At 62.4% G+C, this 55,514-nt stretch carries 59 protein-coding genes and 1 tRNA gene (1 of these 60 cut by a window edge); 22 read left to right on the forward strand and 38 right to left on the reverse strand.

Going from position 1 to position 55,514, the window contains the following annotated elements:
- Window positions 1-1,962: a M23 family metallopeptidase gene (locus QFZ88_RS10385; protein ID WP_024922637.1), complete on the forward strand. Its 1,962-nt coding sequence runs from the start codon at window positions 1-3 to the stop codon at window positions 1,960-1,962.
- Between the two features lie 18 nt (window positions 1,963-1,980).
- Here QFZ88_RS10385 and QFZ88_RS10390 read toward each other — a convergent pair whose 3' ends face one another.
- From QFZ88_RS10390 to QFZ88_RS10415, 6 genes are all read right to left on the reverse strand, one after another.
- The gene (locus tag QFZ88_RS10390; RefSeq protein ID WP_024922638.1) at window positions 1,981-2,817 is read right to left on the reverse strand and encodes a GGDEF domain-containing protein; all 837 of its coding nucleotides are present in this window, start codon (window positions 2,815-2,817) and stop codon (window positions 1,981-1,983) included.
- A 183-nt stretch (window positions 2,818-3,000) separates the two neighbouring features.
- Window positions 3,001-4,542 carry an MFS transporter gene (locus QFZ88_RS10395; RefSeq protein ID WP_036254640.1) on the reverse strand — a complete coding sequence of 514 codons (1,542 nt, stop codon included), beginning with the start codon at window positions 4,540-4,542 and terminating at the stop codon, window positions 3,001-3,003.
- 107 nt (window positions 4,543-4,649) lie between these two features.
- Window positions 4,650-6,155, reverse strand: coding sequence for a L,D-transpeptidase family protein (locus tag QFZ88_RS10400; RefSeq protein WP_024922639.1), 1,506 nt, complete (start codon window positions 6,153-6,155; stop codon window positions 4,650-4,652).
- A gap of 170 nt (window positions 6,156-6,325) precedes the next feature.
- Window positions 6,326-6,691: an MmcQ/YjbR family DNA-binding protein gene (locus QFZ88_RS10405; RefSeq protein WP_024922640.1), complete on the reverse strand. Its 366-nt coding sequence runs from the start codon at window positions 6,689-6,691 to the stop codon at window positions 6,326-6,328.
- A 77-nt stretch (window positions 6,692-6,768) separates the two neighbouring features.
- Window positions 6,769-7,242 carry a hypothetical protein gene (locus tag QFZ88_RS10410; protein WP_024922641.1) on the reverse strand — a complete coding sequence of 158 codons (474 nt, stop codon included), beginning with the start codon at window positions 7,240-7,242 and terminating at the stop codon, window positions 6,769-6,771.
- Window positions 7,243-7,289: 47 nt separating this feature from the next.
- The gene (locus QFZ88_RS10415; RefSeq protein ID WP_024922642.1) at window positions 7,290-8,693 is read right to left on the reverse strand and encodes a PLP-dependent aminotransferase family protein; all 1,404 of its coding nucleotides are present in this window, start codon (window positions 8,691-8,693) and stop codon (window positions 7,290-7,292) included.
- Window positions 8,694-8,803: 110 nt separating this feature from the next.
- On the opposite strand from QFZ88_RS10415, the gene QFZ88_RS10420 reads away from it, so the two are divergent.
- On the forward strand, window positions 8,804-9,667 hold the full coding sequence (locus QFZ88_RS10420) for a DMT family transporter (RefSeq protein WP_024922643.1): 864 nt from the start codon (window positions 8,804-8,806) through the stop codon (window positions 9,665-9,667).
- 86 nt (window positions 9,668-9,753) lie between these two features.
- On the opposite strand, the gene clpB is transcribed toward QFZ88_RS10420, so the two are convergent.
- The 7 genes from clpB to QFZ88_RS10455 all read right to left on the reverse strand — a co-directional run bounded on the left by clpB (window position 9,754) and on the right by QFZ88_RS10455 (window position 20,076).
- Entirely contained in the window at window positions 9,754-12,366 is a 2,613-nt protein-coding gene (gene clpB, locus QFZ88_RS10425) for an ATP-dependent chaperone ClpB (RefSeq protein WP_024922644.1), read from the reverse strand.
- 242 nt (window positions 12,367-12,608) lie between these two features.
- Entirely contained in the window at window positions 12,609-13,451 is an 843-nt protein-coding gene (locus tag QFZ88_RS10430) for a DUF4167 domain-containing protein (protein ID WP_244431346.1), read from the reverse strand.
- Window positions 13,452-13,777: 326 nt separating this feature from the next.
- Window positions 13,778-14,659, reverse strand: a complete 882-nt coding sequence (gene prmC / locus QFZ88_RS10435) for a peptide chain release factor N(5)-glutamine methyltransferase (protein ID WP_036254637.1) — start codon at window positions 14,657-14,659, stop codon at window positions 13,778-13,780.
- 22 nt (window positions 14,660-14,681) lie between these two features.
- The gene (gene prfA / locus QFZ88_RS10440; protein WP_024922647.1) at window positions 14,682-15,758 is read right to left on the reverse strand and encodes a peptide chain release factor 1; all 1,077 of its coding nucleotides are present in this window, start codon (window positions 15,756-15,758) and stop codon (window positions 14,682-14,684) included.
- A 17-nt stretch (window positions 15,759-15,775) separates the two neighbouring features.
- A complete protein-coding gene (gene ptsP / locus QFZ88_RS10445) occupies window positions 15,776-18,046 on the reverse strand; it encodes a phosphoenolpyruvate--protein phosphotransferase (protein ID WP_024922648.1) in 2,271 nt (756 codons plus the stop codon).
- A 78-nt stretch (window positions 18,047-18,124) separates the two neighbouring features.
- Complete coding sequence (locus QFZ88_RS10450; RefSeq protein ID WP_024922649.1) at window positions 18,125-19,399, reverse strand: aspartate kinase; 1,275 nt, start codon at window positions 19,397-19,399, stop codon at window positions 18,125-18,127.
- Window positions 19,400-19,599: 200 nt separating this feature from the next.
- Window positions 19,600-20,076 (reverse strand): VOC family protein, encoded by a 477-nt coding sequence (locus tag QFZ88_RS10455; protein WP_244431344.1) that lies wholly within the window; start codon window positions 20,074-20,076, stop codon window positions 19,600-19,602.
- Window positions 20,077-20,100: 24 nt separating this feature from the next.
- On the opposite strand from QFZ88_RS10455, the gene QFZ88_RS10460 reads away from it, so the two are divergent.
- From QFZ88_RS10460 to ubiG, 3 genes are all read left to right on the forward strand, one after another.
- Window positions 20,101-20,448: an ArsR/SmtB family transcription factor gene (locus QFZ88_RS10460; RefSeq protein WP_024922651.1), complete on the forward strand. Its 348-nt coding sequence runs from the start codon at window positions 20,101-20,103 to the stop codon at window positions 20,446-20,448.
- Entirely contained in the window at window positions 20,420-20,830 is a 411-nt protein-coding gene (locus QFZ88_RS10465; protein WP_024922652.1) for an SRPBCC family protein, read from the forward strand. The genes QFZ88_RS10460 and QFZ88_RS10465 overlap by 29 nt, the downstream gene beginning before the upstream one ends.
- A 131-nt stretch (window positions 20,831-20,961) precedes the next feature.
- Complete coding sequence (ubiG, locus tag QFZ88_RS10470; RefSeq protein WP_024922653.1) at window positions 20,962-21,708, forward strand: bifunctional 2-polyprenyl-6-hydroxyphenol methylase/3-demethylubiquinol 3-O-methyltransferase UbiG; 747 nt, start codon at window positions 20,962-20,964, stop codon at window positions 21,706-21,708.
- A 10-nt stretch (window positions 21,709-21,718) separates the two neighbouring features.
- Here ubiG and QFZ88_RS10475 read toward each other — a convergent pair whose 3' ends face one another.
- Together QFZ88_RS10475 and QFZ88_RS10480 are read right to left on the reverse strand one after the other, a co-directional pair.
- Window positions 21,719-22,609, reverse strand: a complete 891-nt coding sequence (locus tag QFZ88_RS10475; RefSeq protein ID WP_024922654.1) for a DMT family transporter — start codon at window positions 22,607-22,609, stop codon at window positions 21,719-21,721.
- A 61-nt stretch (window positions 22,610-22,670) separates the two neighbouring features.
- Entirely contained in the window at window positions 22,671-23,240 is a 570-nt protein-coding gene (locus QFZ88_RS10480) for an NADPH-dependent FMN reductase (protein WP_024922655.1), read from the reverse strand.
- Between the two features lie 99 nt (window positions 23,241-23,339).
- Between QFZ88_RS10480 and QFZ88_RS10485 the strand changes: the two genes are divergently transcribed.
- Complete coding sequence (locus tag QFZ88_RS10485; RefSeq protein ID WP_024922656.1) at window positions 23,340-23,834, forward strand: MarR family winged helix-turn-helix transcriptional regulator; 495 nt, start codon at window positions 23,340-23,342, stop codon at window positions 23,832-23,834.
- Window positions 23,835-23,874: 40 nt separating this feature from the next.
- Here QFZ88_RS10485 and QFZ88_RS10490 read toward each other — a convergent pair whose 3' ends face one another.
- Genes QFZ88_RS10490 through QFZ88_RS10505 form a run of 4 tightly spaced genes read right to left on the reverse strand, consistent with a single transcriptional unit; the run spans window position 23,875 to window position 26,281 of the window.
- On the reverse strand, window positions 23,875-24,300 hold the full coding sequence (locus QFZ88_RS10490) for a DUF1178 family protein (RefSeq protein ID WP_024922657.1): 426 nt from the start codon (window positions 24,298-24,300) through the stop codon (window positions 23,875-23,877).
- Window positions 24,297-25,163, reverse strand: a complete 867-nt coding sequence (locus QFZ88_RS10495; protein ID WP_024922658.1) for a carbon-nitrogen hydrolase family protein — start codon at window positions 25,161-25,163, stop codon at window positions 24,297-24,299. Before QFZ88_RS10495 ends, QFZ88_RS10490 begins: the two co-directional genes overlap by 4 nt.
- A gap of 33 nt (window positions 25,164-25,196) precedes the next feature.
- Entirely contained in the window at window positions 25,197-25,466 is a 270-nt protein-coding gene (gene grxC, locus QFZ88_RS10500; RefSeq protein ID WP_024922659.1) for a glutaredoxin 3, read from the reverse strand.
- A gap of 29 nt (window positions 25,467-25,495) precedes the next feature.
- A complete protein-coding gene (locus QFZ88_RS10505; protein ID WP_024922660.1) occupies window positions 25,496-26,281 on the reverse strand; it encodes a ComF family protein in 786 nt (261 codons plus the stop codon).
- Window positions 26,282-26,324: 43 nt separating this feature from the next.
- Between QFZ88_RS10505 and QFZ88_RS10510 the strand changes: the two genes are divergently transcribed.
- Window positions 26,325-27,197, forward strand: a complete 873-nt coding sequence (locus QFZ88_RS10510; protein WP_024922661.1) for a methyltransferase domain-containing protein — start codon at window positions 26,325-26,327, stop codon at window positions 27,195-27,197.
- A 9-nt stretch (window positions 27,198-27,206) separates the two neighbouring features.
- On the opposite strand, the gene QFZ88_RS10515 is transcribed toward QFZ88_RS10510, so the two are convergent.
- The 6 genes from QFZ88_RS10515 to QFZ88_RS10540 all read right to left on the reverse strand — a co-directional run bounded on the left by QFZ88_RS10515 (window position 27,207) and on the right by QFZ88_RS10540 (window position 30,677).
- Window positions 27,207-27,389, reverse strand: coding sequence for a Flp family type IVb pilin (locus QFZ88_RS10515; RefSeq protein WP_024922662.1), 183 nt, complete (start codon window positions 27,387-27,389; stop codon window positions 27,207-27,209).
- A gap of 94 nt (window positions 27,390-27,483) precedes the next feature.
- The gene (locus QFZ88_RS10520; protein ID WP_024922663.1) at window positions 27,484-27,795 is read right to left on the reverse strand and encodes a hypothetical protein; all 312 of its coding nucleotides are present in this window, start codon (window positions 27,793-27,795) and stop codon (window positions 27,484-27,486) included.
- Window positions 27,796-27,890: 95 nt separating this feature from the next.
- Window positions 27,891-28,313 (reverse strand): (deoxy)nucleoside triphosphate pyrophosphohydrolase, encoded by a 423-nt coding sequence (locus tag QFZ88_RS10525; RefSeq protein ID WP_024922664.1) that lies wholly within the window; start codon window positions 28,311-28,313, stop codon window positions 27,891-27,893.
- The gene (locus QFZ88_RS10530) at window positions 28,310-29,107 is read right to left on the reverse strand and encodes a GNAT family N-acetyltransferase (RefSeq protein WP_024922665.1); all 798 of its coding nucleotides are present in this window, start codon (window positions 29,105-29,107) and stop codon (window positions 28,310-28,312) included. Before QFZ88_RS10530 ends, QFZ88_RS10525 begins: the two co-directional genes overlap by 4 nt.
- Window positions 29,088-30,329 carry a bifunctional glutamate N-acetyltransferase/amino-acid acetyltransferase ArgJ gene (gene argJ, locus QFZ88_RS10535; RefSeq protein WP_024922666.1) on the reverse strand — a complete coding sequence of 414 codons (1,242 nt, stop codon included), beginning with the start codon at window positions 30,327-30,329 and terminating at the stop codon, window positions 29,088-29,090. Before argJ ends, QFZ88_RS10530 begins: the two co-directional genes overlap by 20 nt.
- Window positions 30,330-30,416: 87 nt before the next feature.
- Entirely contained in the window at window positions 30,417-30,677 is a 261-nt protein-coding gene (locus QFZ88_RS10540; protein ID WP_036254594.1) for a hypothetical protein, read from the reverse strand.
- A gap of 111 nt (window positions 30,678-30,788) precedes the next feature.
- Between QFZ88_RS10540 and QFZ88_RS10545 the strand changes: the two genes are divergently transcribed.
- On the forward strand, window positions 30,789-31,382 hold the full coding sequence (locus QFZ88_RS10545; protein ID WP_024922668.1) for a TetR/AcrR family transcriptional regulator: 594 nt from the start codon (window positions 30,789-30,791) through the stop codon (window positions 31,380-31,382).
- Window positions 31,383-31,495: 113 nt separating this feature from the next.
- On the opposite strand, the gene QFZ88_RS10550 is transcribed toward QFZ88_RS10545, so the two are convergent.
- Complete coding sequence (locus QFZ88_RS10550; RefSeq protein WP_024922669.1) at window positions 31,496-32,431, reverse strand: peptidylprolyl isomerase; 936 nt, start codon at window positions 32,429-32,431, stop codon at window positions 31,496-31,498.
- 241 nt (window positions 32,432-32,672) lie between these two features.
- Here QFZ88_RS10550 and secA point away from each other — a divergent pair, with 241 nt between their 5' ends.
- The gene (secA, locus tag QFZ88_RS10555; protein WP_024922670.1) at window positions 32,673-35,399 is read left to right on the forward strand and encodes a preprotein translocase subunit SecA; all 2,727 of its coding nucleotides are present in this window, start codon (window positions 32,673-32,675) and stop codon (window positions 35,397-35,399) included.
- A gap of 38 nt (window positions 35,400-35,437) precedes the next feature.
- Here secA and QFZ88_RS10560 read toward each other — a convergent pair whose 3' ends face one another.
- On the reverse strand, window positions 35,438-35,797 hold the full coding sequence (locus QFZ88_RS10560; protein ID WP_245317516.1) for a hypothetical protein: 360 nt from the start codon (window positions 35,795-35,797) through the stop codon (window positions 35,438-35,440).
- A gap of 193 nt (window positions 35,798-35,990) precedes the next feature.
- Window positions 35,991-36,230, reverse strand: coding sequence for a hypothetical protein (locus QFZ88_RS10565; RefSeq protein ID WP_024922672.1), 240 nt, complete (start codon window positions 36,228-36,230; stop codon window positions 35,991-35,993).
- Between the two features lie 94 nt (window positions 36,231-36,324).
- Here QFZ88_RS10565 and QFZ88_RS10570 point away from each other — a divergent pair, with 94 nt between their 5' ends.
- Both QFZ88_RS10570 and QFZ88_RS10575 read left to right on the forward strand, forming a co-directional pair.
- Window positions 36,325-37,725, forward strand: a complete 1,401-nt coding sequence (locus QFZ88_RS10570; RefSeq protein ID WP_024922673.1) for a lipopolysaccharide biosynthesis protein — start codon at window positions 36,325-36,327, stop codon at window positions 37,723-37,725.
- Complete coding sequence (locus tag QFZ88_RS10575) at window positions 37,725-39,008, forward strand: GNAT family N-acetyltransferase (protein WP_024922674.1); 1,284 nt, start codon at window positions 37,725-37,727, stop codon at window positions 39,006-39,008. Before QFZ88_RS10570 ends, QFZ88_RS10575 begins: the two co-directional genes overlap by 1 nt.
- Window positions 39,009-39,425: 417 nt before the next feature.
- On the opposite strand, the gene QFZ88_RS10580 is transcribed toward QFZ88_RS10575, so the two are convergent.
- Window positions 39,426-39,510, reverse strand: a tRNA-Leu gene (locus tag QFZ88_RS10580).
- Between the two features lie 195 nt (window positions 39,511-39,705).
- Between QFZ88_RS10580 and QFZ88_RS10585 the strand changes: the two genes are divergently transcribed.
- Complete coding sequence (locus QFZ88_RS10585) at window positions 39,706-40,293, forward strand: YqaA family protein (RefSeq protein ID WP_024922675.1); 588 nt, start codon at window positions 39,706-39,708, stop codon at window positions 40,291-40,293.
- Window positions 40,294-40,325: 32 nt separating this feature from the next.
- Complete coding sequence (locus tag QFZ88_RS10590; RefSeq protein ID WP_024922676.1) at window positions 40,326-40,841, forward strand: disulfide bond formation protein B; 516 nt, start codon at window positions 40,326-40,328, stop codon at window positions 40,839-40,841.
- An 11-nt stretch (window positions 40,842-40,852) separates the two neighbouring features.
- Here the strand turns inward: QFZ88_RS10590 and QFZ88_RS10595 are convergent, their stop codons facing one another.
- A complete protein-coding gene (locus QFZ88_RS10595; RefSeq protein ID WP_024922677.1) occupies window positions 40,853-41,410 on the reverse strand; it encodes an HNH endonuclease in 558 nt (185 codons plus the stop codon).
- Window positions 41,411-41,538: 128 nt separating this feature from the next.
- Window positions 41,539-42,180 (reverse strand): DNA-3-methyladenine glycosylase family protein, encoded by a 642-nt coding sequence (locus tag QFZ88_RS10600; RefSeq protein ID WP_024922678.1) that lies wholly within the window; start codon window positions 42,178-42,180, stop codon window positions 41,539-41,541.
- A gap of 73 nt (window positions 42,181-42,253) precedes the next feature.
- Between QFZ88_RS10600 and gluQRS the strand changes: the two genes are divergently transcribed.
- Window positions 42,254-43,129 (forward strand): tRNA glutamyl-Q(34) synthetase GluQRS, encoded by an 876-nt coding sequence (gene gluQRS, locus QFZ88_RS10605; RefSeq protein WP_024922679.1) that lies wholly within the window; start codon window positions 42,254-42,256, stop codon window positions 43,127-43,129.
- A gap of 119 nt (window positions 43,130-43,248) precedes the next feature.
- Window positions 43,249-44,136 (forward strand): DMT family transporter, encoded by an 888-nt coding sequence (locus QFZ88_RS10610; RefSeq protein ID WP_024922680.1) that lies wholly within the window; start codon window positions 43,249-43,251, stop codon window positions 44,134-44,136.
- Here the strand turns inward: QFZ88_RS10610 and QFZ88_RS10615 are convergent.
- The gene (locus tag QFZ88_RS10615; RefSeq protein WP_024922681.1) at window positions 44,106-44,957 is read right to left on the reverse strand and encodes a YihY/virulence factor BrkB family protein; all 852 of its coding nucleotides are present in this window, start codon (window positions 44,955-44,957) and stop codon (window positions 44,106-44,108) included. The two genes, QFZ88_RS10610 and QFZ88_RS10615, sit on opposite strands and share 31 nt — an antisense overlap.
- Before the next feature lie 47 nt (window positions 44,958-45,004).
- On the opposite strand from QFZ88_RS10615, the gene QFZ88_RS10620 reads away from it, so the two are divergent.
- The 7 genes from QFZ88_RS10620 to QFZ88_RS10650 all read left to right on the forward strand — a co-directional run bounded on the left by QFZ88_RS10620 (window position 45,005) and on the right by QFZ88_RS10650 (window position 50,438).
- Window positions 45,005-45,880 carry an SDR family oxidoreductase gene (locus tag QFZ88_RS10620; RefSeq protein ID WP_161773101.1) on the forward strand — a complete coding sequence of 292 codons (876 nt, stop codon included), beginning with the start codon at window positions 45,005-45,007 and terminating at the stop codon, window positions 45,878-45,880.
- Window positions 45,881-45,897: 17 nt separating this feature from the next.
- Window positions 45,898-46,089, forward strand: coding sequence for a twin transmembrane helix small protein (locus QFZ88_RS10625; protein ID WP_024922683.1), 192 nt, complete (start codon window positions 45,898-45,900; stop codon window positions 46,087-46,089).
- Window positions 46,090-46,112: 23 nt separating this feature from the next.
- Window positions 46,113-46,694: a cob(I)yrinic acid a,c-diamide adenosyltransferase gene (locus QFZ88_RS10630; RefSeq protein ID WP_024922684.1), complete on the forward strand. Its 582-nt coding sequence runs from the start codon at window positions 46,113-46,115 to the stop codon at window positions 46,692-46,694.
- 45 nt (window positions 46,695-46,739) lie between these two features.
- The gene (locus tag QFZ88_RS10635) at window positions 46,740-47,519 is read left to right on the forward strand and encodes a rhomboid family intramembrane serine protease (RefSeq protein ID WP_024922685.1); all 780 of its coding nucleotides are present in this window, start codon (window positions 46,740-46,742) and stop codon (window positions 47,517-47,519) included.
- A 222-nt stretch (window positions 47,520-47,741) separates the two neighbouring features.
- The gene (locus tag QFZ88_RS10640) at window positions 47,742-48,491 is read left to right on the forward strand and encodes an electron transfer flavoprotein subunit beta/FixA family protein (protein WP_024922686.1); all 750 of its coding nucleotides are present in this window, start codon (window positions 47,742-47,744) and stop codon (window positions 48,489-48,491) included.
- Window positions 48,492-48,515: 24 nt separating this feature from the next.
- Complete coding sequence (locus tag QFZ88_RS10645; protein ID WP_024922687.1) at window positions 48,516-49,445, forward strand: electron transfer flavoprotein subunit alpha/FixB family protein; 930 nt, start codon at window positions 48,516-48,518, stop codon at window positions 49,443-49,445.
- A 111-nt stretch (window positions 49,446-49,556) separates the two neighbouring features.
- Window positions 49,557-50,438, forward strand: a complete 882-nt coding sequence (locus QFZ88_RS10650; protein ID WP_024922688.1) for a 3-hydroxybutyryl-CoA dehydrogenase — start codon at window positions 49,557-49,559, stop codon at window positions 50,436-50,438.
- A gap of 25 nt (window positions 50,439-50,463) precedes the next feature.
- Here QFZ88_RS10650 and QFZ88_RS10655 read toward each other — a convergent pair whose 3' ends face one another.
- The 6 genes from QFZ88_RS10655 to QFZ88_RS10680 form a co-directional block, all read right to left on the reverse strand.
- Window positions 50,464-52,722: a diguanylate cyclase domain-containing protein gene (locus QFZ88_RS10655; RefSeq protein ID WP_051515420.1), complete on the reverse strand. Its 2,259-nt coding sequence runs from the start codon at window positions 52,720-52,722 to the stop codon at window positions 50,464-50,466.
- A gap of 157 nt (window positions 52,723-52,879) precedes the next feature.
- Window positions 52,880-53,518 (reverse strand): NrsF family protein, encoded by a 639-nt coding sequence (locus QFZ88_RS10660; protein ID WP_024922690.1) that lies wholly within the window; start codon window positions 53,516-53,518, stop codon window positions 52,880-52,882.
- Between the two features lies 1 nt (window position 53,519).
- On the reverse strand, window positions 53,520-54,056 hold the full coding sequence (locus QFZ88_RS10665) for a sigma-70 family RNA polymerase sigma factor (RefSeq protein ID WP_024922691.1): 537 nt from the start codon (window positions 54,054-54,056) through the stop codon (window positions 53,520-53,522).
- 105 nt (window positions 54,057-54,161) lie between these two features.
- Window positions 54,162-54,461 (reverse strand): GNAT family N-acetyltransferase, encoded by a 300-nt coding sequence (locus QFZ88_RS10670; protein WP_024922692.1) that lies wholly within the window; start codon window positions 54,459-54,461, stop codon window positions 54,162-54,164.
- 3 nt (window positions 54,462-54,464) lie between these two features.
- Window positions 54,465-55,088, reverse strand: coding sequence for an alpha/beta hydrolase (locus QFZ88_RS10675; protein ID WP_024922693.1), 624 nt, complete (start codon window positions 55,086-55,088; stop codon window positions 54,465-54,467).
- 70 nt (window positions 55,089-55,158) lie between these two features.
- Window positions 55,159-55,514, reverse strand: the end of a protein-coding gene (locus QFZ88_RS10680; RefSeq protein ID WP_024922694.1) for a VOC family protein. The gene runs 577 nt beyond the window's last position; only the last 356 of its 933 coding nucleotides appear in the window; its start codon lies beyond the right edge, outside the window — the gene reads right to left on this strand; it ends in the stop codon at window positions 55,159-55,161.

A 55,514-nucleotide genomic window follows, 5' to 3' on the forward strand; every position in this document is an offset into this window, starting at 1 on the left:
ATGCAAGACGCTGACGAAGTCATAGCCGCACTCGGCAACGAGCCGCCGCTGATTGCGGATGGGCGCAGCGGTCCGCCGGACCGCCGCGAGGTTTCGGCGCGGTGGCTGTCGGGTACCTTTCTGACAGGCGTCACTTCAAGCGTTTTGATGGGCGTCGCCCTGGTTGCCGCCCTCGATGGACGCCAGCAACTGGCGACGCCGCCTGAAATTGCCGAACTCGCCAGCATGGCCGATGGCGGGGATTCCGGCGAAGAAGCCAAGACGACGCGCCTGGTCGCTCCGCGTCAGATCGCCAAGGCCAAGGATCGCCGGCGCATGGAAGTGTCCATGGTCACCAAGGTTGGCGACCGCGACGTCATCAACACCATGCCGTTCGTGCAGGTGAAGATGGCCCTGGCCGCGAACCACACCACCAACCGCCCCTATCCGCCTTTTGACCCTCTGCAGGTTTTCGGCGACGACGGCTCCGACAACGCGTCCAGCACCGGGACATCCGCGGCAGCCGCCGGACAGATCTACGGCGCCAAGGTTGAAAGCGAGATGAGCCTGAAGACGGTCGATTTCCCGATCGCCACGGCCGCCTTCGACGAAAAGAGCGACCTTTCCACCGACGAGGTGGAAAAGGTGGTGCGCCAGGCAAGCGCCGACCTCGGCGAAGGTGCCGTTCAGGTCGCAGCACTCCATTATGTTGACCCGCAGCGTTTTGGCGATCAGCTCTCCCAGTCGATCGCCGGTGCCTATGACGTCAAGATCGTGCCCGAGAATGTCTCGGTGGCGCCGCGCGCGGAAACCGAAGCCGAGGCACTGACCTTTGCCGAGGACATCATACCCTTCGTCAAGGATCTCGACATTGCCGAGGCCTTCGCCGATGCCGGTTACGCCAGCACCGACGCCACCGGCATGGCCCAGGCGATCGGCAAACTGCTCAACACCACTGCCTTGAAGGCCGGCACCGTTTTGCGTGTCGGCCTGGAGGTTCGCGGCGATGCGGCCAAGGTTGTCCGCGCCGGCGTCTATGACAAGACCCGGCATATCGTGACCATCGCGCTCGACGACCGCAATCAGTTCATACCGGCGCAGGAGCCGGATCCCAATCCCGAGCTTCTGACCGCGTTCGACGATTCGCCCGCGGTCGTCGTGCGCGGCAACCTGCCCAGTATCTATGACGGCATCTACCGGTCCGCCTATTCCTACGGCATGTCCAAGAAGATGACCCAGCAGGTCATCAAGCTGCTGGCTTCCGACGTGGACTACCAGTCGCGCCTTGGCCCGAGCGATCGTCTCGAAGTGCTGTTCTCGCAACCCGACAGCGACGACCAGGCATCCGACGATTCCGAACTCCTCTATGTCTCCGCCAATATCGGCGGCGCCACGCGCAGCCTGTATCGCTTTCAGTTGAAGGATGGCGGCACGGACTACTTTGACGAGAATGGCCGCAGCGCCGAGCAATTCCTGCTGCGCAAGACCGTGCCAAACGGCACGTTCCGCTCCGGTTTCGGCGCCAGGCGTCATCCGATTCTCGGTTATGTGCGCATGCATACCGGCGTCGACTGGGCCGCGCCGACGGGAACACCGATCATTGCCGCCGGTAACGGCGTTGTCGAAAAAGCCGGCTGGGCCGCCGGTTATGGCAAGCAGACGATCCTGCGCCACGCCAATGGCTATGAGACGTCCTACAATCACCAGAGTGCATTTGCCCGCGGCGTCCAGCCGGGAGCCCGCGTGCGGCAGGGCCAGGTGATCGGATATGTCGGCACGACCGGCCTGTCGACCGGTGCCCATCTTCACTACGAGCTGATGGTCAACGGCACCAAGGTTGACCCGATGCGCGTGCGCTTGCCGACCGGCAAGGTGCTGCAAGGCGACGACCTCGTTGCCTTCAAGCGTGAACGCGAACGCATCGACGACCTGCTGAAACAGCAGAATGGCACGTCGCTGAAGATGGCCAGCGCCACCAAGTAGCGCTTTGGCGGACCGCCGCTAATTGCCAAAAGCTCCGCTTTGCATGTCGCCGCGGCCGATCGGACCGCGCCGCGAGGGTTTGGCGGCATACATTGCCTGGTCGGCGGCATTGATCAGCGAATCGGCATCGTGACCGTCGTCGGGAAAGATCGCGATACCGACAGTGGCGCCGACTTCCACCTGCACCTCGCCCACCGCTCGCGCCTTGCCGATGTCGCGCGACAACCGCTGGGACAAAAACAGCACCGATTCTCGGCCAGGGACAGCCAGGACGATGACGCCGAATTCATCGCCGCCGAGCCGGGCGGCTGTCGCGCCCGCCGGTGCGGCTTGCGCGATCTGCCGTGCCACGTCCATCAACACCTCGTCGCCAACCGCGTGACCATGCGTATCGTTGACCGGTTTGAATCGGTCGAGATCGATGAACAGCACCGCGCAGCTCCCTTCATTCTGCCTGGCACTCTCGATCGCCAGGGTCAGGGCTTCGCGGAAACGCCGGCTGTTGGCGAGACCGGTCAGGGGATCATGCCGGGCCGAATCGTGGGCGAGTTTCTCGGCCACTTCGCGGCGTGTGATTTCGCGTGCCAATTGCCGGGTGCGGATTGCCAGGAAGAACAGCGACACGACACCGGCGCACAAAAGCAGCGAGAACAACTCGTCGAGTTGCCATTTTTCATAGGTACGGGTGAATTGGTTGATCCGTTCGAAGAGGTTGACGGAGACGGCGATCGCAAAGAAGCCGCTCACCGCGAACACCCAGCAGCCGGCAAACGCGAGCATGTGCCAGTTCGGCCAGCGCTCATCATTCGAAGCGGCACGGCTGATGTTGCGCCGTTGCAGATCATTGTTCGACATGCCGCCCTCTACCCATGCACGATCAGGTCTCGCGCCGAAACATTTTAGCACATTAGTGGCTGCCGGCATGCGCGCAAAACGGGACGGCGCCGGTTACCGCGATACCCACGCGGAAGCAGGAAGATGGTTAATAAAATGCTGTCAGAGGCTTTCAACCCAAGCTCCCTCGCCCGGGCTGGCCGATCAGTGCTGTGTAACGGTCTTCGCAGGTTGCGAGATCCAGGCCACCAAGGCGGCGACAAAACACATGAAGGCCGAGATCATCGCGACCGCCTGGAAAGCGCGATCCGTGGCGGCCAGCCGTGTCGCTTCGACCGTCGGACCCAACACCGTTTCGGGCAAAGCGCCGAATTCGACACCAACAACGCCTCCGCCGGCCGCCGCATAGACCAGGCTGGCCACGGCACCCAGCGCCGCGACTGCCATCAGACCGGCGAGCCGCGCGATTGCATTGTTGATGCCTGACGCTGCCCCGGTGTCCTTGTCTTCGACCGCAGTCATGATGGCGGTCGAGAGTGGCGACACGACGAGCGCCATGCCCAGCCCCATCACCACCATCAGTGGGAAAACCCCTTCCCAAAAACCCTTGAAGCCGGTCCCGGCCAGCACCGCCAGGCCAGCAAAGGCAATGCCGACGACGAAGCTGCCGAAGGCGATCGGCAATCGCGGCCCTATGCGGTCCGACCATTTCCCGACCGGGCCGGAAAGCAGCGCGATCGCCGCCGACAGCGGCAGGAAGATGAACCCGACTTCGGCCGTGCTGAGACCCCAACCGGCGATCAGCAGCATGGGCAGATAAAACAGTACGGCGGACAAGGCGAAGTAGAGAAAGAAGGTCGCCGCATTGGCGCCGGTGAAGGCGGCGATCCGGAAGAGGCCGAGATCGACCATCGGTTCCCGCTGGCGGCGCTCCCAGAGAAGAAAGACGGCGAGCGCGGCAAGCCCGAGACCGAAAGCCGCGAGGTTCATCAGCCCGGATTTGCCATCGCCACCGGCATTCATCGCGGTCAGCCCGTAGGCCATGGCGCCAAAGGCCAGCGTCGCGAGAGCCGCGCCGCCGAGATCGAGACCGCGCTGCTGCGCAGGCGAATCGGCCGGGACTTTGGCGAGCAGCAACCAGATCGCCAGCGCTCCAAGCGGCAGATTGATGGCGAAGATGGCGCGCCAGATGCCGGAGCCAAAGCTGGACAGAACGATGCCGCCGATCACGGGTCCAAGCGCCGTGGTGAGCGCCGAGGCCGCGGCCCATATGCCGATGGCGCGACCGCGTTCGCTCTTGGGATAGGCCTTGGCGATGATGGCGAGACTGCCCGGCACCATGACGGCGGCACCGATGCCCTGGATTGCCCGAAACAGGATCAGCATCGGAGCATCCGGCGCAAGCGCGCAGGCGATCGAGGCAATCACGAACATCGCGATGCCGGCGACAAATGCTCGCCTGAGGCCGAAGCGGTCGCCGGCGGCACCGCCGGCAAGGATCAGCGCCGAAAGCGTGAGCGCATAGGCGTTTGAAATCCACTGCGCCTCAACCAGGCTGGCACCGAGATTGGCCCGCAATACCGGCATCGCAATTGCCAGGATCGAACCATCGATGAAGCCGAGCGCCGATGCGAGAATGGCGGCAAAAAGCACATAACGCCGGCTGCGCTGCGGACAGAAAGAGTCGGCCGAGGCGTCGGCTCCGCCAAGAATGCCGTCAGTGCCGGTGTCGCTGCGCGCCTGCATGCGCTTGCTTAGCGCAGAGACGGCCAAATCGATATCGGTTTTCAGACAGAACCAAGCGCTGCAGCTAAAATCTCGCTTTGGCGCCGCAGTTATGGCCGGTCAGGTTCCTAGTCCACGAATTCCACCGGCACGCCCGGCTTCACCAGCCTGGCCAGTTCGGCCGCATCCCAATTGGTCAATCGCACGCAGCCATGGCTTTCGGTCTTGCCGATCTTGGACGGCTCGGGCGTGCCGTGGATACCGTAGGTCGGCTTGTCGAGCGCGATCCAGATCGAGCCGACCGGCCCATTCGGTCCCGGCGGGATCGTCAGCACCTTGTCGTTCTGGCCCTGCTTGAAATTGAGCTTCGGGTTGTAGGTATAGTTGGGATCGAAGACGACGCGTGACACCGCGTGGATTCCGGTGGGTGAAGGGGTATCGGACGAGCCGATCGTTGCCGGGAATGCGGCCACCAGCTTGCCGGACGCGTCATAGGCGAAAACCTGTTTCAGGCTCTTGTTTGCGACGATGCGCGCCACTGGCGCCTGCACCAGCTTGCCAAAATTGACCACCTTGATCAGCGTGCCCGGGCGATTGAAGTTGACGCCCGGATTGATCGCCTTGAGATAGGCCTCGTCCATGTGAAAGCGTTCGGCCAACGCCTCGGTCACCGACGTGTAGCCCATGCGTTGCAGTTGAGCCTTCTGGCTGTAGTCCTCCGGGATCGAAGCGACATAGGGACCGGCGACATCCTCGGCGGTGATGGAATAGGTCGCGAAAGCAGGTCCGCCCGATTTCTCCAGCGCCTCCTTGATGGCGGCGGTGTCGGTCGATTTCAGATTGGTTCCGGTGATCTCGCGATAGGCAGCGAGCGCCTTGTCCATGTTGGAGCCGAAACGCCCGTCGATCGCGCCCGGCGAAGCGCCGGCACGATCGAGCAAAACCTGAAATGCCGCCACGTCCTCGCGCGCGCCGAGCGAAAGCGACGGGCTGAGTGCCGCCTTGCCGGACGCCGGCGGTTCTGCCGAGGGTGTTGCGCTGTCGGGCTGCGGCGGCCGCGCGGGTTCGATCGACGCTTCCTTCAACGGCTGACGCTGCACAGGTTGCGGTGCGGTGATACCAGGCTGCTGAGGGTCGGCCGGATAAGGATTGCCGTATCGGTCGACCCTCCCGGGTGCCGGTGGGAAGGAGTCTGCCGAATAGTCGCCAGGCGCTGCATTGTCATAGGCACCGCCGTCGTCTTCCGGATACTGATAGGCGCGCTGATCTTCCATCTGCCGGCGCCTGAGACGAGCCATGTCCTCAGGATCGTCGAGATAATAGCGGTCGTCATCGGGAGCGGCGCGTTCAATTTGCCGCTGCCGGTTTTCCAGGCGCAGCGCCCGGCGGTCGAAACGCGTCTGCGGCGGCTGTACCGCAATCACCTTGCCGGTGGCGGGATCGACGATGACCCGGTTTCCCTTGCCGTCGTAGAAAACCTGGTAGTCACCGTTCTGCGCGACGCGGATGCCTTCCTCGGCAGCGCGTGCGGCTCGAACCTCGGGTTCTTGTGTCGGCGATGTCGATGCCATCGCTCCCGACGACAGCAGAACCGCCAGGGCGACAGCGGATAGCGAAAACATTGTGCGCAGCATGTTGTCTAAACTCTCAGGCGCGTTCGTCACCGATTTGTCCATCTGCCGAGAGTCACCCCAACTCCTGCGAGGCCAAAATCCACCTAACGAATTCACCATGAACTAGGCATGAACATGGCGGTGCGGCAGCGTTTGCGCGACTTCGAGGCCAGGCAAACCTAGCCCCTGCTCTAACTATCCAGGCCGAGCTCCCTGCGCTCGCGCTTCGTCAGGTTGCGCCCTGCCAGACGATGGCTGTCGCGCAAATAGTCTTTCAGCGCCTCGTCATCCATGGTCTCGGCGGTCACCCGCTGAATCCATTTCATGCCGCGCGAGGCCAGATAAGGTGCCGGACGACACCCCGGCTGTTCCTTCAGAATATCGAAGGCGATATCCGAACATTTGAAAGTGACGAAGGGAACCGAGGACGTCTCGCTCCAACCGCCGATGGCGAAGACCTTGCTGCCGACCTTCCAGACATGGGCGCCGCCCCACTGCACGACATGCGAGGTCGCCGGCAAGGAAGCGCAGAAGGCGTTGTAGTCGTCGAGGGTCAAGCCAAATTCCTTCTCCTGGTGCGGCTTAACCCGCGACAGCCGATATTCATAGAGAAGGCGATGGTCGCCTCGAAAGGCTATTGCGGCGGAAAGCCGATGATGATCGCCACGAGTGCGACGACCAGCATGGGACCGAGCACATAAAGCAGCGTCCGCGTGCCGGTGTACCGCGCCTTGCCTAGCTGCTCGGCAGGAACGTTTCTGGCGACGGCAAATCCGATCGCGGCACCGACGGCCGCCAATCCGAACGTGCCGGCTATGATCCACGCCGAGAAATGTTCCCCCAAAAGGGTATCCGCCGCCACGGCCGATGCCAGTGCGATGGCCAAAACGCCAAATCCAAGGCCAAAGAATGCGTAACCGAGAACGATTTCAAAGCGGCGGGTCATGATCGGAATCATTTGATGCTTGAAATAGGTCGCGCCTTCTAGCAGGTGATCGGCTCGATTTCCAGCTAAGATTGCAATGAATTGCACTTCGCAATCTCTCATAGTGAACACATTTCCACCGAGACCGTCCATCCAGTCGGCCTTCCGCGCCGCTTCGACCAAGGATGCACCGCCTCCGCCGAAGCGAGAGATGATTGATTGCTGCTGCGTCAGGCCCCCATCGCAGCCGAGAGCACGCGGAATATGCGTTCGTCCCGTGACTGGGCGACATTGAAGCGCAGGTACCGATTGGCCGTCCGTGAAACGCTAAACGCATTGCCCGGCGCCAGCACGATATCTTCGGCAAGCGCGCGGCGGGCGATATCGGCCGCATCGTGTCCGTCCGGCAAGCGACACCACAAGAACATGCCGCCGCGAGGTTCGATCCATGGCAGGATGCCGAGCGGTTCAAGCCGCTTGACTGTTTCGGCCATTGCCGCCGACAGGCGCTGCCTGAGCGCCTCGACATGCTTGCGATAGCTGCCGTCCTTCAGCAGCGCCAGAACCAGTTCCGCCGAGAGCCGTCCACCGCCGAAGCTGGTCGATATCTTGAGATCGGTCAGTCGCTCGATCCATTCTTGTGGCGCTGCGATGTAGCCGCAACGCACCGAGGCCGACAGCGTCTTGGAAAAACTGCCTATGTGGACGACGCGGTTCAGCCCGTCGAAAGCCGCCAGCCGTGGAGCCGGCTCCATTTCGAAATCGGCGAAGATGTCGTCTTCGACAATCGTCAGGCCCGACTGATCGGCCAGTTTGAGAAGACGATGCGCGGTCACCGGGGAAAGCGTTGCGCCGGTTGGATTATGCAGCGCGGAATTGGTGATGTAGAGGCGCGGCCGGTGCTCGGCGAGCGCCAATGCGAACAGGTCGAGATCCGGTCCCGTGGGCGTATAGGGCACACCGACGATGTTGGCGCGATGCGCGCGCAGAAGCGCGTGAAAATTGAAGTAGCAGGGGTCATCGACCAGCACCGTATCGCCCGGCTCGAGCAGCAGCCGGCACAAGAGATCGATTGCCTGCGTGCCCGATTCGGTGAGCACGATCTGGTTGGGTGACGCTTCGATGCCGTACTCGCCCATGCGGCGCACAAGCAATTGGCGCAACGGAGCCAGTCCGAGCGGTGTGCCGTAGTCGGCCAATACCGGATCCTTGGCGTGGGCGATGGCGCGCAACGCCCGCCTGAGCGCCGGTTGCGGCATCCAATCGGCAGGCAACCAGCCGCAGCCGGGTTTCAGGACCCCTTCACCAGCTTCGAGCGACTGGCGCGACACCCAGAACGGATCGATTTCCCGGTCCAGCCTTGGCCCGACTTCGGCCAGCGACAGCGGCGCCAGCGGACCGCACACATAGAAGCCCGAGCCGGGACGCGAACGGATCGCGCCTTCGGCCGCCAACCTTTCATAAGCCTCGACCACGGTCGAGGTGGAAACCTGCATGGTTTTGGCGAAGGCCCGCACGGAAGGCAGCCTGGCGCCCGGCGTCAGCTGGCGCGCCGAGATGCGCTGCCGCACCGTTGCCATGACAGTCTCGATCAGCGTTTCGCCCTTGCCCGAAGGGTTGGTCAGGCCATCCATCTGTAATGCCACCGTATCCATAACAGTTATATCAAACTGTACCGCATTGTATCTGGCTCCGCCACCTCGATCCCGCCGATAAGGTTAGCCGGATTGCAAGGAGTTTGCGCATGGACAAAGCGACGAGCGGATGGATCAACGGTTTCGTGGGCGTGCTGATCTTCAGCGGCTCCCTGCCGGCGACCCGCGTGGCGGTGATGGATTTCAGCCCGGTCTTTTTGACCGTGACGCGCGCCACGCTCGCCGGCCTGCTCGGTCTCGCCTTGCTGATGGTCTTTCGCGAGAAGCGCCCAAGCCGCGACGACCTCGTTTCGCTCGTCGTCGTCGCGCTTGGCGTGGTGGTCGGCTTTCCGCTTTTGACCGCGCTGGCGCTCGAACATGTCACCTCGGCGCACTCCATTGTCTTCATCGGCCTTCTGCCGCTGGCCACCGCCATCTTCGCCGTGTTGCGCGGCGGCGAGCGGCCGCGCCCCGCATTCTGGCTGTTCTCCTGCCTCGGCAGCGCGCTGGTGGCCGGCTTCGCGATTTCGCAAGGCCTGTCCGCCTCGCCGGTCGGAGACCTGCTGATGCTGGCGGCCGTCATCGTCTGCGGCCTGGGTTATGCTGAAGGCGCCAAGCTCTCGCGCCGGCTGGGTGGCTGGCAGGTCATCTGCTGGGCACTGGTGTTGTCGCTGCCGGTGATGCTGGGCCTGAGCATCGTCACCTTTCCGCCGACACTTCACGACGTCAGCGCGGCTGCCTGGACCGGGCTCGCCTATGTCTCGCTCTTCAGCATGCTGATCGGCTTCATCTTCTGGTATCGCGGGCTGGCGCAGGGCGGCATCGCCGCGGTCGGGCAGCTACAGCTTCTCCAGCCCTTCTTCGGCCTCGCGCTGGCGGCAGGTCTGCTGCATGAGAAAGTCAGCCCCGCCATGGTGGTCGTCACCCTTGGCGTCGTGCTGTGCGTGGCCGGCGCGAAGCGCTTCGCCGGATAGCCGCGATAGCCAATAAAAAGGCGCGCCCCTTCATCACAGAAGAGGCACGCCATTAAATCGCATAGTCTGTCAGGCTGAGAGCCTAGTCAGGCAGCCTTCTCGGCTTCCGCGGTCACCGTCGGCTTCGAGCGGAAGTTCAGCCGGTCGGAACCCGCAGTCACCTTGACGGTCGAACCATCGAGGATCTCGCCCATCAATATCTTCTCGGCGAGAGGATCCTGCAGTTCCTTCTGCATCACCCGCTTCAGCGGCCGCGCGCCGTAGGCCGGGTCGTAACCCTTGTCGGCCAGCCACTCGATTGAGTTGGCGTCGAGGTTGAGCGCGATCTTGCGGTCGACCAGCAGGTTCTCCAGCCGCTTCAACTGGATCTCGACGATCCGGCCCATATCCTTGCGGCGCAGCCGGTGGAACAGGATGACCTCGTCTATACGGTTGAGGAATTCCGGCCGGAAAGAAGCCTTCACCACCGCCATAACCTCGTCGCGCACGGTGTCGACATCCTGGTCTTCGCCGAGATTGACCAGATATTCGGCGCCAAGGTTCGACGTCATGATGATCAGCGTGTTGCGGAAGTCGACGGTGCGGCCCTGACCGTCGGTCAGGCGACCGTCGTCCAGCACCTGGAGGAGCACGTTGAAGACATCCGGATGCGCCTTCTCTATCTCGTCGAACAAGACGACCTGATAGGGCCGGCGCCGCACCGCTTCGGTCAGCGCGCCGCCCTCCTCATAGCCGACATAGCCGGGAGGCGCGCCGATCAGGCGGGCGACCGAGTGCTTTTCCATGAACTCCGACATGTCGATGCGCACCATGGCGCTTTCGTCGTCGAACATGAACGAGGCGAGAGCCTTGGTGAGCTCGGTCTTGCCGACACCGGTGGGACCGAGGAACATGAACGAGCCGATCGGTCGGTTCGGATCCTGCAGGCCGGCGCGGGCACGCCGGACGGCCTTGGACACGGCCTGCACGGCTTCGCCCTGGCCGACGACGCGCTTGGCGATCTCGTCTTCCATGCGCAACAGCTTGTCGCGTTCGCCTTCCAGCATCTTGTCGACCGGAATGCCGGTCCAGCGCGACACGATCTGGGCGACGTGGTCCGGCGTGACCACCTCCTCGACCATGCCACCGCCCTGCCCGTCGCGGGCCTCGGCCTCGGCAAGCTGCTTCTCGAGTTCGGGGATCTTGCCGTAGGCAAGCTCGCCCGCGCGCTGGAATTCGCCCTTGCGCTGGGCGATCGCCAATTCGTTTCGGGTCTCGTCGAGCTGCTTCTTCAGGTCGGCGGCCAGCCCGAGCTTCTGCTTCTCGGCCTGCCACTTCGCGGTCAGCGCGTCGGACTCCTCCTCGAGCCCGGTCAATTCCTTCTCGAGCCTGCCGAGGCGATCCTTGGACGCGTCGTCCTTCTCGACCTTCAGCGCCTCGCGCTCGATCTTCAGCTGCATGATGCGTCGGTCGATCTCATCCAGCGCTTCGGGCTTGGAATCGACCTGCATACGCAACCGCGAAGCTGCCTCATCGACCAGGTCGATCGCCTTGTCAGGCAGGAAGCGGTCGGCGATGTAGCGATTGCTCAAGGACGCAGCCGAAACCAGGGCGGAGTCGGAGATGCGCACCTTGTGGTGCTGCTCATACTTCTCCTTCAGACCACGCAGGATCGAGATCGTATCCTCCACGGTCGGCTCATCGACGAAGACAGGCTGGAAGCGGCGGGCAAGGGCCGCGTCCTTCTCGATATATTTGCGGTACTCGTCGAGCGTGGTCGCGCCAACGCAGTGCAATTCGCCGCGCGCCAGCGCTGGCTTGAGCAGGTTGGACGCATCCATCGCACCATCGGCCTTGCCGGCGCCGACCAGCGTGTGCATCTCGTCGATGAACAGAATGATGCCGCCGGCAGCCGAGGTGACTTCGTTGAGCACGGCCTTCAGCCGCTCCTCGAACTCGCCGCGATATTTGGCACCGGCGATCAGCGCGCCCATGTCGAGCGCCATCAGCTGCTTGTCCTTCAAGGATTCCGGCACATCGCCATTGACGATGCGCAACGCCAGGCCCTCGGCGATCGCCGTCTTGCCGACGCCCGGCTCGCCGATCAACACAGGATTGTTCTTGGTGCGCCGCGACAACACCTGGATGGTGCGGCGGATCTCGTCGTCGCGGCCGATGACCGGATCGAGCTTGCCGGCACGGGCATCGGCGGTCAGATCCCGCGCGTATTTCTTCAACGCGTCGTAGCTCTGCTCGGCGGACGCCGAATCGGCGGTGCGGCCCTTGCGGATGTCGTTGATCACCTGGTTCAGGGCTTGCGGGGTAACGCCGGCCTTGGCGAGGATGTCGGCGGTCTTGGCGGACTTCTCCATGGCGAGCGCCTGCAAAAGGCGCTCGACCGTCACGAAGCTGTCGCCGGATTTCTTGGCCAGATCCTCGGCCGTCGAAAACACCTTGGCGAGCGGCTGCGCCAGATAGAGCTGGCCGTTGCCGCCTTCGACCTTGGGCAATGCGTTGAGGGCTGCGTCGACGCCGACTTCGACATCGCGCGGACGCCCTCCTGCCCGCTCGATCAGCGACGCGGCAAAACCTTCGTCGTCATCGATGAGTGCCTTGAGGACGTGTTCGGGCGTAAACTGCTGATTGTTGCGATTGAGCGCATATTGCTGCGCGGACTGGATAAAACCGCGCACGCGCTCGGAATATTTTTCAAGATTCATCATTGTCTCCTTCCGTCACCGGCCCGCTTTGCGGCACCGGATCAGCCTTGGTGACGGACCCGCTCTTCTGAGCCGGACCCTGTTCGACCGTGATATGGGACGTAAGCCCCTGTCTCTCAAGACGCCTTGATGCCGATCAAGGCAGATATTTCACGGCGCCGTCTGACGGCGAACTATAGCGCAGACAAACAAAAACGGCGGAGATTTCTCCCCGCCGCCTGCAATCAACAATTTCGGAGCGCTCAGCTTTCGGCGCTGGCCGCTGGCTCTGCCGTTTCGGCTGTGGCCTCGGCGCTCTCGGCGCGCGGCTTGCGCGGACGTTTGGCGCGGCGCGGCGCTGCAGCTTCGGTCTCGGCTTCGCGGGCTTCAGCCTGCGCGGCGAGCGCTGCCGGGTTGAAGCTCTCGAATTGCGGCGCTGCCGCCGGTTCGGCGGCAATCACCACAACCGGCTCAGCGGGTACAGCAGCAACAACGGGCTCGGCCTGCGCCGCAGCCTGCGGCTGGGCCTCATCGCGCCGGTTGCCATTTTCGCCGCGCGGACCACGGTCGCCGCGCTGGCCGTAATTGTTGTTGTGGCGCCGGTCGCGGTGGTTGCGATTGCCGTTGTTGTCGCGATAACCGTTTTCGCGGCCGTTGTTATCACGACCATTCTCGGAATTGAGCGCGACCTCTGCCGGCGTGCCCTCGATCATCGGCTGCGGGCCCGAGCCATTGTTGCCGGGCTGCTGGCCTTCGCCGACATTGGCGCCGTTGTCGAAGTCCTCGCGTTCCTCGTCGAGATCGTCGTCGAAGTCGTCGCGATTCTGCTGGAAGTTCTGGATCGGCATCTGCGCCTGCGCGGCGGCGATGATGCGGTTGTAGTGTTCGGCGTGCTGGAGATAGTTCTCCGCCATCACCCGGTCGCCAGAGCTCATCGCGTCGCGTGCGAGGGTCGCATATTTCTCGGCGATCTGCTGGGCAGAGCCACGGATCTTCACATCCGGACCGTTGCTCTCATAATTGCGGTTGAGCGGGTTCGGGCCCTTGCGGTTGTTATTGTTATTATTGTTGTTGCCGCCGCCGCCATTGTTATTGCGACCGCGCATACGTCTATTCTGCTGTTGTGGCCTCATCAGGGTCTCTTCGGTTCAAAAGCTTGAAAAATCATCGTGTACGGCGGCGCTCATGCAGCCTGCCGTTTCGGTGTTTCACCGGTGCTCGCACGCATCGATTGCGTTGGCGCCACGTGTCATCCTGTTCCGGTTACATCACTTGCCGGATGATTCCCGCACGAAGCTAGAGCGTCGTTTCGCAAGAAGGCAGCTATTTCAAAGGAAACCGAATCGCTAAGAGCACTGCCTGCTTCGTCTCATCCGGTAAATCGACCCTAGCCGCATTCCTTAGCCTTGCCAAGCGGTTTTTCGCCGCACCTTCAAGCTTTTCCATCTCTCGCAAATACAAGCACACGATCGTTTCCACCCAGATCGCGCAACGCCGTTACCACCGGAAATCCCGCGTCGTGGAAAATTCCGGTCACGTCCGTATTCTGGGAACTGCCAATCTCCACCGCGACGATTCCGCCGGCTTTCAGATGGCTTGCGCTTTCTCTAGCGATCACCCGATAGGCATCAAGCCCATCGGCCCCGCCGTCCAGCGCGCGCAGCGGATCGAAATCGCGCACTTCCTTCTGCAACGTTTTGATCTCGGCGCTGCTTATATAGGGTGGGTTTGAGACGATTACATCAAATTGCCCGGAAATAGCGCCGAACCAGTCGGACTTCGTGGCCGTGAACCGTTCCAACAGGCCAAGGTCTCGGGCATTGCGCAAGGCAGTGGCCAGAGCATCATCGGAGATATCGGCACCGACGGCGACGGCCTGTGGAACCGCAGCCAGAAGCGCCAGTGCGATCGCGCCGGTGCCCGTGCCAAGATCGAGGATACGGCAGGTGCCATGCCGTTCGACCATTTGGGCAATGAGGGGCAACACTGCGTCGACCAGCGTCTCCGTGTCGGGGCGCGGCTCCAGCGTTTCAGCGGAAAGGTTGAGCCGCAGCCCGTGAAACTCGCGAAAGCCAAGAATGCGATGGACCGGTTCGCCGACGATGCGACGCGTGAGAGCGGCATCGGCTGCGGCCACCGCTTGGGCATCGACCATTCGGTCTGGATCGGAGATCGCCTCGGCGCGCGTGGTGGCGGTGAAATGCTCGACCAATAGCCTGGCGTCGAACGCGGCGCCGTCGATGCCAGCGGATTCGAGCCGTCGCCGTGCTTCACGATGAAGAGCACCAAGCGTCGTGGAAAGCGCGGGATCGATCGACTTCACCGCTTTTCGCGCCTCACGCTTCCTTCATGTCGGCCAAAAGTTTCGACTGGTGATCGGCGATCAGCGCACCGACCACATCGTCAAGATCGCCCTCCATCACCCGCTCGAGCTTGTAGAGGGTGAGGTTGATGCGATGGTCGGTGAGACGCCCCTGCGGGAAATTGTAGGTGCGGATGCGTTCGGAGCGGTCGCCGGAACCGACCTGCGACTTGCGTGATTCCGAACGCTCCTCGTCGGCACGGCTGCGCTCCATGTCATAAAGCCGGGCCCGCAGGATCTGCATGGCGCGCGCGCGGTTCTGGTGCTGCGACTTCTCCGCCTGCACCACCATGATGCCGGTGGGCAAGTGGGTGATGCGCACCGCCGAATCGGTGGTGTTGACGTGCTGGCCGCCGGAACCGGAAGCGCGCATGGTGTCGATGCGGATGTCTTCCGCCTTGATCTCGATATCGACTTCCTCGGCCTCCGGCAGCACCGCCACTGTCGCCGCCGAAGTGTGGATACGCCCTTGCGCTTCGGTTGCCGGCACGCGCTGCACCCGGTGCACGCCGGATTCGAACTTCAGATGCGCGAACACGCCCTTGCCGGAAACCGAGGCGATGATTTCCTTGAAGCCGCCCATATCGCCGTCGCTGGCGGAGACCACCTCGAAACGCCAGCCCTTGGAGGCGGCATAGCGCTCATACATGCGATAGAGATCGCCGGCGAACAGCGCGGCCTCGTCGCCGCCGGTGCCGGCGCGTATTTCCAGGATGGCATTGCGTTCGTCGGCCGCGTCCTTGGGCAGAAGCAGGATCTGGATTTCCTGCTGCAGGGTTTCGATGCGCGTTTTGACCGCAGGCAGATCGGCTTCGGCCAATGCACGCATTTCGGCATCCGTGCCCTTGTCGCCGAGCATCGCCTCAAGATCGACCTGCTCGCGCTCGGCGGCGCGCAACGCACGGATCCTGGCGACCAGCTCCTGGATGTCGGAATACTCGGCCGCCATCTTCACATAGGCATCCGGCGCAGGGCCTGCCGCCATCTGCGCCTCGAGCATGTCGAAACGCTTGACGACTTGGTCCATGCGGTCGCGGGGTAGATTGATCATGGGATATCGAAGGTTTCTTACAAAGGAATGCCGCGGTCGTCCGCGAAGGCCTGCAGCAGCGCGCGGATCGGCATGCCGGTGGCGGGCTGGCTGAGATTATCGGCGAAGAAGGCTTCCAGCTCTTCCAGCGGCAGGTCGGTCAGCATCGCCTTGACCGGGCCGATGGCCGCCGGCGACATCGAGATGGAGCGGAAACCGAGGCCGATCAGCGCCATCGCCGAGATCGGCTTGCCGGCAAGTTCGCCACACAACGTCACCGGTGTGTCGTTGCGATGGCCGGCATCGGCGATTTGCTTGAGGACACGCAGGAACGGCACCGACACCGGGTCGAAGCGGTCGGCGAGCTGGGTATTGCCACGGTCCACCGCCATCACGAACTGGAACAGGTCGTTGGAACCGACGGAAACGAAATCCACCACCTTCATCAGCTCGTCGAGCTGGAACAGCAACGACGGCACCTCCAGCATGGCGCCCAGCTTGAGGCTGGTCGGCAAATGATGGGCGAACCGCGACAGATGCCGCACCTCGCGCTCGATGATCTCGCGCGCTTGCGCGATCTCGCCGAGCTCCGTGACCATCGGCAGCATAACCTTCAACTCGCGCCCGCCAGCTGCCTTGAGCAGCGCGCGGATCTGCGTCCGCAGCAGCCCTGGCCGGTCGAGCGTCAGGCGGATTGCGCGCCAGCCGAGCGCCGGATTCTCTTCCAGCGTGGCGTTCTTGAAATAGGGCAACACCTTGTCGCCCCCGATATCGATGGTGCGGAAGGTAACCGGCTTGCCGCGCGCCGCCTCCAGCACATCGCGATAAAGCTTTTCCTGCGCCTCGGCGCGCGGGAAGGTGGCGGCCACCATGAATTGCAGCTCGGTCCGGAACAGGCCGATGCCGGCAGCGCCCGATTCCACCAACTGCGGCAGGTCGACCGCAAGGCCCGCATTCATCAGCAGGTCGATCTTGACGCCATCCTTGGTCTCGGAAGGCTTCTTGCGCAGCTCGCGATAGAGTTCCTGCCGGCGCGCGCGAAAGCGCACCTTCTCGGCATAGGCTGCCTCGAGATCGGCCTGCGGCCTCAGGTGAATCGCACCTTCTTCGCCGTCGACGATGATTGGATCACCGTTTTCCGACATCGAGACGGCGCCCTTGACCTGGCCGGCGACCGGAATGCCCATCGCACGCGCCACGATGACGACGTGGCTGGTCGCCGCCCCTTCCTCAAGCACCAGTCCGCGCATCTTGTCGCGCGGATAGTCGAGCAATTCGGCGGCGCCCATGGAACGGGCTACGATGATGGCATCCTTGGGCAGAGAGGCAGCGATGTCTTCCGGACCGCGCCCCATCAGCTGGCGTAGCAGCCGGTTGGCGAGGTCGTCAAAATCGCTCATCCGCTCGCGCAGATAAGGATCGGTCATGTGGATCATGCGGGCGCGCATGTCCGACTGCACTTTTTCGACCGCCGCTTCCGCGGTCAGGCCGTTGCGGATCGCCTCCTCCAGCCGCCGCACCCAGCCGCGGTCATTGGCAAACATGCGATAGGCTTCCAGAACCTCGCGGTGCTCGCCCTCGAAGGCGACGTCGCGGCGCTCCAGCATGTCGTCGATGGAAAGCCTGAGCGAACCGAGCGATTCCTCCAGCCGGCGGATTTCTTCCTCGCTGTCCTCGTTGAACAGGTTGGTGACGACGATGCGCGGCTCGTGCAGAACGACATGGCCGAGCCCGACGCCGTCGTTGAAGGACACACCCGTAAAGGAGACCGGTCGGCTGAGATCGAGCTCCATACCGGGCCGCGACAGCCTGGCGAGGTCGCCCGTGGCGACCATCTCGGCGATCACCATCGCCGTGGTTTCCAGCGCCTCGACCTCGTCCTCGCGATAGACGCGCTTGGTGCGGTTCTGCACGACCAGCACGCCGAGGGTGCGCCCGGCCCGCAGCACCGGCACACCGAGGAAGGCGTGGTAAATCTCCTCGCCCGTCTCCGGCAGATAGGCGAAGGCGGGATGTTCCTGCGCGTTGGAAAGATTGAGCGGTCGCGCGGAGGCGGCGATGGTGCCGACGAGACCCTGACCGAGGCGCAGCTGCGCCAAGTGAACCGCGTTCTTGTTGAGACCTTCGGTGGCGTATAGCTCCAGTACGGAATCGGCGCGCAGCACGTAGAGCGAACACACTTCCGCGACCATGTTGGAGGCGATGTCGCGCACGATGCGGTCAAGCCGCTCCTGCGGCTCCAGCGGCTCCTGCATGAGCTCGCGGAGCCGTTTCAACAAAACGCGCGGGCCAACGGCCGTCTCACGCATCACGGCTTCTCTCCAAAGGCGACGGGGCCGGCGCGGTTCCCGTCGCACCGGCCCAACGCAAAAACCGACTCGGGTCTCTTACTGCTTATCGAGACCGTAGACGGAATGCAAAGTGCGAACAGCCAGTTCCGTGTAGGGACCGTCGATCAGGATCGAAATCTTGATCTCGGAAGTAGTGATCGCGCGAATATTGATGCTTTTTTCGGCAAGTGCCTTGAAAGCCGTCGCCGCGACGCCGGCGTGGCTCCTCATGCCGATGCCGATGACGGAAACCTTGGACATGCCCTCGTCGTGCTGAAGGGCGTCGAAGCCGACGGTCTGCTTGACCTTGTCGAGCACCGCCAGAGCCTTGGCGACATCGCCGGACGGCACGGTGAAGGTCATGTCGGTGGACTTGCCGTCCTCCGAGATGTTCTGGACGATCATGTCGACATTGATGTTGGCCTCGGCCAGCGGGCCGAAGATACCGCCAGCCACGCCCGGTCGGTCGGCGACGCGGCGCAGGGAAATCTGCGCTTCATCCTTGGCGTAGGCGATACCGGTGACGACCTCTTGTTCCACGATTTCATCCTCTTCGCATATCAGCGTTCCGGGCGGATTGAGAAAATCACCCATACCGGGCGCATCCGGATCGTCAAAGGACGACCGCACGAAGGTGCGCACCTTGTGTACCATGGCAAGCTCCACCGAACGCACCTGCAGAACTTTCGAGCCGAGCGACGCCATCTCCAGCATTTCCTCGAAGGAGATGCGGTCCAGTCGCCTGGCCTTGGGTTCGATGCGCGGGTCTGTGGTGTAGACCCCGTCGACATCGGTGTAGATATCGCAGCGGTCTGCCTTGACCGCGGCAGCGATCGCCACCGCGCTGGTGTCGGAGCCGCCGCGGCCGAGCGTCGAGAGGCGATTGTCGGGCGCGATGCCCTGGAAGCCGGCGATCACCGCGACCTGGCCTTCCTTGAAACGCTGGACCAGGAACGAGCCGTCGATATCCAGGATGCGGGCAGCGCCATGCGCGCCGTCCGTCTTGATCGGGATCTGCCAACCTTGCCAGGAGCGCGCATTGATGCCCATCGACTGCAGCGCGATCGCCAAAAGGCCCGACGTCACCTGCTCGCCGGAAGCAACGATCGCGTCGTATTCGCGCGCATCGAAGAACGGGCTGTTGGCGCCTGTCACCTTCGGCATGCCTTGCACCCAACCAACGAGTTCGTTGGTCTTGCCCGACATCGCCGAAACCACCACCGCTACTTCATGGCCTGCCTCGACCTCGCGTTTGACGTGACGCGCCACATTGTGGATGCGGTCGAGGTCGGCGACGGAGGTCCCGCCGAACTTCATCACGATGCGCGCCATGGAAGCGGAATGCCTTTGAATGCTGGCCAGGTGGCCGAAGATGGACAGGAAAGCCCCGGCTGGCCGAGACGCAAAAATGCGCGGCCTCCTTAGCCAAAACACGAGGTCTTCGCAAGGCACACGCTACCGATGTGGCAGCATGGCGCAATTGTCTTGCGTCTCGGCCGCCAGCGCTGCGGAAGCCTTCCGCCGAAGCCTGGCTATGCCTTCAGAGGGCCGCCAATCGACCAGCTGTGGCCGAATGGGTCGCGGAACTGGCCATACCGACTGCCCCAGAATGCATTCTCCAGCGGCATGGTAACGATGGCACCGGCGGCGACTGCGCGTTCCCACCATGTGTCGGCGTCATCCACTGCCAGATGAACCGTCACGCCATGTGGCTTGTCGGCCGACATGCCAAACTCCGGGAAAAGGTCCCACATCATGACATCCGAACCATTGATGCGGATGTGTGCATGCATCAGCCGCTTGCCGTCTTCGGCCTCCTTGCGGCTTACTTCTTCGGCACCGAACGCCTTTTTGTAGAATTCGATCGCCTTCTTGGCACCGTCGATGGTCAAGCAAGGGACTATCCCGTTCAACGCGGTCATTTCAATCTCCCGACGTTCTTCTTCGTGCATCCTAGCAGCGAGCGACGGCTTGACGATGGTCAACCGCCGATGCAGATTGAAGTTCAAGTATATACTTGAATGAGAACCTGAATGGCAAGAGCTTCAACCAGGGGCAATGTGTTCGCTGCCATTGCCGACCCGACGCGACGGCGCCTGCTTGAGCGTATGGGAAACAGGGAGCGGTCGGTTGCGGAACTGACCGCTGAAGTCGATGCGACACTGGCCAATGTCTCGCTGCATCTGCAGGTCTTGGACCGCGCCGGCCTGGTGCGACGGCGCGTGGCTGGACGCCAGCGCCTCTACCGGCTGAACCCTGCGCCCCTGGCAACAGTTACCGACTGGGTCGCGCAGCTCTCGACCTTCTGGAGCGACAAGCTCGATGGGCTAACCGAACTGGCGCAGAAACTCGATGCTGAAGCCGATCGATCTGATATTTGAGCGCGATATCCGCGCTTCGCTTGCTACGGTGTGGGCCTGCCTCACCGACCCGAAGCTCATCGCGCAATGGTTCTTTGCCGTCGATTTCAAACCGCTCGTCGGCCATCGTTTTCGCATCAGCGGCGAAGCCGTACCAGGCTGGCGCGGCTGGACCGAAGTCGAGGTGCTGGAAATCGTGGCGCCGACCCACATGGCCTGGTCGTTCGACTGCGCTGACAAGGCGCCGGCCGGCCGCGTCGTCTTCTCGCTACAGCAGCACGTGGGCTTCGTGCGGCTGGTGTTGACCCACAATGGGCAAGTACCCGCGACGACGCTGCGTCTGCTCGGTGCCGGCTGGGAGGAATACACGGGAAATTTGCGGACGCTTGCCGAGACGCTTTGACCAGGCAGAACTTTTGGAAAACAAGGGCTTCGCCGCAGTGCGATACCGTGCCGTAGTGACGCGCGCAGAAAACCCGCCTTGACATTCGTCGCTCATCTGCTGACTTCCTTCTCCCCGAAGGAGACAAAGCCATGCCAGAACCCCGACGGTCGACCATCGACGCCGGAGAAGTCGAGCGCTTTTCAGCCCTTGCAGCCGAATGGTGGAACCCGAACGGAAAGTTCCGTCCGCTGCACAAGTTCAACCCGGTACGGTTGGCCTATATTCGCGACCAGATCGCCACTCGTTTCGGCCGCGACCCCCGTGCGGCGCAGCCCTTCGAAGGCTTGCGCATTCTCGACATCGGCTGCGGCGGCGGTCTGTTGTGCGAACCGATGGCCCGTCTGGGCGCCGAGGTCGTCGGCGCCGACGCTTCCAGCACCAACATCGAAGTGGCAAAGCTTCATGCGGCCGAAGCCGGGGTCACCGTCGACTATCGCGCCACCACGGCCGAGGATCTGGCCGCCGCCGGCGAGAAATTCGACGTCGTGCTCAACATGGAAGTGGTCGAGCATGTCGCCGACATCGACCTGTTCGTCGGCAAGTGCGGCGAGATGGTGAAACCCGGCGGCATCATGTTCGTCGCCACCATCAACCGCACCCTGAAGGCGCTGGGGCTGGCCATTATCGGCGCCGAATATGTGCTGCGCTGGCTGCCGCGCGGTACCCACAAATTCGGCAAGCTGGTACGGCCGGAAGAACTGGAGCGCGCGCTGACCGGTGCCGGCCTTGCCGTCACCGACCGCTCCGGTGTCATCTACAACCCGTTGGCCGACCGCTGGCAGCGCTCCAAGGACATGGACGTCAACTACATGGTGCTCGCCGAAAAGGCCGCCTGAACAGGATTGCTCAGGCCTTCTGCCGCTGCGCCCTGGTGGTGATGAAGACGCCGATCACGATGATGGCGGCGCCCGCCCAGGTCAGCCACTGATAGTGCTCCCCGAGGAACAGCGTGCCCGAAATCAGCGCGATGGCCGCGCCGACATATCCGATCTGGCTGAGATAGACCGGCCCGCCGACGGCCTGGAGGCGGAAGTAGAAGGCAAACATCGCCGCTCCGATGATGACCTGTGCCAGCACCAGCCACGGCACATGGGCAAGCGTACCGAACGAGCCCGCCTGCCCGCCAATGAGCAGGCCGCCAAACAACATCGCAGCGGCCGCGAGGTGACTGCCGACGGCGAGTTCGATCGCGTCGGTGCCTGTCGGCCAGTCGATGGTACGATAGATGTTGCCAGCCGCGAGGAAGACGGGAATGAGCAGGCCGACAAGGACCCAGAACAGGTCGGCCGGCTGACCGGCCTCGCCCCGGGTGAGTGCCACGACCAGCGCGCCAGCAAACCCAACCACGATGCCCGCGATACCAAGCAGGTTGGGTCGACGCACGCCGAACAGGATCGACAGCGTCAACGTCACCACGGGCGAAAGCGTGAACATGATGCCGGTGTAGCCGGCACCGAGATGGGGAATGGCCGAGAAGATCAGGAAGTTCGGGATGGCGAAGGAGATCGCCGCCGCAATGACGTAGTAGCGCAGCTTGTGGCCAGTCATCACCAGACGGTGGCGCCTGTAGAAAAGGACGAGCAAAAGCACGCCGCCGATGCCGAACGAGGTCATGAATGCCCATAACATCGGCGACACGGCATTGGCCGTCGCCAGCTTGCCGAGAGGCAATGTCAGGCCCAGCAGGGCGCCTGTGATCAGCAGCAGGCCAAAGGCCGAATCCCAGACCGATTTCATGGAAGCGCCCGCGCGATTCTCTTGAGCCAACGATGACATAACTGCGGTATCCTTTACGAATTCAGGCAACGCGCCTCTGCTCGGTCCGAGCCGCCTGACGTTGGATGAATGTTTCGAATGTCTCGCCAAAGGTGGCGAGGAACTTGCGCGTCCGTTCGTCCACCAAGGCGCCGTCGGCGTCGAACAGTGCACCGGTATTGCCGATATAGGCTTCCGGTTGACCAAGCACCGCCATGTCCAGCGAGGCGAGCGACTGTCTGAGGTGATGGTTGGCGCCAAAACCGCCGACCGCACCCACCGACGTCGAGATCACCGCTGCCGGCTTGCCGATCAGCACGCCCTGCCCGTAGGGCCGCGCGCAGATGTCGATGGCGTTCTTCAGCACACCGGGCACCGAACGCACATATTCAGCGGTGACGAAAAGCACGGCATCGGCAGACGAAACGCGACGGCGGAGAGCCTGCCAGTCGGCGGGCGGGTTCGCCTCAAGGTCCTCGTTGAAATAGGACACCGCGCCGATATCAATGAAATCGAGAACGAGAGATGGCGTCAGCTCCGCCAACGCCTTCGCCACCTTACGGCTGAACGATTCCTGGCGCAGACTGCCGACGAGTACGGCCACTTTGGTCATTTTGTATCCTTCCACGCGAGGCCACTTGGCGGCCGCTGATCGATGGCATATCATTTAATAGAAAGAATCTTAGTGTCAAGATACTTTACGGTGAGCTAGATGGATCGTGCAGCGAACGCGGTGGCGCAATGGCAAAAGGAGAGGCCGGATCTCGACGTCAGGCCGATGGCGGTATTTGGCCGCCTCAGCTATGCGGCCTTCGTTGTCGCGCGCGACAAGCTGAACCCGCTCTTCGCCCGGTTCGGCCTGCAATCCGGCGAATTCGACGTGCTGGCGACCTTACGGCGTTCTGGTGCGCCCTTTGCCCTGACGCCGACGGAACTCTACGAAGCGACGATGGTGACGTCGGGCGCCATGACCAATCGGCTCGACCGGCTGGAAAAGGCCGGATTGATCGCGCGCGGTCCGCACCCGCAGGATCGCCGTGGCGTCATCGTGCAACTGACGGAAAAGGGCCGGACATTGATCGACGAGGCGGTGACCGCCCATGTCGAAAACGAACACCAGGTCCTTTCCGTGCTGACGAGCGAAGAACAGGACCGGCTGGCCGGCCTGCTCGAAAAGCTGATCAGGGGACTGGATGGAAAGGGCTGAACAGCGACCAGGAATTACCGGCCGCGAGTCGGCTAGCAGTTCAGTTGCGATCGTCTGGGAATGCCGGTATCGGCAAGAATTCGACGCCGTCCTCTGCCAGGCTCTTGGCCTCGTCGAGCGTCGCCTCGCCGTAGATGCCGCGCGGGTCGGCTTCACCGAAATGGATCTTGCGCGCTTCCTCGGCGAACTTGTCGCCGACATAGTCGGAATTTTCGCGCATCTTGTCGGCCAGCGCCTTCAGTTGCGCCATCGCCTGGCGCTGCTGGTCGCCCATGGCAAGCCCGATCTTTTCCTGCTTGCGGCTGGTCGACACGGCGGGCGCCATCAGCGCCTTTTCCACCCTGTGCGAACCGCAGACCGGGCATTCGACGAAACCGCGCTTCTTCTGCTTGTCGAAATCGTCGTTGGAGCGAAACCAGCCTTCGAAATCATGCTCACGCTCACATATCAGCGAGAAGCGGATCAAGATGCGGCTCCCCTCAGCGAGGCCGGTTCGCCATCGAAACGACGCAGCGAGAATTCGCGCGCATTCTTCAGATTGGGTATCTTGGCGCGGGCGGCCACAGATTGCGCCGGATCGATTTCGGCCACGATCACCGAGGGCTCGTCATGGGCTGCCTCGGCCAGAATGCGGCCCCAAGGGTCGACGATCAGCGAATGGCCATAGGTCTCGCGACCATCCTCATGCAGCCCGCCCTGGGCGGCGGCTATGACGAAGGCGCCGTTCTCAATGGCTCGTGCCCTCAGCAACACATGCCAATGCGCCTCGCCGGTCTGACGGGTGAAGGCCGCCGGAACCGAAAGGACCGCGGCACCAGCCAGCGCCTCGGTGCGGAAAAGCTGCGGGAAGCGCAGGTCGTAGCAGATGGCGAAGCCGAGCTTCAGGCCAGCAAGATCGACAACGGCGGCATCGGTTCCCGGCTCATAGGCGGCGGATTCGCGCCAGCTCTCGCCATTGTCGAGATCGACGTCGAACATGTGGATCTTGTCATAGGAAGCGAGCGTCGTTCCGTCCGGAGCGATCAACAGCGCGCGGTTGGCGAGCTTGCCATCGTCCCGCAGAATGGCGGTCGAGCCGATGTGAAAATGGATGCCGAGTTCCCGCGCCAGCTGCCGCGCTTTGGCGACGACGACGTCCTTGTCCTCGCTGGTGAAAACGGTTCGCTTGGCGTCCTTGTCACGCACCAGCGCGCCGGTCATCTCGGGGGTCTGCACATAGCTCGCGCCCATGGCCACGGCCTCACGAACCAGCTGCTCCATGTCGGCGGCGTTACGTTCCGGGCTGGTGCCCGACCGCATCTGAATGGCGGCGGCCTTGAAAACACCCATGGTCTCGTCCTCGCTTTCGATAATTCCGAGCGCTCAGCGCGGCGCGGTGCCGGCGATCAGGGCATCGAGCCGGCCGGCAGCTTCCAGCGCATGCAGATCATCGCAGCCGCCGACATGCACGTCACCCACAAAAATCTGCGGGAAAGTGGCACGGCCGTTGGCTCGCTGGATCATTTCCTGGCGCAGATCCGGCGAGAACGAGGCATCATGTTCGGTATAGGCAACGCCCTTCTTGTCGAGCAGGCGTTTGGCGGCCGCGCAATAGCCGCACATCATGCGCGTATAAATCGTCACGTCGACCATGGGTCAACAATCCTGTCTTGTCATGAAATCTATATAGTCTCGGACTCGTCGGGCCGAAAGTCCCCCGGCAGAACCCGCGCGAAGGTTAGTACGTCGACCGCGGCGGCACCGCCTCTTTTCAGCGCCTTGGCGACAGCGCGCGCAGTCGCTCCGGTCGTATAGACGTCGTCGACCACGAGCATGCGGCGCCCTGCTATATCGATTTCCGCCTCGGCCGGCACGCGAAAGGCTGCCCGTACATTGTCCTCGCGCTGGCTTCGCTCCAGGCCAACCTGCTGGCGTGTCATCTTCACGCGCCGCACCGCCTGGGGCGCGAAACGCCGGCCCGACTGCGCAGCCAGGGCGCGACCGAGTTCGGCCGATTGGTTGAACTGGCGACGAAAGAAGCGGCGCCAGTGCAGCGGCACCGGAACGATGGCATCCGCCTCGGCTATCAGTTCGGCGCCGGCCCGCATCATCCAGCGCGCCATCCATGGTGCGAGGTCGGTCCGGTCATGATATTTCAGCGCCTGCACCATTTGCCTGGCAACGCCCGAATAGGCGGCGGCCGCGCGGGCTCGCTCGAAGGGCGGTGGATCGGCGATGGCCTCGGCGGACAGAAAGCCCTCGCCCATGTCGTGCGTGAAGGGCGTGCCCATGACCGGGCACCAGGGCCGCTCGAGCAACCTGAGCTTCGGCCAGCAATCGCCGCATAGAACCCCTGGCTGCGAGACGTGGCGTCGACAACCGGCGCAGACCGGGGGAAACAAGATCCGCGCCGGCCATTGCAACGCCGTTTGGGTTAGGCCCTTGATATCAGCCATCGGATCGGCCACGTGATTGCCTGCAGTCGCAGCATAGCAGAAGCAGGACCCGTCGTTGCAGCCCTTGTTCGATACAGCTCTTTGGCTGACACACAAACGCCGGGCACTCGCCCGACCGACCGCGGGTGCCGACTTCCTCATGCGGCGCATTGCCGACGATCTTGCCGATCGGCTGGCCGCCGTCGAACGCCAGTTCGCCCGCGGAGCGACGCTGTTCTGCCAGACTGCACACGCAACCCACGCCCTCACCGCAAGCGGCAAAGTCGCCGAAATCGTCCGCGTCGAAGCGGACCCCGCGTTTCTAGCCGGCGAGGAAGGGATAGTGGCCACGGCCGAAACCGTGCCGTTCGAGCCCGACAGCCTCGATCTGGCGGTTTCACTGCTCGCGTTGCAATCGACGAACGATATCCCCGGCATGCTGGCGCAGATCCGCCGCGCACTGAAGCCGGACGGGCTCTTCCTCGGCGCGATGGCCGGTGCCGGGACGCTGGCCGAATTGCGCGAAAGCCTGCTTGCCGCCGAAACCGAACTCCATGGCGGCGCCAGCCCGCGCGTCATTCCGTTCGCCGATGTGCGTGACGCCGGTGCGCTGCTGCAGCGGGCAGGTCTCGCCTTGCCCGTCACAGACATCGAGACGATAACGGTGCGTTATGACACGCCGTTCGGCCTGATGCGGGATCTGAGGGCTATGGGGGAAACGAACTTCCTGGTCGACCGCAGCCGGCGACCGGCAAGCCGGGCAATGTTGGCGCGCGCCGCCGAAATTTACGCCGAACGGTTTTCCGACGGCGACGGCCGCGTCAGGGCAAGTTTTTCCATCGTTTGGCTGTCGGGTTGGGCGCCGGACGCATCGCAGCAAAAGCCGCTCAGGCCCGGCTCGGCCGCTGTCTCTCTGGCCAAGATCCTGGAAGACGGCGATAAAAGCTAGATAAGCCGGTCAGTTACCATTACCCAGCGCCTGGACAAGCTTGCTGTTGTTGTCGCTGAAGAGGTATTTCAGCGCATCAGCAGCACTGCCGAAGCCCAGGATGATGGCGGCAGCCATCAGAGAGGCAACCAGCGCATATTCGATGGCCGTCGCCCCCGTGTCGTTTCTCAGAAATCGCCGCAACAATGCCATGGTAGCCTTTCCCCTGCGAAAGAACCTTAGCGTTCACTGATTTACAAAGGTTAACGAGGCAGGCTTAACGGCCGGTGAATTTGTGTTTGGCCGCCTAGCACGCGCCGGTCAGGCTGCCGTCGCGATGGATGATGCAGACGGCATCCGGCGTCGCCTGCAACACGCTGCGCCGGATGGTGTAGGTGTTCTGCTTGCCGATCGAACCGGTGCTCATCATGTCGATCCCAGCCGGCGGAAAATCGCTGGCAAAACGCTGTTCGATGCGACTGTCGAGATAGGAAGCGCCGAGGAGCGAAAGCGCGACGGCGGCCGATCCGAACAGGAGCGTGATCCGCAGAAGCCCGCCACCCGCGGCCACGAGCGGTCGGCGTGGCCGTATGCTGTCCCAATCCTGGTCGAGGCTCATGCGACGGCTCCCCAAGCACGGCAATCGTTTTGCCGCAGCCATCGTTCAATCTTTCACGACTGGATAAATCTTCTGTTAACGCTAATCGGGAGCTGTCAGAGCAGATCGATCAGGAACGGGATCAACGGCGCGTCGGCCGGTGGCATCGGATAGTCACGCATCTGGCGTGGACGCACCCATTTCAGTGCCTGCGCCTCCTTCGGCTCCGGCGTACCCCAGAAACGCCGACAGACATAAAGCGGCATCAGCAGGTGGAAGTCGTCGTAGCTATGGCTGGCGAAGGTCAGCGGCGCCAGGCAGGCCGTCTTGGTCTCGATGCCAAGTTCCTCGTGCAACTCGCGCACCAAACATTCTTCCGGCGTCTCGCCCGGCTCGACCTTGCCGCCAGGAAACTCCCACATGCCGGCAAGTTGCTTGCCTTCAGGACGCTGCGCGATCAGCACGCGACCGTCGGCGTCGACCAGCGCGCAAGCGACGACCAGAAGCAGACGTTTTCCTTTCGACGGTTCGGCCTTCATGTGGAAGGCAACCGTCGATAGTGATAGCGATAGACTTCTTCAAAACCCAACGACGCATAGAGCGACAGCGCCGGCGCGTTGTCGGCCTCGACCTGCAGCCAGGCTTCGCGCGCGCCGCGCAAGCGGGCCCATTTGAGCGCCGACAGGATCAGTTGGCGGCCGTGGCCCTGACGCCGGACAGACTTGTCTGTGGCGATATCGAACAGCCCGGCCAGATCGCCGTCATGCACACAGATCAGCGTTGCCAGGGCTTCGTCGCCGCGTTCCGAGGCGAACAGCCCCGCCTCCGGCTGGATTGCGCCAATGATCTCCGACAGGCCGGGCCTCAACAGCGGATCCGCATCGTGTACCTTGAGCGCCGCGGATACGAAACGGCCGATGTCCTTCAGCGGAATCTGATCGATGACGTTTTCGACCGAGGCCTTGGTCAGCGGCATGCGCATGACCATGGATTCGTCGAAACGCGACCACCCTTCGGCGTCGAGATGGCGCGAAAGCGCGGCACCGGCGAGCGGCGACATGCGGAAGGTGAGCGGCCGGCCATAGGCTTCGAAACGACGGCCGGCGCGCGCGATACGCTCTGCCAGGTGATGAACGTCGCCGGGATCGAGCGGATTGATGGAATTGAGCCGCTTCGCCGGATGGCCTGCCGTCAGCCGCACCACCCAGGTTCCATCGTAATGCACGGCCGCCGCCGGCCAGGCACGAAAGCCCGCCGCCTCATAGCGGCGCACCTTGGCCAGAACCGTCGCAGGATGTATCGGATTCAAACGGCTAGCTCCGATAGTCGCCATTGATCGCGACATATTCCTTGGTGAGATCGCACGTCCAGACGGTGGCCTTGCCACGGCCAATGCCGAGATCGGCACGAATGACGATGCTGTCCCGCTTCATATAGGTCGACGTCGCCTGTTCCGAATAGGCAGGGTCGCGCTCACCATCGACGGCGAGACGATTGTCACCGAACCAGATCGACAGACGGTCGCGATCGGCCGGCTCGCCGGCCTTGCCGACAGCCATCACCACCCGGCCCCAATTGGCATCCTCGCCCGCGACCGCGGTCTTGACCAATGGCGAATTGGCGATCGACAGCGCGACGCGCTTGGCCGAACGTGCCGATTTGGCGCCGGTCACGGTCACCTCGATCTGCTTGCGGGCGCCTTCGCCGTCGCGCACCACCTGCAGCGCCAATTGCTTCAGCATCTTGTTGAGCGCGCGGCGGAACACGCCAAGGCGGGTATCCTTGGCATCGGCGATCACCGGCGCGCCGCGCTTGGCAGCCGCACCGGTCGCGAAAAGCAGCAGCGTATCGCTTGTCGACGTGTCGCTGTCGACCGTGACGGCGTTGAAGGTCTTGGCCGTGCCTTTTGAGAGAAGTTCCTGCAACACCGGCGCCGCAATCGGCGCATCGGTGGCAACGAAGGAGAGCATGGTCGCCATATCGGGCGCGATCATGCCGGCGCCCTTGGCGATGCCGTTCAGCGTCACATCGGTATCGCCCAGCTTGACGGTGGCCGTCACCACCTTCGGGAAGGTGTCGGTGGTCATGATGGCCTTGGCCGCCTCGGTCCACTGGTCGGGCCTGGCATCCTTGACCATACCGGCCAGGAGATGGCTGTATTTGCCCGGGTCGAGCGGCTCCCCGATGACACCGGTGGACGCCAGGAATATCTCGTCGGAGGCGCAGCCAGCGGCCTTGGCTGCCGCCTGCGCCGTCGTCGACGTCGTCTCCCGGCCCTTCTTGCCGGTGAAGGCATTGGCGTTGCCGGAATTGACGACCAGCACGCGCGCCTTGCCCTGGCCGAGATTCTGCCGGCACAGATCGACCGGCGCCGACGGGCATTTCGAGCGGGTGAACACGCCGGCGACGGTAGTGCCCGGATCGAACACCATCGCAAGGAGGTCGGTTCGGTTCTTGTATTTGATACCCGCTTCGGCCGTGGCGATGCGCACGCCCTCGACAGCCGGCATCTTGGGATATTTCTTCGGAGCGAGCGGGGAAACGGTTGTGGACATGAAAAACCTCTGCGACCCAGGCAAGCGGTGAAAGCATGGACCGTTTGCCCGATAGCACGAGGCTTCGCAAGGCGTTTTCGCCTCGTCTCAACGAGCCGCGGGGTTGATGAAACCGCTGAACACGCGCTGCACGGTCGGGATCAATCCCCATATCATGGCGCCAACCATCATCGGCGCGATCACCAGAGTGCGCTGCCAGATCGCCCAGTGCTCGGTCAGCGGCCCAAGAAGATAAAGGATCGTGGTGATCAGCGGGTACACCCCGATCAACACCATCAGAGCGAAACGCGGACGCGAAAAACGGGGCCGGGCGGCGGGAGCCTGCGAGGGGGCGGACGTGGCAGTCATAGCAATCTCCATAAGAACGATACGTTTCGTTGCATATATAGAACGAGCCGTTTCGTTTCGTCAAGGGATGATGTATAGTCGCCAGGCGAACTTCGAGACCCTTGGGCAAAATTGAACGCGACAGAAGAAAAGGCGCGCCGGTCGATCGGCGCCAGACGCAACCCCGCCAGCGCCGAGGCCATCCTCGACGCGGCGGAGGCCGTACTGCATGAAGCCGGTTATTCCGGCTTTTCCATCGAAGCCGTGGCACGCAGGGCCCGCGCCGGTAAGCCGACCATCTATCGCTGGTGGCCGAGCAAGGCAGCCCTGCTGATCGAGGTCTATCAGCGTCAGAAGCGCGACATCGTTTATGCCGACACCGGCAACATCGAGGAGGACCTGTTCCAGTTCCTCCGCAGTTTATTTGGATCGTGGCGCGATACGCCTGCCGGCAACATCTTCCGCTCGCTGATTGCCGAGGCACAGTTCGACGCCGCCGCCGCCGAAGCGTTGGCCGACTATGCGCGCGGCCGGCGTGCCTACACCGGCAAGTTGGTCGAACGTGCCATCGATCGAGGCGAGGTCGCCCGCGGCGTAGACCCCAGCCAGATAGCCGACATGGTCTCGTCCTATGCCTGGACCCACCTGCTGACTGGCCGGCTGGATGAGAGCGAGGACAAATTGCGGGCCGCCGTCGGCGCCATCGTCAACGGCATCAAGGTCTAGGAACCTTATGCTCGGGAAGGAGCCGGCATAAAATGGAAAGGGAGCGATACCTGTGAAGGTACCGCTCCCATCGACTACAAAGCGTCTGGCTACCTAAAGAGGTAGATCGAAGCTTACTTGGCGCCGCCTTCGGCTGCCTCGACGGCCTTGCGCAGGTTTTCATCCGGAATGTCGACCTTGGCGCTCTTGCGGGCTTCCTTGACCAGCGCGAAATATTTGTCGCGAACGACCGCCGAACGGGCCTGGTCCTTGACCTGGTCGAAAGCCGGGGGTTGCTGCTGGCGCTTGTCCTCCACCTTGATGACATGCCAGCCGAACTGGGTCTGCACAGGCTCCTTGGTGTAGGCGCCGACCTCAAGCGCGAATGCCGCCTTCTCGAACTCCGGCACCATCTGGCCAGGGCCGAAGAAACCGAGATCGCCGCCGCTGGTCTTGCCGCTCGGATCGTTGGTGTTCTCGCTCGCCAGTTTCTGGAAATCGGCGCCGCCTTCCAGCTTCTTGATGATCGCCTCGGCTTCTTCCTTGGTCTTCACGAGAATGTGACGGGCGTGGACCTCGTTCACCGGCGGCTGCGCGGCGATTTCCTTGTCGTAGCGTGCGCGAATGTCGGCGTCGGTGATCTTGCCGACCACTTCCTTTTCGACCATCTCGCCATGCAGGGCGCGCTGCTGCAGGAAGGCTGCGCGACGCTGGAAATCGGGATCCTTGTCGAGCCCGTCGGCGACGGCCTTCGCGGCAAGAACCTTGATCTCGATGGCCGCGGAAAGGGCGGCGGCGCGGCGCTGTTCCGGCGGAAGCTGCGCGAATTGCTTCGACAATTCACCTTCGGCGAGCGTCAAATCCGCTTCAGTGATCGGCTTGCCGTCAACCGTGGCAACGACTGCGTTCGGATCGACCGGAGCAGCAGCCGGAGTTGCGGCGGCATCGGCCGGCTGGGCCGGCTGGGCCGGCTGAGTTTCCTGGGCGGCCAGAGGCGAAAGCGACAAAGCCGACAGGCCGACGGCCAAACCTAGGCTGGCGAGCGACGCACGGCGAAACAATAAGGACATACGAAAGAGCTCCGATGGGGACGTTGAGGTCTTTTGATCAGCCGGAATGTGGCGGAATTTGGCGTTCTGCGGGTCGATAACGCAGCGTTGACATCGATTGTGCCCCCTCTTATCTGTCCAACGACTTTGCGTCCAGAACCGTTTTCCGGGCGCTTTTTGGTGTTTCTCTGTTCGGGCGGGTTCGTCGGATGCCTGCCGCATCCGTCCCCGGACCCAGGATTGCAAGCGAAAGGACCATTGAATGGTCAGTCTCGGCGGCTTCGCCCGTAAGATTTTCGGTTCCTCCAACGACCGCCGCGTCAAGTCGACCAGGCCTCGCGTCGAGGCCATAAACGCCATGGAAAACGAGATGCGGGCGCTCTCGGATGCCGAACTAACCGCCCGCACCGAAAAATTCCGCCAGGATATCGCCAATGGCGCGACGCTGGACGACCTGCTCATTCCGGCATTCGCCACCGTTCGCGAAGCGGCCAGACGCGTGTTGGGGCTGCGGCCATTCGACGTGCAGCTGATCGGCGGCATGGTCCTGCACAATGGCGGCATTGCCGAAATGCGTACGGGCGAAGGCAAGACGCTGGTCGCCACCCTGCCGGTCTATCTCAACGCGCTCGCTGGCAAGGGTGTCCATGTCGTCACCGTCAACGACTACCTCGCCACCCGCGACGCCGAATGGATGGGCCGCGTCTATAAGTTCCTCGGCCTCACTGTCGGCATCATCGTGCACGGTCTCTCCGACGAGCAGCGTCATGAGGCCTATGCCTGCGACGTCACCTACGCCACCAACAACGAGCTCGGCTTCGATTACCTGCGCGACAACATGAAGTATGAGCGCGCGCAGATGGTGCAGCGCGGCCACAACTACGCGATCGTCGACGAGGTGGACTCGATCCTGGTCGATGAGGCACGCACGCCGCTGATCATCTCCGGTCCGCTCGAGGACCGTTCGGATATGTACAACACCGTCGATGCCTTCATCGTGAAGCTTCAGCCCGCCGACTACGAGGTGGACGAAAAGCAGAAGACCGCGATCTTCACCGAGGAAGGCACGGAAAATGTGGAGAACATGCTGCGCGGTGCCGACCTTCTGAAGGGCGACTCGCTCTACGACGTGGAAAACGTCGCCATGGTCCACCACGTCAACAACGCGCTGAAGGCACATCGCCTGTTCCAGCGCGACAAGGACTACATCGTGCGCAACGGCGAAATCGTCATCATCGACGAATTCACCGGCCGCATGATGCCCGGCCGCCGCTATTCGGAAGGCCTGCACCAGGCGCTCGAGGCCAAGGAGCATGTGCAGATTCAGCCGGAGAACCAGACACTGGCGTCCGTCACCTTCCAGAACTACTTCCGCATGTACAAGAAGCTGGCCGGCATGACCGGCACGGCGCTGACCGAGGCCGAGGAATTCGGCAACATCTACAATCTCGAAGTCACCGAGATTCCGACCAATCTTCCGGTCAGCCGCCTCGACGAGGACGACGAGGTCTATCGGACCGTCGAGGAGAAGTACAAGGCGATCGTCAAGGAGATCCGCGAAGCCAATGCCAAGGGCCAGCCCACACTGGTCGGCACGACTTCGATCGAAAAGTCGGAACAGCTGGCTGAACGCCTGCGCCAGGACGGCTTCAAGGATTTCGAGGTGCTGAACGCCCGTCACCATGAACGGGAAGCGGCCATCGTTGCCCAGGCCGGCAAGCCCGGCGCCATCACCATCGCCACCAACATGGCCGGCCGCGGCACCGACATTCAGCTCGGCGGCAACGCCGAGATGCGCATTGCCGAGGAATTGGTCGACATGCCGGCAGGCGCCGAGCGCGAGGCGCGGGAAAACGCCATCCGCGAGGATGTGAAGAAGCTGAAGGAAAAGGCGCTGGCCGCCGGCGGCCTCTACGTGCTTGCCACCGAGCGCCATGAAAGCCGCCGCATCGACAACCAGCTGCGCGGTCGTTCGGGACGCCAGGGCGATCCCGGCCGATCCAAGTTCTTCCTGTCGCTGCAGGACGACCTGATGCGCATCTTCGGTTCCGAGCGCATGGATGGCATGCTGCAGAAGCTCGGCCTCAAGGAAGACGAGGCCATCATCCACCCCTGGATCAACAAGGCACTGGAGAAGGCGCAGAAGAAGGTCGAGGCGCGCAACTTCGACATTCGCAAGAACCTTCTGAAATATGACGACGTCTCCAACGACCAGCGCAAGGTCGTGTTCGAGCAGCGCATCGCGTTGATGGACGGCGAAAGCCTGTCCGAGACGGTCTCTGAAATGCGCAACGATGTCATTGACGAGATCGTCGCCAAGGGCATTCCCGAAAACGCCTATTCCGAACAGTGGGATGTCGCGGGCCTGAAGGCCGAGGTGCAGCAATACCTCAATCTCGACCTGCCGATCGAGGATTGGGCAAAGGAAGAGGGTATTGCCGAAGACGATATCCGCGAGCGCATCACCAAAGCCGCCGACGAAGCGGCCGAAGAGCGCGCCGGGCGCTTTGGCCCGGACGTGACCGCCTATGTGGAACGCTCGGTCGTGCTGCAGACGCTCGACCATCTCTGGCGCGAACACATCGTCAATCTCGACCATTTGCGTTCCGTTGTCGGCTTCCGCGGCTATGCGCAGCGCGATCCGCTCAACGAGTACAAGAGCGAGGCCTTCGAGCTGTTCCAGGCCATGCTCGGCAATCTCCGCCAGGCGGTGACCGCGCAGCTCATGCGCGTCGAACTGGTCCGCGAGGCGGCCGATGCCCCCATGCCGGAAGCACCGGAAATGTTCGGTCAGCACTTTGATGCCACCACCGGCGAGAACGATTTCGGCGAAGGCGGCGATGTTGCCGTTCTGGAAGATATCCGCGTGGTGCCCCCCGAGCAGCGTGACCCGAAAAACCCGTCAACCTGGGGCAAGGTGGGTCGCAACGAAGCCTGCCCCTGCGGTTCCGGCAAGAAGTTCAAGCACTGCCACGGTGCCTTCGGCTAAATAGCCGGCGCCGCGGTTGTTGCGAGCACCCAGAGACCTTACTGACGCTTCGGCGATTCAAGCCGGAGCGTGAACATCGTGCCCGCGATCCCGTCGGCGAGCTTGGGCTCGAAGGCGAGCGGCATGCAATGTTGAACAGCATCCGTCGCTGCCTGCACGAGCTGTTTGCGTTTGTCGGCTTCGCCATCGACCTGGATGTTGGTTGGCCGGGGCGGGCCGATCAGGGTACCGTCCCGCTTGAAGCTGAATTGCAGGGTGACCGAGCCCTTGGCATCGGTCGAAGGCGGAACCCAGCAATTCTGCAGGGCTGCCCCCACCTCCGTCATCGTCTTCAGAGGCTCGGCGGCGAAACTGCCCGCCAACGGCGTCAATACGCCGGCGGCCAGCAGAAAACCCAATGTCGTTTTCATCGTATAGCCCTCGATATCGGCAACCTCTTTGCCGACGCATTTCCAATGCGCACCGGGTTCCGATTGTTCCATGCAACCGGATCAGCTTTTTGAGAGCGGCCGCAGAGATTAGCCGCGCGCCCCGGGGCATGGGATTGTCGGCATGCGGCGACAAATGCAACCAAGAATACATCCGTCGCGATCACAGCGCGTCGTGCGACCGCTCATTGGCCAACGCGATCAGGTTCTCCAGTGCAGCGACACCCAGTCGGTTCATGTGCTTGCGCCCCATCGCAATGTCGATGCGCATGGCTATTTCGCCGGCATCCGCACCTTTGAGATCAGCCAGCCGCTCGATGCCGATTTCTTCGAGATAGGCGATCATCTTCGGCCCGATCGAATAGGCTTCGAGCATCGCCTTGCGTTCATTCTCACCGATCATCAAACCCCTCCCGAACCGTTTTTTAAGGTGTAGCGAATAGATAGTCTGTGGTGCCTGAGACTGTTAAGGTTCTGGCACAAAACGGGAGTAGGGTGTGCGCTTTTCCGCGGCCATGACAGCCGAGCGGCTTCTGCCGCAGCGTTTGGCGCTGCGGGCGAGGCCATTTCTCGGCCGGGTCGACGCGATCCTCTTTTCCTCGGACGAACGCGGCGAAGCCGGCCGCATTTCGCTCATCGCTTTCGTCATCCGCGTCATCAGCGCCGTCATCGCCTTTGTCAGCCAGGTCCTGATGGCCCGCTGGATGGGCTCGTTCGAGTACGGCATCCTAGTGCTGGTGTGGACGACCATGATCATCGTCGGCAACCTGTCCTGCCTCGGCTTCCACACATCGGTGATCCGCTTCATCCCGGAATTTCGCGAACACGGCAAGATGGCCGAGTTGCGCGGTATTCTGCTGGCGAGTCGGCTTTTCGTGCTGGTCGCGTCGACCGTGATCGCACTCATCGGTGTGGGCGGTGTCTGGCTCTTCTCGAGCAGGATCGAAAGCTACTATGTGATCCCCTTCGTGCTCGGCATCTTCTGCCTGCCGATGATCGCGATGTCCGATCTGCTGCAAGGAATAGCCCGCGCCAATTCCTGGGCGCTGTCTGCCTTGTCAGCCACCTACATCATCCGTCCATTGGCGATCCTTGCCTGCATGGCGCTTGCCCTGTTGATCGGCATGCCGCCGGACGCTAAGACGGCACTGATCGCCTCGATCGTTGCCACCTATGCGACGACGATTGGCCAACTCGTCAGCATCACCGCACGCACCGACGCTCGCGTTCCGGCAGGCCCGACGGCCATCCATATCCGCGACTGGCTTGTCGTATCGCTGCCGATCTTCCTGGTCGAAAGCTTCTTCTTCCTGCTCACCAACGCCGATGTCTTGATGGTGGGGTTTTACCTGACCCCGGACGACGTCGCCGTCTATTTCGCCACCGTGAAGACGCTGGCGCTCGTTCACTTCGTTTATTTCGCCGTCAAGGCGGGCGTCGCCCAGCGATATGCGCACTACACCCACGGTGAACGGAGCAAGCTTGCCGCCTTCGCCCGTGAAACCGTGTCATGGACGTTCTGGCCCTCGGTGCTGATGGCGCTGGTGGTGCTGTTGCTCGGCAAACCGATGCTCGTGCTGTTCGGGCCGGAGTTCGATGCCGGTTATCCTTTGCTCTTCCTGCTGGTCTTCGGCGTCGTCGCCCGCGCCGCGGTCGGCCCTTGCGAAAGCCTTCTGACGATGAGCGGCAACCAGAACATCTGCGCCGCCGTCTTTGCGCTGACGCTCGCCTTCAACATTTTGCTCAACGTCATCCTGATCCCGCATTTCCATCTTTGGGGCGCAGCACTTGCTACGGCCCTTGCAATGCTGTTCGAGGCGACCGCGCTGTCGTTCACCGTCTGGCGTAAGCTGGGTATCGCCATGGCCATTTTCATCCCTGCCAGAGGAGCCGCCTGATGGCTGCCATCCCGCTGATCGAGGAAACCAGTGGCGGTCCCGCCGGAACGATGATGACCGGTCTGGCGGGTGTCACACCCAATGCCGCGGAGCTGGCCGAGATCGAACTCCTCGCCGCCAACCGCCCGGAGCGTACGCTCGCGATCTATCCTGCATCGGCGGGTTTCGACCTTGTCGAGGAACTCGACTATCTGTGCAATCGCACCATCGAGCCCAACGTCTTCTTCAACCCCCGCTTTCTCGCGCCGGCGATGCCGCGTCTGGAAGATCGGGAAGTGCGGCTGGCTGTCATTCGCGACGGCAACGAACACCGCAGCCGGCTGCGCCTGCTGGTTCCGTTCTCGGTCGAGCGGCCGGGCATTCCGCTCGGCGTCTCCATCATGCGCACCTGGGCCAGCCCGTTTGGCCCGGTCGGCACCCCCCTGGTCGACCGCGACGACCCTGTCGGCGTCATCGAGGATTTCTTCTCGATGCTTTCGCGGCCGCATCTCAAGCTCCCCAAGGTTTTCGCCCTGCCGGACATGCGTCTTGACGGTCCGATGGCGAGCCTCCTGCAAGCGCTAGCTGAGGCGCGCAATCTGCCGCTGGTGACCACCGGCGAAACGTTGCGTCCGGTTCTGCACAGCGAACTGGACGGCGACGCCTATCTCAAGCAGTCGCTGCGAGCGCATCACTATCGCGAATTTCGCCGCCTGAAACGGCGGCTCGCCGAGACGGGCACGCTGGAACACCACGTGGCGCGCGGGCCGGAGGAGATCCGCCATGCGATCGAGAATTTCCTGACGCTGGAGGCTTCCGGCTGGAAAGGGCGTGAGCGCACCGCCATGGCCATCGACCGCTATCGCGCGGCCTTCGCACGCGAAGCCGTACACCGCCTCGCCGAACAGGACATGTGCCGTATTCATTCGCTGACGCTTGACGGCCGTACTATCGCCAGCCTGATCGTCTTCGTCGAGGCCGGGCACGCCTATACCTGGAAAACGGCCTATGACGAGACCCTTGCCGCCTATTCGCCCGGTACGCTGTTGATGATCGAGGTGACCAAGCAGCATCTCGACGATCCAAACATCGTCATGAGCGATTCCTGCGCGGTGCCGGACCATCCGGTGATGAGCCGTCTTTGGTCCGAACGGCGACCGTTCGGCACCTTCGTCATCGGCCTTACCCCAGATGCCGACAGGGCAACCCGACAGGCAGCGTCGCAACTGCACCTCTATCGAGAGACCCGCAACTTCGCGCGGCTGTTGCGAAACCGGGTTCGGAACCTGCTCGGACGCGGTTGACCCGAACCAGACCGGTTTGCGATGGGGTTATGGGCTGGTAGCTCGATGAAAACGAGTTGGCCGTGCGCCTGCGCATCGCTTCCGTGTACGTGGCAAGTACAAACGCGCCACACGCAACAGAGATCAGCATCTACAATCACACTTCATTATATTCTAACTTATTGAAATATTTGACAATTGTAAAACTTGCCATTCCTAAACCCACGCAAGTCGGCTAGGGTGTTGATGCGATTATGTGAAGGCACGTTGCATAGTCGCCGCCCGCTTGCCGCACCCCTACCCCCCACCCCAGGCAAGCGGGCACAGGGTGGATGAACGACGTCACGCGGCCAACCAGCGCCACCATGGGCGCACCTCTCAGGCACTCCGGGTGCAGCCAGCACGACTGTTGATCACCTGAGAAAAACGGGAAAACTTTGGTGCCCCTAGCCGGGATCGAACCAGCACTCCTTGCGGAACTCGATTTTGAGTCGAGCGCGTCTACCAATTCCGCCATAGGGGCCCGGACCGGGCGGTCCAGATGGGCGCGGACTATACGGTCGCGCACCCATTCGTCAACTGGCGCGGCCGCTCCTTTTGCGAAATCATGGACAACGCCCGAGCCAACGGGTGCGGCCTTTCGGTTTCGTGATGCTTCGCGCCATTGTGTGGCCAAGAAATTCTTTCTAGAGCATGCACTGATCAAAAAGGGGGCGGCATGCTTCGCGGACTTTACGATTGGACCTTGTCGCTGGCGGCGCGAAAATCCGCCGAATGGTGGCTGGCCTTCATCGCCTTCGTCGAAAGCTCGGTATTTCTCGTGCCGGCGGACGTGCTCTATCTACCGATGGCATTGTCCAGGCCCGACCGCGCCTATCGTTATGCGCTGATCGCCACCGTGGCCTCGGTGCTGGGCGGAATAGCCGGCTGGTTCATCGGTCACTACGCCTATGAGGCGGTGGCCAAGCCGGTGCTCGAATTCTACGGCAAATATGACGAATTCGAAGCCCTGCGCACCTCGTCCGGCATCGGCTTCATCGTCCTGATGCTGATCACTTCGGGCGCCGCGCACCTGCCGCCGATCAAGGTGGTGACCATCCTGTCCGGCGTCATCGGCGTCAATCTGCTGCTGTTCATCGTGCTGGCCATCGTGGCGCGCGGCGGCCGCTTCCTGTTGCTGGCATGGCTGCTGAGGCGCTACGGCGAACCGATCCGCGACTTCATCGAAAAGCGCCTTGGCCTACTGGCGGGCGCGGCGGCTGCCATTCTCATCCTGCTTTATTTCGCGGCCAAATACGCGCTCTGAACGAAGAGCGCCGACCACAGGAGCGAACCGACATGTCCCAATCCATGACAACACCGACACGCGGACCGATGCTCACCGCCGCGTTCCTGACCGTGGCCATGGCCGCGACCGTCGGCTCGGCACTCGCCTTCCAGTACATAGGCGGCTACATCCCGTGCAAGCTCTGTTACGAGCAGCGCATCCCGTACTACGTCGGCGTCCCGCTGATGTTGCTCGCGGTGCTTGCCGCGGTCTTCAAACTTCCTGCCTGGATCACCCGCGCCTTGCTCGTCGTCGGCGGTCTTCTGATGGTCTACGGTCTCTATCTCGGCATCTACCATTCCGGCGTCGAGTGGGCATGGTGGCCGGGACCGACCGACTGCACCAATGTGGCGGGACCGGTCGATACCGGCGGCAAGGGCGTGCTCGACGTGCTGGACAAGTTCGTGCCGCCGTCCTGCGACAAGGCGGCGCTGCGCATTCTCGGCCTGTCGCTGGCCGGCTGGAACGCCATTGCCAGCGTGATCCTCGCGGCTATTGCTTTCCGCGGGGCTTACAAGCGCGCTTGAATGAAGGGGCCTCAGGGCTCCAGTTCAACATCCCAGTACAGATAATCCATCCAGCTTTCATGCAGATGGTTGGGTGGGAACAGGCGGCCATTGTTGTGGAGGTCGTGCACGGTCGGCTGGAACGGCTTCTGCAGCGGCCACATCTTGGCCTGGGAAGGCATCATGCCGCCCTTGCGCAGATTGCAGGGGGAGCAGGCGGCGACCACATTTTCCCACGTCGTCGCACCGCCGCGATGACGCGGGACCACGTGGTCGAAGGTGAGGTCCTCTGGCGTCCCGCAATACTGGCATTGGAAGCGGTCACGCAGGAATACGTTGAAACGCGTGAAGGCCGGATAGCGGGACGGCTTCACATAGGCCTTCAGGCTGACCACCGAGGGCAGTTTCATCGAGAAATTCGGCGAGGACACCGCGTGCTCGTACTCGGCAACGATGTTGACGCGGTCGAGGAACACCGCCTTGATCGCGTCCTGCCAGGACCAGAGCGAAAGCGGGTAATAGCTGAGCGGACGGTAGTCCGCATTCAGCACCAGTGCGGGAAGCCCATCCGGAGATACGGCAACCGTCACGTTGTTTGCCTCCTTGGTTCTCAAACCGAACGGCGCGGATACTGTAAGCCCGACATGACAGGGATGTGAAGCGGGGAGCCGCATCGAACACCCCCTGAAAAGGCATGATTTTTATGCTTTTTTATGGCTCAGGCAGGCGGAGCGGCATCCCTGCCCTTCAATTCTCTGTAATAGGACCAGAAAAGTCGCGCCGCGACGCCTCGCCACGGTGCCCATGATTCGGCCAGCGCGATGAGTTTTCTCTCCGCTGGACGCGGCTCGATCGACAGCGCGTGACCGACCGCGCTCTGCAGCGCGACATCCTTCGCTGGAAAGATGTCCGGATGGCCGGCGGCGAAAAGCAGGTAACATTCCGCCGTCCACGGACCGATGCCTGGAACCGCGGTGAGCTCGGCAATAGCCTCGCCGGCCTCCAGCGAACACAGATGATAGAGGTCGAGCCCACCCGCGACGGCTTCGGCGATGGCGATCAGCCCGCGCTGTTTCGGCCGCGACAGGCCGGCCTCACGAAACACATCCTCACCGGCGCCGAGAATGGCCTCGGGCGTCAATGGATCGAGCAACCGGGTAAGCCGGCCGAAGATCGCATCGGCGCTGGCACGCGACACCTGCTGCGAGACGATGATGGAGGCAAGGTTTGCGAAACCCGGCTCGGAGAGGCGCAGCGGCACTTCGCCGGCAAATACGCGCACCGGCTCAAGGCGCGGGTCGATGCGGCACAACGCGTCGAGCCCGGCTGCAATGTCGTCGAGGGAGGCGATGCGCTGCATGGTTCCTTGTCCGTGGAGGACGGGCAAGGTAGCAATCCGATTGACGCTTGCAAAACCCGATTGCCGCCCGCCGATGACACTCCTGACATTCCGCTTCGCGCCAAGTCCGAACGGCGAGCTCCATCTCGGCCACGCCTACTCGGCGCTGCTCAACCAGCAGCTGGCCGCCAATGTCGGCGCTCGGTTGCTGCTGCGTATCGAGGACATCGATACAACCCGCTGCACGCCGGAATTCGAAACCGGCATCTATCGCGACCTCGAATGGCTCGGCTTGCGCTGGGAGGAACCTGTGCGGCGGCAATCCGAGCATTTCGATGAATACCGTGCCGCGCTCGACCGGCTGATCGCCGAGGAGCTCGTCTACCCCGCCTTCATGAGCAGGGGCGATATCCGCGCCTTCATCTCGGAACGCGAGCGGCGTGGGCGCGATTGGCCGCGCGATCCCGACGGCGTGCCGATCTATCCGGCGATCGACAAGACCTTGTCGCTCAAAGAGCGCGAGGCACGCATGGCCGAAGGAACACCCTTCGCCTGGCGGCTCGACGTCGCGGCAGCCCTCTCGCGCCTCGACCACGATCTTTCCTGGACGGAATTTGGGGACACGACGCTGTCGGCTGCGAACCGCGTCGAAGCGCGGCCGCAGGATTGGGGTGATATCATCCTCGCACGCCGCGACATCCCGACCAGCTACCATCTTTCCGTCGTGATGGACGACGCACTGCAGGGTGTGACCCATATCGTGCGCGGCATGGACCTGTTCCACGCAACATCCGTGCAGAGGCTCCTGCAGAACGTGCTCGGCCTGCCGCAACCAGGCTATTTCCACCACAAGCTGATACTCGGTCCGGACGGACGCAAACTGTCGAAAAGCCTCAAGGACACCGGTCTGGCTGCGTTGCGTACTGGCGGCACGAGCCCAGAAGAGATCAGGCAGATGATTGGCCTATAGGCCTGGCCCGACAGCAACTTCAATTCGCGTTACTTTAAACGTAAGCCGTTTTCGCTTTGCCGGGCGATCGCCCCGGGCTAGAGCAGCGCCCTTCTCACAAGAAAGTGGACCAGCAACCCATGCACGAATTCAAGCGGTTCATTCCCGCCACCTTCGTCGTGCTGTGGGCAACGGGCTTCATTGGCGCCCGCTACGCCATGCCCTGGGCCGAACCGTTCACTTTTCTCGCTATCCGTTTCGCCATCGCCGCCGCGCTGTTCGCCGTCCTGATCACGGTGCTCAAGGCACGCTGGCCGAACCGCAAGCAGGCCCAGCATGCGATCATCGCCGGTGTTCTCATGCATGGCATCTATCTTGGTGCCGTGTTCTGGGCGATCCATCGCGGCCTGCCCGCTGGCATCTCGGCCCTGATCGTCGGCCTGCAACCGCTGATCACCGCGGTCATGGCCGGCAAGCTGCTGGGTGAGCAAATCAAACCGCGTCACTGGATCGGGCTGGCGGTCGGCTTTGTCGGCGTCATCGTCGTCTTGTGGCCAAAGCTCGGCACATTGGGTGGAGGCGTCACCGCGGCCACTTTGACGGCATCCCTCGTCTCGGTGATCGCCATGAGCGCCGGCACGGTCTGGCAAAAGCGCTTCGCTTCGTCGGGCGACCTCGTCGCCTCGACCTTCTGGCAATATGTCGGCGGAACAGTGGTGATGGTCGTCGCAAGCCTCGCCTTCGAGACCCAGACCTTCACCGTCAACGGCGATTTCATCTTCGCAATGGCCTGGCTGGTGCTCGTGCTTTCAGTCGGCGCCATCTTCCTGTTGATGGTGATGATCCGCGAAGGCGAGATGTCGAAGGTCGCCTCGTTGTTTTATCTGGTGCCCGCGGTGACGGCAGTGATGGCCTGGGTCCTGTTCGGCGAGCAGCTGAACTTCATCCAAATCGTCGGCATGGCGATCACCACCTTCGGCGTCGGATTGGCCACCGCTCAACCGACGCGGGCGCGGGCCTCCAGATAACGGCTGATGGCGGCATTCAATTCACCACCGAGGATGAAGATCACCGAAACGATATAGAGGAAGACGACCGCGATCATGATCGATGCCAGACCGGCATAGGTCGTCACATAGGACGAAAAGTGGTCGAGATAGGTGGCGAAGATCGTTGAACCGACCAGCCAGCCGATCAGCGTGAAGGCGATACCGGGCATGATCGAGACAATGCTCCGCCGCCCCATCGGCAGCCAGATGTGCACGGCAAACAGGGCAAACACGATCACGGCCGAGGCGATGACGAAACGCCACAGCGTGATCGTGCCCATATAAGGACCGATCCAGTCAAAATGCACTTCCGCCAGCCTCGCCAACAGAGGCGCGAAGACCAGAAGCAGACTGATGGCGAGCGAACCTGCCGTGGCAATGAGTACGAAAACAATGCTCTGGGCGCGGCGATAAATCAGCGAGCGTGTCTCGGTCATGCGATAGGCGCGGTTGAGCGACGTCCGCAGCGCCTCGATGCCGTTCGAGGCGAAGAACCCGGCCAGAAGCACGCCGTAAGTCAACAGATCGGTGCGTCGCACGGTCAGAACGTTGATGACTTCGCGCGCGATCGGCTTGGCGATCTGCTCCGGCCAAGTGTCGAACACGAGCGGTACCACGGTTTCCACATAAGCCTGCGCGCCGAGAAAGCTCGCCAGCGTGGTGGCGAAGATCAGGAACGGAAACAGCGCCATCAGCGAGGTGATGGCCAGATGACTGGCCATGGCCCATCCGTCGTCATTGTTGAAATGACCGAGCGCGTCGTAGAGCACACGACGGAAGGCAACGATGGTCCGCAGCAACGACGCTTTCCCTCCGGTTGTTTCCAGGCGGCGAATATGGGAAGTGAATGCGGCATATGGCAAGCCTCGCCGAACCCGACAACCCCGCATCTCCGGCGCCACGGACGATCATCGTCACTGGCGCTTCTTCCGGCATTGGCGCCTATTGCGCTCGAGCGCTGAAGCGCGAGGGTTGGCGCGTGTTCGCTACCGCCCGCAAGGCCGAAGACATAGCCGCACTCGAAGTCGACGGCATCGAAGCCTTCTATCTCGATTATCGGGAGCCGGATTCGATCGCCGCTCTGGTCGAAACAATAAGTGCACGCACCGGCGGCCGTCTGGATGCGCTCTACAACAATGGCGCTCACGCCCAGCCGGGAGCGGTCGAGGATTTGCCGGTAGCAGCGCTCAGAGAACAATTCGAGGCCAATTTTTTCGGCTGGCATGACCTTACCCGCCGCATCGTTCCGCTGATGCGTGCTCAAGGCCACGGCCGCATCGTCCATTGTTCCTCGATCCTCGGCCTGACGCCGTTGCCATTCCGCGGCGCCTACGCTGCGTCCAAACACGCACTTGAAGGCTTGATGTTGTGCCTGCGCCAAGAACTGGAAGGCAGCGGCATCCACGTCTCATTGATCGAGCCGGGCCCGATCGCCTCGAAGATTGCCAGCAACGGCCTGTCCTGGTTTCTCAAGAACATCGACCACGAGAATTCGGCGCATCGCGCAGCCTACCAGGCGCAGCTACAAAGATTGCAAGCCGGTGGCGTCAAATCGCCCTATAAGCTCGGTCCGGAAGCCGTCTACAAAGTTCTCACCCATGCACTTCTGTCGCAACGCCCCCGGCCGCACTATGTGGTAACGGTGCCTGCCAAGATAGGAGTGGTGCTGAAGCGCCTGCTGCCTGCCTCGACACTTTACCGCATCCTCGCAAAGCGCGCTTGAACGAAACGGAAGTTGCAATGGCCACTGTCTTCAACATCCTCGCCATCATCGTCATGATCGCGGTCGTCGCGGTTCTGATCCGCGGGCTGATCAACATGATGCGTGGCGGCTCCGGCGTAACATCGAACAAGCTCATGCAGGCGCGTGTGTTGCTGCAGTTCGTGGCGCTTGTGCTGATCATGGTGGCCGTCTACCTCACCCGAAAGTAGCGGCGCGAGACCGGGAGGACGGCTTGGTCAAGCTCAACAAGATTTATACCCGAACCGGCGATGACGGCACCACCGGCCTTGGCACCGGTGCCAGGCGCCTGAAATCGGACCTTCGCGTCGACGCCTATGGCACGGTGGACGAGGCAAATGCCTGCATCGGCATGGCACGCCAGCACACGATGGTCGCGCATCCGGCGATCGATGCGATGCTCGGTCGCATCCAGAACGACCTGTTCGACCTAGGTGCCGACCTCGCCGTTCCGGACGACGGCAAGCCGCTGGACTATGAGCCGCTGCGTATCGTCGCCTCGCAAGTCGACCGGCTGGAGAAGGACATCGATCTGCTCAACAAGGATTTGCAGCCGCTGAAGTCCTTCGTGCTGAATGGCGGCTCACCGGCCGCGGCAGCACTTCACCTGGCTCGAACGGTGACGCGCCGCGCCGAACGCGTCATGATCGCCCTGGCTCAGGACCCGGCCGAGATCGTCGGCAGCGAAGCGATCAAATACGTCAATCGCCTCTCCGACTTCCTGTTCGTCGCCGCGCGCACGGTCAATGACAACGGAAAGACCGACGTGTTATGGGTGCCGGGCAAAAACCGCTGATTTGAACGTAGCGGATGTGACACCCAAGGGGCGGAAGCCAGCCGCATGTTCATTCCGCTTTACGATTCGAACCACCTGCGTCGCATTCGGCACGCCTATGTGACGATCGGGCTGATCGTTCTGAATGTCGCCGTCTATCTGACGACGCGATTGGCCGGCGACGATTTCGCGGCGGGCGCGGCACTCAGCTACGGCTTCATCCCGTCCATCGTCCATCACACTGCGGAACTGTCGCCGCAATTTGTCGTCATTCCGGCGAACCTCAGCTACGTGACCTATTCCTTTCTGCATGCGGACATTTTTCATCTCGGCGGCAACATGCTGTTCCTGTGGGTGTTCGGCGACAATGTCGAGGATGCCCTCGGTCATGTCCGTTATCTGATCTTTTACATGGCTAGCGCCGTGGGAGGCGCATTTTTCCACGGCTGGGTGGCGCCAGGCTCCGAACAGCCGCTGATCGGCGCCTCCGGCGCGATCGCCGGGGTGGTCGCGGCCTATCTCATCCTCTATCCCCGCGTGAAAGTGTGGGTGCTGGCCTTCGCGCGCATTCCGCTGCGCATCCGCGCCTACATCGTGCTCCTCCTCTGGATCCTGCTGCAGTTCGTCATGTTCGCCATGGGCGGCCAGGATCAGATCTCCTGGGCCTGCCATATTGGCGGCATTGTCACCGGCGCGGTGCTGGTCGTGGTGCTGCGCAGCCGTGGTGTCCCCCTGCTGGACGACGAGGATGATGAAACCGCTACCCCGGTTTCAACTGAAACCGGACAGGTGCCGCCGCCACCTGCAACCGAGACCAAACCCGCGCCCCGCTGGGGCAGGCAATAGGTTTTGCATTCAACCGATTTGGGCATTCTGGCGATATTGACGTTCACGTCACTCACAACTACGGTCCCGCGCGCCTGGGGAAGCCGCGTAAGCCACCGTGCAGGCAACCGAGATTTGGCGGGCGAACTACAGAATTTGCGTCCGAAATGTCGGCATTCGACAACCCTGAGCGGGCCGGTACTGTTATAGCGCCCCGAATGCATCTTGAGAGGTGAGAGACAGATGAAAGTCCTGGTGCCCGTGAAGCGGGTCGTCGATGCGAATGTGAAGGTTCGCGTGAAAGCGGACGGCTCGGGCGTGGAACTCGCCAATGTGAAGATGGCGATGAACCCGTTTGACGAGATCGCCGTCGAAGAGGCGATCCGCCTGAAGGAAGCGGGCAAGGCCGAGGAGATCATCGTGGTCTCGATCGGGCCTGCGCAGGCACAGGAGACGCTGAGGACGGCGTTGGCCATGGGCGCCGATCGCGCGATCCTGGTGAAGTCCGACGAGATGGTGGAGCCACTGGGTGTCGCCAAGGTGCTGAAGGGCGTGGTCGAGGCCGAACAGCCGGGCCTGGTTATCCTTGGCAAGCAGGCGATCGACGACGATTCCAACCAGACCGGCCAGATGCTGGCAGCCCTTCTCGGCTGGGCGCAGGGCACCTTCGCCTCCAAGATCGAGCTGGCCGGCGACAAAGCCAAAATCACCCGTGAGGTCGACGGCGGCCTGCAGACGGTCGAATTGAAGATGCCGGCCATCGTGACTGCGGACTTGCGACTGAATCAGCCGCGCTATGCTTCGCTGCCCAACATCATGAAGGCCAAGAAGAAGCCGCTGGATGAAAAGACCGCTGCCGACTTCGGCGCCGATGTGACACCCAAGCTCAAGGTCATCAAGACCGAGGAGCCGGGCCGCCGCAAGGCGGGCGTCAAGGTCAAGACGGTCGCCGAGCTCGTCGACAAGCTCAAGAACGAAGCCGGCGTGCTCTAAGGCGAAGCGGAAAGGAACAAGACAGTGGCAATTCTCCTCATCGCCGAACACGATAACGCATCGCTCTCCGACCAGACGGCCAAGGCGCTGTCGGCGGCTCTCAAGATCGGCTCCGACGTCGACGTTCTGGTTGCCGGCAAGGGTGCCAAGGCCGCCGCGGACGCAGCTGCCAAGCTGAAGGGCGTGCGCAAGGTTCTCCTGGCCGAAGCCGAAGAACTGACCGAGCGCCTCGCGGAGCCTACGGCGGCCCTCGTCGTTTCGCTGGCCGGCAACTACGACACCATCGTCGCTGCAGCCACCTCGACCGGCAAGAACATCGCGCCGCGCGTTGCAGCCCTGCTCGACGTCGCCCAGGTTTCCGAGATCATCGAAGTGGTGTCGTCCGATACCTTCAAGCGTCCGATCTATGCCGGCAATGCCATTCAGACGGTACAGGCCGCCGGCGCCAAGAAGGTGATCACCGTGCGCACCGCGTCCTTCCAGGCCGCTGCCGAAGGCGGCTCAGCGTCGGTCGAGACCGTTGCAGCTGCAGCCAATCCCGGCCTGTCCTCCTTCGTCGAGAACAAGCTGTCGGAAAGCGACCGCCCGGAGCTGACTTCCGCCAAGATCATCATCTCGGGTGGTCGTGCGCTGGGTTCAGCCGAGAAGTTCCAGGAAGTCATCCTTCCCGTCGCAGACAAGCTCGGCGCCGCCGTCGGAGCCTCGCGCGCCGCAGTGGACGCTGGCTACGCCCCCAACGACTGGCAGGTTGGCCAGACCGGCAAGGTGGTGGCCCCCGATCTCTACATCGCTTGCGGCATCTCCGGCGCCATCCAGCACCTTGCCGGCATGAAGGATAGCAAGGTCATCGTCGCCATCAACAAGGACGAGGAAGCTCCGATCTTCCAAGTTGCCGACTACGGTATCGTCGGCGATCTCTTCCAGGTGTTGCCGGAACTCGAAAAGGCGCTTTGACGCCCCTTCTCGTTCGGTATTAATTATAATGGCCGGGGTAGACGAAACCTACCCCGGCCATTTAGTTTGCGTTGCACAAAATCAAGAACAAGCCTCTGGCGGGATCAAGGAATGACCGGCAAGATCGAGACGATCGGCATCATCGGCGCGGGCCAGATGGGGGGCGGCATTGCCCACGTCTCCGCGTTGGCAGGCTACAACGTCCTGCTCTACGACGTCTCTGTCGACCGCATCGAAAAGGGCATCGCCACGATCAGCGGCAACATGGCACGCCAGGTCGCTTCCGGGAAACTGGACGAAAAGGAACGCAAGGGCGCAGTCTCGCGGATCGGTTCCGCCGCCAACATGGCCGATCTCGCCGCCGCCGACCTCGTCATTGAGGCAGCGACCGAGGACGAGACGGTCAAGCGCAAGATCTACGCGCAGCTCTGCCCGCAGCTCAACCCGACTGCAGTGCTCGCCACCAACACGTCCTCGATTTCAATCACGCGTCTGGCAGCCCAGACCGATCGCCCGGAGCGTTTCATCGGCATTCATTTCATGAATCCGGTGCCGGTGATGAAACTGGTCGAACTGGTGCGCGGCATCGCCACCGGGGACCAGACATTCGAGTTGGCCAAGGCCTATGTGAAGCAGCTCGACAAGACGATTACCGTCTCCGAGGATTTCCCGGCCTTCATCGTCAACCGTATCCTGCTGCCGATGATCAACGAGGCGATCTACACGCTCTATGAGGGTGTCGGTACCGTGGAAGCCATCGACACGGCGATGAAGCTCGGCGCCAATCATCCGATGGGCCCGCTGCAGCTTGCAGATTTCATCGGTCTCGATACCTGCCTGTCGATCATGCAGGTGCTGCATGACGGCCTGTCGGACTCCAAATATCGCCCCTGCCCGTTGCTGGTGAAATATGTCGAGGCTGGCTGGCTCGGCCGCAAGGCCGGGCGCGGCTTCTATGATTATCGCGGCGAACATCCGGTGCCGACGCGCTGACTTAAGTCAGCCATTACCCACTATTTCAGGTTCCGGTCGCCACGCGTGTCATCGGCGTGGCGACACCGTTCCCCGACAAGCCGGGCAGTGCCACGAAAGCGCAGTTGCGGCCTGCGGCCTTGGCCGCATAACAGGCCGCATCGGCCTTCGCGATGATCTCGTTGGCCTCGCCGCATTCGGCGCATATCTGGGTCAGTCCGATGCTCGAACTGACGCGGTGCATCTGGCCATCCCAGATGAATTCCAGGGCGCTGACGGCTTCGAGGATTGCTATAGCGGCGGCCTCGCCGACCCCGTGCGATGCCGACATCAGCACCACGGCGAATTCGTCGCCCCCCAGCCGCGCGACAATATCGGCGGGCGCCAATGCCCCCTTGATCGCGGAGGCCACCTTGCGCAACAGCGCATCCCCCGCCGCGTGCCCGCTGGTGTCGTTGACCGGCTTGAAATGGTCGAGATCGATGAACATCAGTTGGTAGCGCGAGGCATCCCTCCTCGACTTGGCGACAAGGTCCTCGACCGTCCGGATGAAACTCGGGCGGTTGGCGAGCCCAGTCAGCGCATCATGCGTCGCCGCGTGGGCAAGTTGGCGCTGCAGCGTTCGCGCATCCGTGAAATCCTGGAAGACGATGACCGAGCCGCCAAACTCGTTGTTCTCGTTCAGGATCGGCGACACGACCTGGCGGATACTGAAACGCGTGCCATCGCTGCGAACGAGAACGGCCCGGCTGTTCTGCTCGGCCCGTTCCAGCCTGTTGTCGGCCAGATGCGGCTCGTCCAGCCGGCGCCCGCTCTCCTCGTCCACCGCGCGGTAGACGAAACCGAGTGGTTTGCCGAGCGCCGCAATGCTGGTTGCCCCGGTCAGCTTCTCCGCGACCGGGTTCATGAATGTGATCCTGTTCTCGGCATCGGTACCAATCACCGCGTCGCCGATCGACTGCAGCATCACGCGCAGCCGTTCCTTCTCGTCGGCGAGAAGCGTCGCCGAAACCAACAGCCGTTCTTCAGCTTCCTTGCGTTCGGTGATGTCTGTCATCGAGCCGATTGCGCGTGCCACGCGTCCGTCGGGTTCGCGTGCGACCGCCTTGCCGCGATCGAGCATCCATATCCAGCGGCCGCTTTTGTGGCGCATGCGGAACTCGACTTCGTAGACAGGCACCTTACCCTGCATGTGGTCCAGATCCGCCGCGATGACACGGTCGAGATCGTCGGGATGAACATGCTTCAGCCACAGCTCCGGATCGTTGCCGAGCTCGCTCTCCTCGTAACCCAGAAGGTTCTTCCAGATCGTGGAATATTGCACCTTGTTGTTGCGTATGTCGGCGTCCCAGACGCCTTGCCCCGCGCTGACCAGCGCAAAATTCCAGCGCGTCTCCAACTCCGCCAGCCGCGCATGATCCTCGCGCATCTGCTCGATGGACAATCCCACGAGGAAAGGCGTGGAGACGATGATCGCAACCGAAACCTGGAACCCGTCGCTCAAGACCTCGATGCCGCTATGCAGGCCCGGCATCAGACCCGTCATGGCGATCGCGACGCAGGCCACACCCGTCAGGAAACACACGAGAGCGAGCTCAAGCGAAGCCAACCGTGGTGCAAACACCATCAGCGGCAGCATCGTCAGCGCGAAGGGAAAGCGGCTATAGGTCAACGCAAGGTAGGCCAAGCCAACACAACTCGCGGCAACGAGCATCAAACGCAGCAGCGCCCGTGGCTCGGCCAGCAAGACGAGTGCCGGCTTTGAACCATAAAGCAGCAGCGGCAGGACTAGTGCATAACCCAGAGCATTGCTCGACAGAAACGTCCAGGCCGTCTTGAAGATTGGCCAGCCATGCGCCGCGTAGGTAAACGAGGCAAAGATCAGCCCTGTCACGCTATCTGCGACCACGCCGGTCAGAAACAGGATGAGCGCGAAAGTTCGGACCGATGGCCTGGCCTTCACTGGCAGGCCGCCGGCAAATTTGTCGACGAGCAGCAACGCGAGTGCCGTTTGGCCTAGATTGAAGACCACGTACAGCAGTCCCGATGTGAGACTGGAGCCAAACTGCAAATTGGAGACGAGGGTCGCAACTGCAAGCGCGGCATAGTCCAAGATGCCGGTCCGCCGCTCGCGTCGAACCAGCATGACGAACGCAACCGCCGATGCCAACCAAACTGCCGCAACACCGTCGCCGACCCGCGACAGCAGGATCGAGGCGGCCGATGCTAACCAGAAACCAAAGCCCAACGCGATGGCGGACAGATATTTGTCTAGGCCACGTCTTTCGCGGTGTTGAAACGTCACAGCGTTATACGTCCAACTCGAAGCATCCCTTCATCGACAATCTTGCAGTAACTCATTTAAGGAATGATTGTACAGAGGGCGCGTCCACCATCCAGGGCTGGAAGTTCCGGGACATGATTAACAAGCAGTATCAATCAGATACGGCTAAATTAGCCAATCACCAACGTAGGTAGAATCGGCCGATCAAAGAGCCCAACCCCGACAGCGCGGCAATAGCCAAAGTATACCAGGTTGCGACAAAAAGCGGAGAGTCGTCGGTGCAATGCGCCGCGTAGAAAGTGGCCGCAAGACCGCCAGCAAGGATCCCCGCGACAGCGCCCGTCAGAACCGGCCGGGTCGGCGCCGCATGCTTCAGCGCAGCGATGAAAACGGCCAGTGGTCCCAAGCCAATCAGTGGAATGAAGGTAAGGCAAATTGCCCAGTTGGTGCCGATCAGCCGTCGGCCCCAATCGCCAGACGGCACCAGGAACAATTCGACCGCGATCGCCGCAGCCATCAACAACGGCGCCGCCAGCAGCCATCGCGTGACCCGGCCGGTGGCGATCCCGGGCATGGAAAGTGCTCGCAATGCCAGGAAGGCCGACACAGCCAAGGTAGCCGTGAAAACAAACTTGAACAGGAAACGCATGGTTTGCGCGGCGAGCATGAAGTCCGGGCGCGGACCGATTGTGGCGAAGAACACCGCAGCCGCGACAGGTACGGCAATCATAAGCGCCACGCGCCAGACCGAGTGGGACGGCATCGCCGTCATTTTGGAGTCTGCGTTGAGCGCTTTTATGAGTTCGTTCGTCTTCATGTCAGGTCCGCCCGAACCGCTTGGCAATGGCCGAGAGGCCGCGATGCAAGGCGACGCGCACCGCAGTTTCGCTCATGCCAAGCTTCGTTGCGGTTTCTCCGATCGAATTGCCGTCGACCGAGATTGACGAAACGACGGAGCGCTGCCCGGCTGACAGGCCGTCCAACGCGCGGCTGATGTCGCGCTCGCTGACCGTATCCTGTTCCGGCTCGGCCAGCATCTCGGCAAAATCCTCGATCGCCACCTCGATATGTCGGCCGCGACGGCGGAACGCATCGACCAGCTTGTAGCGAGCAATGGCATAAATCCACGGCAGGATGGGCGCGTCCTGGCGCCACGTATGCCGCTTGAGATGAATGGCCAGCAAGGTCTCTTGCACGACGTCCTCGGGATCAACTCCGCCCTGCACGATCTTGCGTCGGGCAAAGCCGCGAACGATGGCGGCCGCCCTCTGCAGGAATTCGGCATAGGCGTTCTCGTTTCCTGCGGTTGCCGCCCGCATCAGCCGGGCAAGCTCGGTTTCATCCTTACCGCCCACAGGCTCCGCCCCTATTATTCGCGCTGGTCGCTGGATTTGTTACGTTCAGGCAATTGCAGACCCAAGCAAAAAATCGTCAGACACGAAATACTGCACTGCACGATTTCAGCTTGCCAACACGTCATGCCATTCCGCATGCCGCCGAAACTGAGCGGCAGCGAAGGGGCAAAGCGGAATGATCTTCTTGCCTGATGCCCTGGCGTCCTCGACGGCGCGTGTGACCAGCCTCAGGCCAGCGCCCTGTCCACGAAATGCATCCGGCACCTCGGTGTGGTCTATAATGAATTTATGCTCGCCGATCCGGGTGAAAGTCATCTCAGCTTCCGCCCCATTTGGGCCGCGCAGGAAATAGCGCCCCTTTGAACCGCGGTCCTCCAGCTCGATTTCGGGCAATTGTTCGGCCATCACTTAAGCTCCTTTCGCCGGTTCAAGGGACAGGAACCGTTTCGCCGCTTCGATTTCATTCGGCCGCACCTCGTGACCGCCTTCATGCCACTCCACTGTGGCATCGGCACCGGCCGCGCGCAAATAGGCATCGAGCCGATTGGTGAGATTCGGCGGGCAAATCGGATCGCGCCGACCAGCCGTGATGAGGATACGGCTCCCGGTCAGATCGCCCGAAACCTTCGGCTCGAACGGGATCAGCGGATGCATGAGCACAACGCCGTTGAACAGCTTGGGTTGTGTGAAGACCACCGACGCCAGGATATTGGCGCCATTGGAATAGCCCAGCCCAAAAATTACCGATGGCTTTGTCGCTTCGATTTGCTCTTCAATGAAGCCGGCCATCTTGGCCGTTGCTCGCGCCAGATCATCCATATCGTAGACGCCTTCGCCGGTGCGTCGGAAGAAACGCGCGGCCCCAAGCTCCGAGACATCGCCGCGCGGCGAAACGATCGTCGCCGTCGGCAGCAGCTCTCGACCGAGCGACAGAAGTTGCTGCTCGTCTCCGCCGGTCCCGTGGAACACGAACAGCATGGGACCACCGGCAGAACCCGGCAATGTCCGGTGAATATAGGGATCGTTCGACATCCCGACCTCCTGATGTGATCAATGAAAGGCCCGTCGCCCTTTCGGAGCGACAGGAAGGTTCATGGCGGCTTCAGTTGTCCAGCGGCTGCAAATGCTTTTCCAGATAGGAACGCAGATGCTGGTGCTGCATTGGCAGTTTCAGCGCTTCGCCAAGATGGGCCGTATCCTCATCCCGGTCGAAGCCCGGCTCGTTGGTCGCCACTTCGAACAACACGCCACCCGGCGTGCGGAAGTATATCGCCCAGAAATAGTCGCGATCGATCACCGGCGTCACCTGATAACCGGTGTCCATCAGCGCCTTGCGCACTTCCAGCTGTTTGGCACGGTTCTCGACCGCGAAGGCGACGTGGTGCACGGAACCCGCGCCCAGACCCGCAAAGGAAGCACCGGGCAAGGACTCGATGTCTACGACATCCGCACCATTGC

The sequence above is a fragment of the Mesorhizobium sp. YL-MeA3-2017 genome, from assembly GCF_030814575.1.
Classification (GTDB): Bacteria; Pseudomonadota; Alphaproteobacteria; order Rhizobiales; family Rhizobiaceae; genus Mesorhizobium; species Mesorhizobium terrae.

Coding starts and splice junctions, on each gene's coding strand:
- QFZ88_RS10385 (WP_024922637.1), top strand. CDS start 1: ATGCAAGACGCTGACGAAGTCATAGCCGCACTCGGCAACGAGCCGCCG.
- QFZ88_RS10390 (WP_024922638.1), bottom strand. CDS start 2,817: ATGTCGAACAATGATCTGCAACGGCGCAACATCAGCCGTGCCGCTTCG.
- QFZ88_RS10395 (WP_036254640.1), bottom strand. CDS start 4,542: ATGCAGGCGCGCAGCGACACCGGCACTGACGGCATTCTTGGCGGAGCC.
- QFZ88_RS10400 (WP_024922639.1), bottom strand. CDS start 6,155: ATGCTGCGCACAATGTTTTCGCTATCCGCTGTCGCCCTGGCGGTTCTG.
- QFZ88_RS10415 (WP_024922642.1), bottom strand. CDS start 8,693: ATGGATGGCCTGACCAACCCTTCGGGCAAGGGCGAAACGCTGATCGAG.
- QFZ88_RS10420 (WP_024922643.1), top strand. CDS start 8,804: ATGGACAAAGCGACGAGCGGATGGATCAACGGTTTCGTGGGCGTGCTG.
- clpB (WP_024922644.1), bottom strand. CDS start 12,366: ATGAATCTTGAAAAATATTCCGAGCGCGTGCGCGGTTTTATCCAGTCC.
- QFZ88_RS10430 (WP_244431346.1), bottom strand. CDS start 13,451: ATGCGCGGTCGCAATAACAATGGCGGCGGCGGCAACAACAATAATAAC.
- prfA (WP_024922647.1), bottom strand. CDS start 15,758: ATGATCAATCTACCCCGCGACCGCATGGACCAAGTCGTCAAGCGTTTC.
- ptsP (WP_024922648.1), bottom strand. CDS start 18,046: ATGCGTGAGACGGCCGTTGGCCCGCGCGTTTTGTTGAAACGGCTCCGC.
- QFZ88_RS10450 (WP_024922649.1), bottom strand. CDS start 19,399: ATGGCGCGCATCGTGATGAAGTTCGGCGGGACCTCCGTCGCCGACCTC.
- QFZ88_RS10460 (WP_024922651.1), top strand. CDS start 20,101: ATGGCAAGAGCTTCAACCAGGGGCAATGTGTTCGCTGCCATTGCCGAC.
- QFZ88_RS10465 (WP_024922652.1), top strand. CDS start 20,420: ATGCTGAAGCCGATCGATCTGATATTTGAGCGCGATATCCGCGCTTCG.
- ubiG (WP_024922653.1), top strand. CDS start 20,962: ATGCCAGAACCCCGACGGTCGACCATCGACGCCGGAGAAGTCGAGCGC.
- QFZ88_RS10475 (WP_024922654.1), bottom strand. CDS start 22,609: ATGAAATCGGTCTGGGATTCGGCCTTTGGCCTGCTGCTGATCACAGGC.
- QFZ88_RS10480 (WP_024922655.1), bottom strand. CDS start 23,240: ATGACCAAAGTGGCCGTACTCGTCGGCAGTCTGCGCCAGGAATCGTTC.
- QFZ88_RS10485 (WP_024922656.1), top strand. CDS start 23,340: ATGGATCGTGCAGCGAACGCGGTGGCGCAATGGCAAAAGGAGAGGCCG.
- QFZ88_RS10495 (WP_024922658.1), bottom strand. CDS start 25,163: ATGGGTGTTTTCAAGGCCGCCGCCATTCAGATGCGGTCGGGCACCAGC.
- grxC (WP_024922659.1), bottom strand. CDS start 25,466: ATGGTCGACGTGACGATTTATACGCGCATGATGTGCGGCTATTGCGCG.
- QFZ88_RS10515 (WP_024922662.1), bottom strand. CDS start 27,389: ATGGCATTGTTGCGGCGATTTCTGAGAAACGACACGGGGGCGACGGCC.
- QFZ88_RS10520 (WP_024922663.1), bottom strand. CDS start 27,795: ATGAGCCTCGACCAGGATTGGGACAGCATACGGCCACGCCGACCGCTC.
- QFZ88_RS10525 (WP_024922664.1), bottom strand. CDS start 28,313: ATGAAGGCCGAACCGTCGAAAGGAAAACGTCTGCTTCTGGTCGTCGCT.
- QFZ88_RS10530 (WP_024922665.1), bottom strand. CDS start 29,107: ATGGCGACTATCGGAGCTAGCCGTTTGAATCCGATACATCCTGCGACG.
- argJ (WP_024922666.1), bottom strand. CDS start 30,329: ATGTCCACAACCGTTTCCCCGCTCGCTCCGAAGAAATATCCCAAGATG.
- QFZ88_RS10540 (WP_036254594.1), bottom strand. CDS start 30,677: ATGACTGCCACGTCCGCCCCCTCGCAGGCTCCCGCCGCCCGGCCCCGT.
- QFZ88_RS10550 (WP_024922669.1), bottom strand. CDS start 32,431: ATGTCCTTATTGTTTCGCCGTGCGTCGCTCGCCAGCCTAGGTTTGGCC.
- secA (WP_024922670.1), top strand. CDS start 32,673: ATGGTCAGTCTCGGCGGCTTCGCCCGTAAGATTTTCGGTTCCTCCAAC.
- QFZ88_RS10565 (WP_024922672.1), bottom strand. CDS start 36,230: ATGATCGGTGAGAATGAACGCAAGGCGATGCTCGAAGCCTATTCGATC.
- QFZ88_RS10575 (WP_024922674.1), top strand. CDS start 37,725: ATGGCTGCCATCCCGCTGATCGAGGAAACCAGTGGCGGTCCCGCCGGA.
- QFZ88_RS10585 (WP_024922675.1), top strand. CDS start 39,706: ATGCTTCGCGGACTTTACGATTGGACCTTGTCGCTGGCGGCGCGAAAA.
- QFZ88_RS10590 (WP_024922676.1), top strand. CDS start 40,326: ATGTCCCAATCCATGACAACACCGACACGCGGACCGATGCTCACCGCC.
- QFZ88_RS10600 (WP_024922678.1), bottom strand. CDS start 42,180: ATGCAGCGCATCGCCTCCCTCGACGACATTGCAGCCGGGCTCGACGCG.
- gluQRS (WP_024922679.1), top strand. CDS start 42,254: ATGACACTCCTGACATTCCGCTTCGCGCCAAGTCCGAACGGCGAGCTC.
- QFZ88_RS10610 (WP_024922680.1), top strand. CDS start 43,249: ATGCACGAATTCAAGCGGTTCATTCCCGCCACCTTCGTCGTGCTGTGG.
- QFZ88_RS10620 (WP_161773101.1), top strand. CDS start 45,005: ATGCGGCATATGGCAAGCCTCGCCGAACCCGACAACCCCGCATCTCCG.
- QFZ88_RS10625 (WP_024922683.1), top strand. CDS start 45,898: ATGGCCACTGTCTTCAACATCCTCGCCATCATCGTCATGATCGCGGTC.
- QFZ88_RS10635 (WP_024922685.1), top strand. CDS start 46,740: ATGTTCATTCCGCTTTACGATTCGAACCACCTGCGTCGCATTCGGCAC.
- QFZ88_RS10640 (WP_024922686.1), top strand. CDS start 47,742: ATGAAAGTCCTGGTGCCCGTGAAGCGGGTCGTCGATGCGAATGTGAAG.
- QFZ88_RS10650 (WP_024922688.1), top strand. CDS start 49,557: ATGACCGGCAAGATCGAGACGATCGGCATCATCGGCGCGGGCCAGATG.
- QFZ88_RS10660 (WP_024922690.1), bottom strand. CDS start 53,518: ATGAAGACGAACGAACTCATAAAAGCGCTCAACGCAGACTCCAAAATG.
- QFZ88_RS10670 (WP_024922692.1), bottom strand. CDS start 54,461: ATGGCCGAACAATTGCCCGAAATCGAGCTGGAGGACCGCGGTTCAAAG.
- QFZ88_RS10675 (WP_024922693.1), bottom strand. CDS start 55,088: ATGTCGAACGATCCCTATATTCACCGGACATTGCCGGGTTCTGCCGGT.